General features: G+C 67.6%; 54 protein-coding genes (1 of these 54 cut by a window edge). 32 read left to right on the forward strand and 22 right to left on the reverse strand.

The window, feature by feature from the left end:
- Positions 1-1,206: the 3' portion of a GMC family oxidoreductase gene (locus H289_RS0114495; RefSeq protein WP_020101517.1), read on the forward strand. It extends 381 nt beyond the left edge of the window; 1,206 of the gene's 1,587 nt are visible here — the last part of the coding sequence; the start codon falls outside the window, past its left edge; its stop codon occupies positions 1,204-1,206.
- A gap of 19 nt (positions 1,207-1,225) precedes the next feature.
- The gene (locus H289_RS0114500; protein WP_020101518.1) at positions 1,226-3,055 is read left to right on the forward strand and encodes a putative nucleotidyltransferase substrate binding domain-containing protein; all 1,830 of its coding nucleotides are present in this window, start codon (positions 1,226-1,228) and stop codon (positions 3,053-3,055) included.
- Between the two features lie 11 nt (positions 3,056-3,066).
- Here the strand turns inward: H289_RS0114500 and H289_RS0114505 are convergent, their stop codons facing one another.
- Positions 3,067-3,642 (reverse strand): 3'-5' exonuclease family protein, encoded by a 576-nt coding sequence (locus H289_RS0114505; RefSeq protein WP_020101519.1) that lies wholly within the window; start codon positions 3,640-3,642, stop codon positions 3,067-3,069.
- 111 nt (positions 3,643-3,753) lie between these two features.
- Between H289_RS0114505 and H289_RS0114510 the strand changes: the two genes are divergently transcribed.
- From H289_RS0114510 to H289_RS0114520, 3 genes are all read left to right on the forward strand, one after another.
- Complete coding sequence (locus H289_RS0114510) at positions 3,754-4,056, forward strand: type VII secretion target (protein ID WP_020101520.1); 303 nt, start codon at positions 3,754-3,756, stop codon at positions 4,054-4,056.
- Complete coding sequence (locus H289_RS33035; protein WP_020101521.1) at positions 4,056-5,501, forward strand: hypothetical protein; 1,446 nt, start codon at positions 4,056-4,058, stop codon at positions 5,499-5,501. Before H289_RS0114510 ends, H289_RS33035 begins: the two co-directional genes overlap by 1 nt.
- Positions 5,502-5,575: 74 nt before the next feature.
- On the forward strand, positions 5,576-5,833 hold the full coding sequence (locus H289_RS0114520) for a DUF7218 family protein (RefSeq protein WP_029105241.1): 258 nt from the start codon (positions 5,576-5,578) through the stop codon (positions 5,831-5,833).
- Here H289_RS0114520 and H289_RS0114525 read toward each other — a convergent pair.
- Positions 5,830-6,681, reverse strand: a complete 852-nt coding sequence (locus H289_RS0114525; RefSeq protein WP_020101523.1) for a dienelactone hydrolase family protein — start codon at positions 6,679-6,681, stop codon at positions 5,830-5,832. The genes H289_RS0114520 and H289_RS0114525 overlap by 4 nt on opposite strands.
- Before the next feature lie 85 nt (positions 6,682-6,766).
- On the opposite strand from H289_RS0114525, the gene glmS reads away from it, so the two are divergent.
- Entirely contained in the window at positions 6,767-8,635 is a 1,869-nt protein-coding gene (glmS, locus tag H289_RS0114530; protein ID WP_020101524.1) for a glutamine--fructose-6-phosphate transaminase (isomerizing), read from the forward strand.
- Between the two features lie 199 nt (positions 8,636-8,834).
- Positions 8,835-9,944 (forward strand): GGDEF domain-containing protein, encoded by a 1,110-nt coding sequence (locus H289_RS30540; protein WP_020101525.1) that lies wholly within the window; start codon positions 8,835-8,837, stop codon positions 9,942-9,944.
- A 112-nt stretch (positions 9,945-10,056) separates the two neighbouring features.
- Here the strand turns inward: H289_RS30540 and H289_RS0114540 are convergent, their stop codons facing one another.
- The 5 genes from H289_RS0114540 to H289_RS0114560 form a co-directional block, all read right to left on the reverse strand.
- Positions 10,057-11,295, reverse strand: coding sequence for an HNH endonuclease (locus H289_RS0114540; protein WP_020101526.1), 1,239 nt, complete (start codon positions 11,293-11,295; stop codon positions 10,057-10,059).
- 285 nt (positions 11,296-11,580) lie between these two features.
- Positions 11,581-12,096, reverse strand: a complete 516-nt coding sequence (locus tag H289_RS0114545; protein ID WP_020101527.1) for a methyltransferase family protein — start codon at positions 12,094-12,096, stop codon at positions 11,581-11,583.
- Positions 12,097-12,099: 3 nt separating this feature from the next.
- Entirely contained in the window at positions 12,100-12,573 is a 474-nt protein-coding gene (locus H289_RS30545; RefSeq protein WP_020101528.1) for a hypothetical protein, read from the reverse strand.
- 65 nt (positions 12,574-12,638) lie between these two features.
- Positions 12,639-13,190, reverse strand: coding sequence for an ATP-binding transcription factor AbmR (gene abmR / locus H289_RS0114555; RefSeq protein WP_020101529.1), 552 nt, complete (start codon positions 13,188-13,190; stop codon positions 12,639-12,641).
- A 67-nt stretch (positions 13,191-13,257) separates the two neighbouring features.
- Entirely contained in the window at positions 13,258-13,461 is a 204-nt protein-coding gene (locus H289_RS0114560) for a hypothetical protein (protein ID WP_020101530.1), read from the reverse strand.
- Between the two features lie 90 nt (positions 13,462-13,551).
- On the opposite strand from H289_RS0114560, the gene H289_RS32445 reads away from it, so the two are divergent.
- Entirely contained in the window at positions 13,552-13,755 is a 204-nt protein-coding gene (locus H289_RS32445) for a cation transporter (RefSeq protein WP_061002753.1), read from the forward strand.
- Positions 13,752-15,863: a heavy metal translocating P-type ATPase gene (locus tag H289_RS0114570; RefSeq protein WP_020101532.1), complete on the forward strand. Its 2,112-nt coding sequence runs from the start codon at positions 13,752-13,754 to the stop codon at positions 15,861-15,863. Before H289_RS32445 ends, H289_RS0114570 begins: the two co-directional genes overlap by 4 nt.
- Here H289_RS0114570 and H289_RS0114575 read toward each other — a convergent pair whose 3' ends face one another.
- Both H289_RS0114575 and H289_RS0114580 read right to left on the reverse strand, forming a co-directional pair.
- The gene (locus H289_RS0114575; protein ID WP_036420516.1) at positions 15,864-16,664 is read right to left on the reverse strand and encodes a glycoside hydrolase family 16 protein; all 801 of its coding nucleotides are present in this window, start codon (positions 16,662-16,664) and stop codon (positions 15,864-15,866) included.
- Positions 16,665-16,731: 67 nt separating this feature from the next.
- Positions 16,732-17,811, reverse strand: coding sequence for an adenylate/guanylate cyclase domain-containing protein (locus H289_RS0114580; protein ID WP_020101534.1), 1,080 nt, complete (start codon positions 17,809-17,811; stop codon positions 16,732-16,734).
- Positions 17,812-17,853: 42 nt separating this feature from the next.
- On the opposite strand from H289_RS0114580, the gene H289_RS0114585 reads away from it, so the two are divergent.
- The gene (locus tag H289_RS0114585; protein ID WP_020101535.1) at positions 17,854-18,342 is read left to right on the forward strand and encodes a DNA-deoxyinosine glycosylase; all 489 of its coding nucleotides are present in this window, start codon (positions 17,854-17,856) and stop codon (positions 18,340-18,342) included.
- 76 nt (positions 18,343-18,418) lie between these two features.
- Positions 18,419-19,381 (forward strand): esterase family protein, encoded by a 963-nt coding sequence (locus tag H289_RS0114590; RefSeq protein WP_020101536.1) that lies wholly within the window; start codon positions 18,419-18,421, stop codon positions 19,379-19,381.
- Here the strand turns inward: H289_RS0114590 and H289_RS0114595 are convergent.
- Entirely contained in the window at positions 19,378-20,754 is a 1,377-nt protein-coding gene (locus tag H289_RS0114595; protein WP_029105244.1) for an amidase, read from the reverse strand. The two genes, H289_RS0114590 and H289_RS0114595, sit on opposite strands and share 4 nt — an antisense overlap.
- Positions 20,755-20,771: 17 nt before the next feature.
- Positions 20,772-21,599, reverse strand: coding sequence for an AraC family transcriptional regulator (locus H289_RS0114600; protein ID WP_036420517.1), 828 nt, complete (start codon positions 21,597-21,599; stop codon positions 20,772-20,774).
- 27 nt (positions 21,600-21,626) lie between these two features.
- On the opposite strand from H289_RS0114600, the gene H289_RS0114605 reads away from it, so the two are divergent.
- The 3 genes from H289_RS0114605 (at position 21,627) to H289_RS0114615 (ending at position 23,067) form a co-directional block, all read left to right on the forward strand.
- Positions 21,627-22,094: a VOC family protein gene (locus H289_RS0114605; RefSeq protein ID WP_020101539.1), complete on the forward strand. Its 468-nt coding sequence runs from the start codon at positions 21,627-21,629 to the stop codon at positions 22,092-22,094.
- An 83-nt stretch (positions 22,095-22,177) separates the two neighbouring features.
- Positions 22,178-22,624 carry an HIT family protein gene (locus tag H289_RS0114610; protein WP_020101540.1) on the forward strand — a complete coding sequence of 149 codons (447 nt, stop codon included), beginning with the start codon at positions 22,178-22,180 and terminating at the stop codon, positions 22,622-22,624.
- A complete protein-coding gene (locus H289_RS0114615; protein ID WP_020101541.1) occupies positions 22,621-23,067 on the forward strand; it encodes a nitroreductase family deazaflavin-dependent oxidoreductase in 447 nt (148 codons plus the stop codon). The genes H289_RS0114610 and H289_RS0114615 overlap by 4 nt, the downstream gene beginning before the upstream one ends.
- Here H289_RS0114615 and H289_RS0114620 read toward each other — a convergent pair.
- From H289_RS0114620 to H289_RS0114630, 3 genes are read right to left on the reverse strand one after another with little or no spacing between them, the layout of a single operon-like run.
- Positions 23,064-24,116: an LLM class flavin-dependent oxidoreductase gene (locus H289_RS0114620; RefSeq protein ID WP_020101542.1), complete on the reverse strand. Its 1,053-nt coding sequence runs from the start codon at positions 24,114-24,116 to the stop codon at positions 23,064-23,066. The genes H289_RS0114615 and H289_RS0114620 overlap by 4 nt on opposite strands.
- 3 nt (positions 24,117-24,119) lie before the next feature.
- The gene (locus H289_RS0114625; protein ID WP_167542226.1) at positions 24,120-24,947 is read right to left on the reverse strand and encodes a uracil-DNA glycosylase; all 828 of its coding nucleotides are present in this window, start codon (positions 24,945-24,947) and stop codon (positions 24,120-24,122) included.
- 31 nt (positions 24,948-24,978) lie between these two features.
- Positions 24,979-25,926 (reverse strand): oxygenase MpaB family protein, encoded by a 948-nt coding sequence (locus H289_RS0114630; RefSeq protein ID WP_036420519.1) that lies wholly within the window; start codon positions 25,924-25,926, stop codon positions 24,979-24,981.
- 71 nt (positions 25,927-25,997) lie between these two features.
- Here H289_RS0114630 and H289_RS0114635 point away from each other — a divergent pair, with 71 nt between their 5' ends.
- Positions 25,998-26,645, forward strand: coding sequence for a TetR/AcrR family transcriptional regulator (locus H289_RS0114635; RefSeq protein WP_020101545.1), 648 nt, complete (start codon positions 25,998-26,000; stop codon positions 26,643-26,645).
- Here the strand turns inward: H289_RS0114635 and H289_RS0114640 are convergent.
- Positions 26,632-26,979 carry a hypothetical protein gene (locus H289_RS0114640; protein WP_020101546.1) on the reverse strand — a complete coding sequence of 116 codons (348 nt, stop codon included), beginning with the start codon at positions 26,977-26,979 and terminating at the stop codon, positions 26,632-26,634. The genes H289_RS0114635 and H289_RS0114640 overlap by 14 nt on opposite strands.
- 54 nt (positions 26,980-27,033) lie before the next feature.
- On the opposite strand from H289_RS0114640, the gene H289_RS0114645 reads away from it, so the two are divergent.
- The gene (locus H289_RS0114645) at positions 27,034-28,446 is read left to right on the forward strand and encodes an FAD-binding oxidoreductase (protein ID WP_051128484.1); all 1,413 of its coding nucleotides are present in this window, start codon (positions 27,034-27,036) and stop codon (positions 28,444-28,446) included.
- A gap of 123 nt (positions 28,447-28,569) precedes the next feature.
- Here the strand turns inward: H289_RS0114645 and H289_RS0114650 are convergent, their stop codons facing one another.
- Positions 28,570-29,289 (reverse strand): TetR family transcriptional regulator, encoded by a 720-nt coding sequence (locus H289_RS0114650; RefSeq protein WP_020101548.1) that lies wholly within the window; start codon positions 29,287-29,289, stop codon positions 28,570-28,572.
- 117 nt (positions 29,290-29,406) lie between these two features.
- Here H289_RS0114650 and H289_RS0114655 point away from each other — a divergent pair, with 117 nt between their 5' ends.
- The 9 genes from H289_RS0114655 to H289_RS0114695 all read left to right on the forward strand — a co-directional run bounded on the left by H289_RS0114655 (position 29,407) and on the right by H289_RS0114695 (position 40,592).
- Positions 29,407-30,216, forward strand: a complete 810-nt coding sequence (locus tag H289_RS0114655; protein ID WP_020101549.1) for an SDR family NAD(P)-dependent oxidoreductase — start codon at positions 29,407-29,409, stop codon at positions 30,214-30,216.
- A gap of 58 nt (positions 30,217-30,274) precedes the next feature.
- Complete coding sequence (locus H289_RS0114660) at positions 30,275-31,255, forward strand: NmrA family NAD(P)-binding protein (RefSeq protein ID WP_029105247.1); 981 nt, start codon at positions 30,275-30,277, stop codon at positions 31,253-31,255.
- A 187-nt stretch (positions 31,256-31,442) separates the two neighbouring features.
- On the forward strand, positions 31,443-32,741 hold the full coding sequence (locus tag H289_RS0114665) for a PucR family transcriptional regulator (protein ID WP_020101551.1): 1,299 nt from the start codon (positions 31,443-31,445) through the stop codon (positions 32,739-32,741).
- A gap of 111 nt (positions 32,742-32,852) precedes the next feature.
- The gene (locus H289_RS0114670; protein WP_020101552.1) at positions 32,853-33,812 is read left to right on the forward strand and encodes a fumarylacetoacetate hydrolase family protein; all 960 of its coding nucleotides are present in this window, start codon (positions 32,853-32,855) and stop codon (positions 33,810-33,812) included.
- A 16-nt stretch (positions 33,813-33,828) separates the two neighbouring features.
- The gene (locus H289_RS0114675; RefSeq protein WP_020101553.1) at positions 33,829-34,512 is read left to right on the forward strand and encodes a VOC family protein; all 684 of its coding nucleotides are present in this window, start codon (positions 33,829-33,831) and stop codon (positions 34,510-34,512) included.
- Positions 34,513-34,515: 3 nt separating this feature from the next.
- A complete protein-coding gene (locus H289_RS0114680; RefSeq protein WP_020101554.1) occupies positions 34,516-36,336 on the forward strand; it encodes an FAD-dependent monooxygenase in 1,821 nt (606 codons plus the stop codon).
- A 101-nt stretch (positions 36,337-36,437) separates the two neighbouring features.
- Positions 36,438-38,669, forward strand: a complete 2,232-nt coding sequence (locus H289_RS0114685) for a thiamine pyrophosphate-binding protein (protein WP_081633420.1) — start codon at positions 36,438-36,440, stop codon at positions 38,667-38,669.
- 91 nt (positions 38,670-38,760) lie between these two features.
- Positions 38,761-40,008: a cytochrome P450 gene (locus H289_RS0114690; RefSeq protein ID WP_020101556.1), complete on the forward strand. Its 1,248-nt coding sequence runs from the start codon at positions 38,761-38,763 to the stop codon at positions 40,006-40,008.
- On the forward strand, positions 40,008-40,592 hold the full coding sequence (locus tag H289_RS0114695; RefSeq protein WP_020101557.1) for a TetR/AcrR family transcriptional regulator: 585 nt from the start codon (positions 40,008-40,010) through the stop codon (positions 40,590-40,592). Before H289_RS0114690 ends, H289_RS0114695 begins: the two co-directional genes overlap by 1 nt.
- Here the strand turns inward: H289_RS0114695 and H289_RS0114700 are convergent.
- A complete protein-coding gene (locus tag H289_RS0114700; RefSeq protein ID WP_020101558.1) occupies positions 40,577-41,302 on the reverse strand; it encodes a siderophore-interacting protein in 726 nt (241 codons plus the stop codon). The genes H289_RS0114695 and H289_RS0114700 overlap by 16 nt on opposite strands.
- A 97-nt stretch (positions 41,303-41,399) precedes the next feature.
- Between H289_RS0114700 and H289_RS0114705 the strand changes: the two genes are divergently transcribed.
- Positions 41,400-42,494, forward strand: a complete 1,095-nt coding sequence (locus H289_RS0114705) for a DUF5685 family protein (RefSeq protein WP_020101559.1) — start codon at positions 41,400-41,402, stop codon at positions 42,492-42,494.
- Here H289_RS0114705 and H289_RS0114710 read toward each other — a convergent pair.
- A complete protein-coding gene (locus H289_RS0114710; protein ID WP_020101560.1) occupies positions 42,491-43,591 on the reverse strand; it encodes an acyltransferase family protein in 1,101 nt (366 codons plus the stop codon). The two genes, H289_RS0114705 and H289_RS0114710, sit on opposite strands and share 4 nt — an antisense overlap.
- Positions 43,588-45,489: a DEAD/DEAH box helicase gene (locus tag H289_RS0114715; protein ID WP_020101561.1), complete on the reverse strand. Its 1,902-nt coding sequence runs from the start codon at positions 45,487-45,489 to the stop codon at positions 43,588-43,590. Before H289_RS0114715 ends, H289_RS0114710 begins: the two co-directional genes overlap by 4 nt.
- Positions 45,490-45,600: 111 nt before the next feature.
- Here H289_RS0114715 and H289_RS0114720 point away from each other — a divergent pair, with 111 nt between their 5' ends.
- Positions 45,601-46,140, forward strand: a complete 540-nt coding sequence (locus H289_RS0114720) for an LppP/LprE family lipoprotein (protein ID WP_036420602.1) — start codon at positions 45,601-45,603, stop codon at positions 46,138-46,140.
- On the opposite strand, the gene H289_RS0114725 is transcribed toward H289_RS0114720, so the two are convergent.
- Positions 46,137-46,478 carry a DUF2200 domain-containing protein gene (locus H289_RS0114725; RefSeq protein ID WP_020101563.1) on the reverse strand — a complete coding sequence of 114 codons (342 nt, stop codon included), beginning with the start codon at positions 46,476-46,478 and terminating at the stop codon, positions 46,137-46,139. The two genes, H289_RS0114720 and H289_RS0114725, sit on opposite strands and share 4 nt — an antisense overlap.
- A 50-nt stretch (positions 46,479-46,528) precedes the next feature.
- Here H289_RS0114725 and H289_RS0114730 point away from each other — a divergent pair, with 50 nt between their 5' ends.
- The 4 genes from H289_RS0114730 to H289_RS0114745 are packed head-to-tail and all read left to right on the forward strand — an operon-like array spanning position 46,529 to position 52,451.
- Positions 46,529-49,948 (forward strand): TM0106 family RecB-like putative nuclease, encoded by a 3,420-nt coding sequence (locus H289_RS0114730; RefSeq protein WP_020101564.1) that lies wholly within the window; start codon positions 46,529-46,531, stop codon positions 49,946-49,948.
- On the forward strand, positions 49,945-50,460 hold the full coding sequence (locus tag H289_RS0114735) for a hypothetical protein (RefSeq protein ID WP_020101565.1): 516 nt from the start codon (positions 49,945-49,947) through the stop codon (positions 50,458-50,460). The genes H289_RS0114730 and H289_RS0114735 overlap by 4 nt, the downstream gene beginning before the upstream one ends.
- Entirely contained in the window at positions 50,457-51,809 is a 1,353-nt protein-coding gene (locus tag H289_RS0114740) for an FAD-binding oxidoreductase (RefSeq protein ID WP_020101566.1), read from the forward strand. The genes H289_RS0114735 and H289_RS0114740 overlap by 4 nt, the downstream gene beginning before the upstream one ends.
- A 33-nt stretch (positions 51,810-51,842) precedes the next feature.
- Positions 51,843-52,451 carry a hypothetical protein gene (locus tag H289_RS0114745; RefSeq protein ID WP_138158334.1) on the forward strand — a complete coding sequence of 203 codons (609 nt, stop codon included), beginning with the start codon at positions 51,843-51,845 and terminating at the stop codon, positions 52,449-52,451.
- Positions 52,452-52,545: 94 nt separating this feature from the next.
- On the opposite strand, the gene H289_RS30550 is transcribed toward H289_RS0114745, so the two are convergent.
- Together H289_RS30550 and H289_RS0114755 are read right to left on the reverse strand one after the other, a co-directional pair.
- Complete coding sequence (locus tag H289_RS30550; RefSeq protein WP_020101568.1) at positions 52,546-54,297, reverse strand: MFS transporter; 1,752 nt, start codon at positions 54,295-54,297, stop codon at positions 52,546-52,548.
- A 185-nt stretch (positions 54,298-54,482) separates the two neighbouring features.
- Positions 54,483-55,769: a Bcr/CflA family efflux MFS transporter gene (locus H289_RS0114755; RefSeq protein ID WP_051128485.1), complete on the reverse strand. Its 1,287-nt coding sequence runs from the start codon at positions 55,767-55,769 to the stop codon at positions 54,483-54,485.
- 159 nt (positions 55,770-55,928) lie between these two features.
- Here H289_RS0114755 and H289_RS0114760 point away from each other — a divergent pair, with 159 nt between their 5' ends.
- Positions 55,929-56,681: a hypothetical protein gene (locus tag H289_RS0114760; RefSeq protein ID WP_029105249.1), complete on the forward strand. Its 753-nt coding sequence runs from the start codon at positions 55,929-55,931 to the stop codon at positions 56,679-56,681.
- The last annotated feature ends 224 nt before the right edge of the window (positions 56,682-56,905 follow it).

Consider the following 56,905-nt stretch of genomic DNA (forward strand, 5'->3'; position numbering starts at 1 on the left):
GAGAACAACACTGCCACCGGCACGTATCAGGGCGTGCCGCACGGTGATTCGGGCCCGGTGCGGCTGCGCGACGTGCCGCCGAACGATCCGTGCGGCCAGGCGGTGATCGACTCCGCGGCCAAGGTCGGTCTGGAGACCGTGCAGTTCAACCGCGGCGACTGGACCCTGAACGCGGCGGGCTGGCTGCAGATCAACGCCAATGAGGCCGGCGAGCGGATGTCCAGCTCGCACGCGTATCTGCACCCGATCCTCGAGTCGCGGCCCAATCTCACGGTGCTGACCAACTGCTGGGTGGCCGAGATTCTGTTCGACGACTCCGGCGACGAGCCGGTGGCCACGGGTGTGCGGTACCAGCGTCCGGACCTCACGGGCTACGACGTCGTCACCGCGACACGCGAGGTGGTCGTCACGGCCGGCGCCATCGACACCCCGAAACTGCTGATGCTGTCCGGAATCGGGCCGGCCGACCACCTGAACCAGGTCGGGGTGCCGGTGCGGGTCGACTCACCCGGCGTCGGCGAGAACCTCGACGACCACGTCGAGGGCCTGGTGTTCTGGGAAGCAGCGAAGCCGATGGTCACCGAGTCCACACAGTGGTGGGAGATCGGGCTGTTCGCGACCACCGAGGTCGCCGGTGACAATCCCGATCACTCCGACCTGATGATGCATTACGGCAGCGTCCCGTTCGACATGAACACGCTGCGGCACGGGTACCCCACCACCGACAACGGGTTCTGCCTGACTCCCAATGTGACGCAAGGCCGTTCGCGCGGGACCGTGCGGTTGGCATCCCGCGATTTCCGGGACCGGGCCAAGGTCGACCCGCGCTATTTCACCGACCCCGAGGGGCACGACGAAAAGGTGATGCTGGCCGGAATCAAGCTGGCGCGCAAGATCGCCGAGCAGGAGCCCCTGCAGGAGTGGATCGGTCGTGAGCTTGCGCCGGGGCCCGAGGTGCAGACCGACGAGGAGCTGCTCGCGTACATCTACAAGACGCACAACACGGTCTACCACCCGGCCGGTACCGCACGGATGGGTGCGGTCGACGATCCGATGGCGGTGCTCGACCCGCAGCTGCGCGTCAAAGGTGTGCGCAACCTGCGGGTGGTGGACGCCTCGGCGATGCCGAAGTTGCCGGTGATCAACCCCAACATCACGGTGATGACGATGGCCGAGAAATGCGCCGACCTCATTCGCAACGGCTGAAGTAGGGCACGATGGCGGGGTGACCTCTCCGGAGCTGGTGAACTTCCTCGGTTCGCATCCGCCATTTCAGACGGCCAGCGACACCGAACTGAATGACCTCGTCGCCGCCTCGTCGCTGGAGCACCATGGCGCCGGGACCGTGATCGCGGACTTCTCCCGCCATGTCCCCGATGACATCTGGATGGTCCTGGCCGGCTCGGTGAACCTGCAGGAGGTCGGTGACGGGCAGGTGTTCGACACCATCGAGCCCGGCGGAATCTTCGGCTACGTGCCGATGCTGACCGGCGGTGGTATCGAATTCCTGGCTCGCACAACGGAAGCCACCACCGTCGTCCGCCTGCCCGGTGAGCTGGTGCGGACGCAGTTCGCCAAACCGGCGGGGCTGCGTTTCCTGGCGTTGTCCGCCACGCCGGCGTCGCAGTCGCAGCTGGTGGCGGGCAGCGATTCGCGGCCGGTCGGCGATCTGGTGCACGGCAGCGTGCTGATCGTGGAGCCCGGGATCTCGGTACGCGAAGCCGTGGTGCAGATGAGCGAACAGCGGGTGTCCTATGCGCTGATCCGGCTGCGCGAAGGCGGTGTCGGGATCTTCACCGACCGTGACCTCCGGTCGCGCGTCGTCGCCGCGGGGCTACCGGTGGATGTCCCGATCGCCGAGGTCATGAGTCGGCCCGCCCAGACGGTGACCGCGGACCGCACCGCCGAGACGGTGCTGCTGGAAATGCTGGAGCGCGGCATGCGCCATATGCCGGTGCTGTCGCCCCGCGGTGAAGTGCTGGGCGTCCTCGAGGACGTCGACCTGCTGGCCGCGTCGGCCCGCCAGAGCTTCGTGTTGCGCCGGGCCATCGCGCAGGCGCCCGACGCTGCCGCGCTGCAGCGGCATGGCCGCGAGGTGACCCGGATCGCCGTCGAGCTGTTTCGCACCGGCACGAAAGCGTCGGCCGCGAGCAGCATTTCATCGATCGTGCTGGATGCTTTGGTACGCAAGGCATTGGAGCTCGCCCTGGCCGAAGCCGGCCCGGGCCCGACGCAGGACCAGTTCGCGTGGCTCACGCTGGGCAGTATCGCCCGCCGGGAGGCCATGCCGTCCTCCGATGTGGACAGCGCACTCAGCTGGGCCGACAGCTGCGATGCCGAATGCGCACAGTTGCGTGCCATCGCGGCCCGCACGCACGAGATCCTCGACGGTTGCGGTCTGCCGGCCGACAGCAACGGTGCCGTCGCGTCACATAAGGCGTTCGCGCGGTCGGCCTCCGACTGGGCGCAGGCCGCCGAGGGCTGGCTCGATGATCCCTTGCGCGGCAAGGGTTTGATCCTGTCCTCGCTGCTGATCGACGGTCGCGTCGTGTGGGGAAACCGGGCGCTGCACACCGTGCCCACGGTGTTCCACCGGATGCGTGACGAACATCCGAACGCGCTGCGCCTGCAACTGCTGGATGCGCTGTCCGGCAAGGTGCGCACGTGGTCGCTGCGGGACGTGCTGTCGCGGCGCGGCGGCACCTTCGACCTGAAGACGCATGCGGTGACGCCGATCGTCAACCTGGCCCGGTGGGGTGGCCTGACCGCCGACATGACGTCGGCGTCGACGCCGGCCCGGCTGGCAGCGGCGGCCAGTACCGGAGCCCTGACGGAACGCGATGCGCACACTCTCACAGAGGTTTTCGTCATGCTGCAACGAATGCGGTTGGCGCATCAGGTCGAACTGATCGCCGACGGCCGCACCCCGAACGACGTGATCACCGTCGGCGACCTGTCCCCGCTCAACCGGAGCCTGCTCGGTGACGGGCTGCGCGAGATCGCCGCGGTACAGCGGCGGGCACGGCAGTCGGGAACGCATCCGGGATTGCGCTGAGTTCGCTTGTCCTACTGGGTGAGTCGGGACATCAGGCGGGGGGACAGCTGGTCGTACCAGCGCATCGCCCAACGTGCGTCGCCGAGCGCGGTGTGCCGGAGGCCGGCGCCGGGCGGACGGACTCCGCACTGCCGGGACAGTTGTGTCGAGTCGCGTTCCGGGGTGCGCCCGTAGTCGAGAACGTATCGGGCGGCCAGGGAGATGACGTCGACGAGTTTGGGGCTCCAGCCCGGTGTCAGCTGATGACGCGCCAGCATGGCGCACAGACACTGGGTATCGAAGCTGGGAACGACGCCGACGATGGTGGCGTCCATGGTCCACTCGCGGACGATTTCCGCGGCTTCCTGTTCGCGGTGCACCGACGGGAGGTGAATGGGCCCGTACACCACCTGGGGATGGCGACTGGAGAACCGGCTGATCCGCAGGCCCGCGGGCTCGGCGGCGTCGAGATCGAGGTCGGCCAGATCGATGTACAGCACGATGCGGGATTCACCGGCGTCGTCGCGCCGCAGCATCGCGATTTCCCAGGGTTGCCGGTCGGCGTGTAGGCCGGTGGTCTCCGTATCGAGGAAGACCAGCGGTTGCATCGTTGCAGGCTAGTGCCGACAGCCGTCCGCGAAGGACGTTTTGGCGGATGGCCACAGGATATTTTCAGCTTCGATGGAACCGAACGGCCGCGCCGCGCGTCATAGCAAGGCATGGGAGAACGTGACGTCGCTCGGATAGACCTCGCCGCGGTGCGGGACATCGCGCAGCGGTGCGAATCGGTCGCCGACATGCTCGGCACCGCGGTCGCGCCGCTGTTGCGGTGGTACTTCGACGGGTTCTGCGGCGGGCGTGATCATGCCGCGAGCGCGGCCGCCTTGCGAGCCGCGCTGGACCAATCGGCCGGACAGCTTCGCGCGTGGGCGTCCGCGTCGACGGAAGCCGCAGCGACGCTGCGGGTTTCGTCAGGGCGCTACGTGGACGCTGACACCGACCTCGCCGGCCGGTTGGCCTGATGATGGCGGCCGCGTTCGATGTCGCCGGGCGTCTCTCCGACGGCGACCACGCGCTGACGGTCCTCGACGAGTACGTCGCGGCATGCCAGGTGCTGGGCCTGCCGTCTCCGGGGCCGTTGGCCGAGTTGTATCGCGCCGAGAGCGGGCTCAACCTCGACGCGCTGTCCGCGGACGCCCGCTCACTCGATGCCGCCGTGGTGGTCGCGCAGGACGCACTGCGGTTGCAGGGCAACGGATATCGGGAGCTGACGGCCCAGTGGTCGGGCACCGGCGGGGACGCCGCCGCAGAGTTTCTGCGGTCGCTGACGGTCGCGGCCGAGGATGTGGTCGCGCATCTGCAGCGCAGCGCGCGGGCGCTGACGACGCTGCGGGACGAGTTGTGGCGCGCCGTCGACGCCAAGGTCGACGCGGTGTGGCGGGCCGATGCACAGGCTGCCGGACACCGCGACCAGTGGAGCGCGGCAGCCCGCGCGGTCCTCGCCGGGGCCGGCGACCTGTCGGCCGCCAGCGAGATCGTCGACCAGCAGATCAAGCCCTTCGTCCTTCGCGCGGTGGCGGGGGACCTGTTGCCCGCACTGCAGGATGCCTCCGATGCCGTTGCGGCGGCCTACGATTCGGCCATCGCCGCAGTCACCCCGGCGGGAGTATCGTTCGCGGTGCCCGTCGTGCTGACGCCCGACTGGGCGCCTCAGGGGCCGCCTCCCGTGCCAGCGTTGCCGGCCGCACCGGCGTATCAGGCCGCGGCGGCTGCGCCCTTCGCAACGTTGGGCACCGCGGCGGGGTGGGCGCCGTCGGCTCCGTCCGCTCCTGCGGCTCCGCCGGTGCCGGCCGAACCCGTTGCAGCGCCGTCGGCCCCGCCCGTTCCTGCCGAATCGGCCCCGGCACCGTCGACCGGTGCGCCCGGAGTTCCCGAACCGGCGCTCGGCGCTGCTGCGGCAACCCCGGCGGCCGGCTCGTCCGGGGATTTCGGATTGGGTTCGGGCGTGGGCGGTTTGGGTCGGCAGCTGACCGATGCCATCGGGGGAGTGCTCGGTTCCATGGCCGGTCTGGCGCCCGGAGCGTCGGGACTGGCCGGGCTCGACGACGTCAGCGACGGGCTCGCCGACGACCTCGGGTTGGTCGACAAGGACGACGACGCGACCTCCGATGCGGACGAAGACGACGACCAAGCTGACGACAATGACGACGACGAGGACGCCGACGAGGACGCCGAGACCGAGGGCGGAAGCACCGGCGAGATGGCCGCGGACGTGGGCGAACCGGCAGCCGCGCAACCTCCCGTCGACCCGCAGCAGGTGACAGCGGCACCCACTCCGCCTCCGGCACCCACCCCGCCACCAGCACCGGTCTCGCTGCCCGTGGAACCTGTTGCCGGACAGGAGAACCCGACAGCCAAGACGCCGTGTGAGATCGCGGCTGATGAGTTGCCGCAAGTGGGCGAGTGAATCTGTTGCGGCGTTTCAATCGCGTGCGGTCAGGGCATTCTGCCTGTGCGATTCACAGCGAAGGAGCCATGGCCGTGCCCAATTCCTCGATCAAGAACGAGAAGATGTACGAAGAGCTGCGCAAGCAGGGTGACTCGAAAGAAAAGGCAGCGCGAATCTCGAATGCTGCGGCTGCCCGCGGCGGTTCTTCCGTCGGCCGCAAGGGCGGGAAGTCCGGGTCCTACGACGACTGGACGGTGCAGGACCTGAAGAAGCGCGCCAAAGAGCTGGGTCTGACGGGTTACTCGGCACTGAAGAAGGACGACCTGATCAGCGCGCTGCGCAACCACTAGCCCTTCAGCAGCGCGGCGACCTTGTCTTCCAGCGCCGGGCTCTCGCCGTCGGGATCGGCGGCGACGGTCTTCGGCAGCACCACGTCAGCGTCGGCGAAATCCTTGTAGGCCTTGTCGCCGGTCAGCTGGAACAGCAGGTAACCGGTCAGCAGGGCGCGCACCGTCTTCTGGGTGCGGCGATCCGCGCCGGGCATCCCGACGAGTTTGGACAGCCGGAAGCCTTCGGCCAGTCCGCCGGGGACGGCCTTGGCGACGGTCCGCACCGTCGCCGTCCGCCACGCGGCGGCCAGCTCGGTGGCGTTGGACTGGATGGTCAGGTCAGCGCCTGGCGCGTTGAGGATCAGGCCGGGAACCCGCAGGCCGGCTGCGGGCTGGTCGGCGTCGGGCTTGCTCGCGGTCGGGAACACCGCGGCCACCGCCTTCAGCGGGTTGGCCGACGAGCCCAGGCCTGCGGCGGTGAAGATCGCGGCCGATGCTCCGAAACCGTGCCCGACCAGGCCCAGCTTGGTCGGGTGCACGCTGATCTTGCCGGGGCCGAGCCGGACTCCGGTGATGATGTCGAGGGTGGTGCCCAGGTCGTACGCCAGGTTCAGCACCGACGGCGCGATGCCGGTCTCGGTGTCGGGCGCGGCCGCGACGATGCCCCAGGACGCCAGATGCTCGAGCGTGCCGTTGTAACGTCCGACACCCTGCAACCAGTCGTGGCCGAATGCCACGCCGGGCAGATTCAGCCCCGACTCGGGGGTGTAGACGGTGCCCGGCAGGCCGGCAAAACCCAGGTCACCGCGCAGAACGCGGTGCGGGCCGCGGCGCGTCAGGGCGCCGAACAGCTTCTTCGTCTTGGCCACGCGATGACGTTAGCGCAGTGGCCATGGTTTGCGCGTCACGCATGCACGGTCCGGCACCCGGGCGGCTGCACTACCCTGGATAACCATGTGTGGAATCGTCGGCTATGTCGGGCAACGGCCGGCCCGCGACATCGTGGTCGACGCGCTGAGACGGATGGAATACCGCGGCTACGACTCGTCCGGTGTCGCTCTGGCCGATGGCCACGGGGGTCTGACCATCCGGCGGCGCGCCGGCCGACTGGCCAATCTCGAAGAGGCGCTGGCCGAAACCGATGCCGCTGAGCTCGAAGGCACCACCGGCATGGGGCACACCCGCTGGGCGACCCACGGGCGTCCCACCGACCGCAACGCGCATCCGCACAGCGATGCCAGCGGCAAGCTCGCGGTGGTCCACAACGGCATCATCGAGAACTTCGCCGGGCTGCGCGCCGAGCTGGAGGCCGCCGGCGTCGAGTTCCAGAGCGACACCGACTCCGAGGTGGCCGTCCACCTGGTGGCGCAGGCCTACCGCAACGGGCCGACGGCCGGCGACTTCGTCGCGTCGGTGCTGGCGGTGCTGCGCCGGTTGGAGGGCCACTTCACGCTGGTGTTCAGCAACGCCGACGACCCGGGCACCATCATTGCGGCCCGCCGGTCCACGCCGCTGGTGGTCGGGGTCGGCGACGGCGAGATGTTCGTCGGCTCCGACGTCGCGGCCTTCATCGAGTACACCCGCGACGCCGTCGAGCTCGGACAGGACCAGGCCGTGGTGATCACCGCGGACGGCTACCAGGTACTGGACTTCGACGGCAACGACGCGTCCGATCGGGCGCGCCCGTTCCACATCGACTGGGACCTGTCGGCCGCCGAAAAGGGTGGCTACGACTACTTCATGTACAAGGAGATCGCCGAGCAGCCCGCGGCCGTCTCCGACACGCTGCTCGGCCACTTCGTCGACGGCAAGATCGTGCTCGACGAGCAGCGGCTCTCCGACCAGGAGTTGCGTGACGTCGACAAGGTCTTCATCGTCGCCTGCGGTACCGCGTACCACTCCGGCCTGCTCGCCAAGTACGCCATCGAGCACTGGACCCGGCTGCCGGTCGAGGTCGAGCTGGCCAGCGAGTTCCGGTACCGCGACCCGGTGCTGGACCGCAGCACGCTGGTGATCGCCATCTCGCAGTCCGGCGAGACCGCCGACACCCTGGAGGCCGTCCGGCACGCCAAGGGCCAGAAGGCCAAGGTGCTCGCCATCTGCAACACCAACGGCTCGCAGATTCCGCGCGAGGCCGACGCCGTGCTCTACACCCGGGCCGGGCCGGAGATCGGTGTCGCCGCGACCAAGACGTTCCTGGCCCAGGTGGCCGCCAACTACCTGGTGGGCCTGGCGTTGGCGCAGGCGCGCGGTACCAAGTACCCGGACGAGGTCGCCCGCGAGTACCGCGAGCTGGAGGCCATGCCTGCGTTGGTCGAGCAGGTGCTCGAGCGGCTGGACCCGATCGCGGTTCTAGGCAAGCAGTTCGCGCAGTCGCCGACGGTGCTGTTCCTGGGACGGCATGTGGGCTACCCGGTCGCGCTCGAGGGTGCGCTCAAGCTCAAGGAGCTGGCGTACATGCATGCCGAGGGCTTTGCCGCCGGCGAGCTCAAGCACGGTCCCATCGCGCTGATCGACGACGATCTGCCGGTGATCGTGGTGATGCCGTCGCCCAAGGGCTCGTCGATGCTGCACGCCAAGCTGCTGAGCAACATCCGCGAGATTCAGGCCCGTGGTGCGGTCACCATCGTCATCGCCGAGGAAGGCGACGAGACGGTGCGCCCGTACGCGGACTACATCTTCGAGCTGCCGACGACCTCGACGCTGTTCCAGCCCTTGCTGTCGACCATCCCGCTGCAGGTGTTTGCCGCGTCGGTGGCCCGCGAGCGCGGATACGACGTGGACAAGCCCCGGAACCTGGCGAAGTCGGTCACCGTCGAGTAGCTCCGCGTCGGCTCGTTCGCTGGCATGAACCATGCCCGTGCTCTAGCATGGGAAATCGCAGGTCAACCACATCTGGATATTCTGCTGAAATATTAGCTGTGGAAAGTGGTTGCGTGCGGGTTGAGGGTCAGCCGAAGGTGTCCATTGTGAGGGCCGTGGATTGTTGCTGGATGCTGCTGCGCGTCACGCGACGGTCCGAATGGTCCGCGAATGGTGGCACACGCCGACCGACTACGAGGCGCAGGTCGAGTACTTCGCGAAGCGGTCGCTGACCGGGCTGATCCAGTTCCTCGTCGGGCTCGGGGTCGGCATGGTCGGTCTGATCGTCATGATTTCCCAGTGGTCCGGTGACGCGCCCGCGGGTACGGCCGTGCGGGTCGTGTCCATCGTGTTCATCACGGCGATGTACGTGTGGAGCTGGGTGTGGTGGCTGCGGCCGTGGCCGTCGTACCGGCTGTCGCACGCGTTTCTCATCAACGTCGACGTCGGCGTCACCGTGGTCACCCTGCTCAATCAGAAGGTGCTGTCCGGCATGTTCGGGCTGAGTGCGCTGCTGCTGGTGTCGTTCTACATCATCTTCTTCGATGGGCCGAAAGCTCTTGCCGTGCACAGTTTCTGGGCGGTGTCGTCGATCGCGGCAATGTCCGTCGAGATCGCGATCATCGGCGGCGGCGATCCGGTGCTGGCGTTCGTGAAGCTGTTGTCCGGCGGGGCACTCGCGGTGGCGCCGATCGCCGCTCACTTCGGTATCTGGGCCCTGCGCAACGAAGCCAACGAGGCCTCGAACGACCCGCTGACCGGATTGCTGAACCGTCGCGGCCTCAATCTCCACATCGACGACCTGTTGCGTGGCCACCGCAAGCGCGCGGCCGACGTCGTGGTCATCGTGATCGACCTCGACCGGTTCAAAATCGTCAACGACCGATTCGGCCACAGTGTCGGCGACGAGGTGCTGGTCCGCTGCGCCCGGCGACTGGAGTCCGTCGTGCACGGCGGCGCGCTCGTGGCGCGCGTCGGGGGTGAGGAGTTCGTCGTCGTCGACGTCCTGCAGCCGGGGGACTGGGTGGCCGTGGCCGACCGGATTCGGGTCGCGTTGTGCGGCCGCGACGACCACGCGCCGATCACGGCGAGCATCGGGATCACCGCCGCGGCGATCACGCACTTCGCCGAATCCGGGTGTGACCACGCGGAACTGCTCGGCGATCTGGTCGCCCGTGCCGACGAGGCGATGTTCGTGGCCAAGCGCGGCGGCGGCAACGCCGTCAGCTACCTGCCGCCGATGCCTGACGCGGTGCGGACATCGCGGTGAACTATTCGCGATCCTCCGGGTGCGGGCCTGCTGCTCCCATCTCGCTGTGGAAGCAGCAGGCCCGCGTTGCATTGTCACTGTCGAGTTGTCAAGGTGCGCATTGCTTTAGGTGTTAGGCGGCGTTGTCGAGTCGCATGGTGCGGCGGTTGTGGGCGGGGATGGGTTTTCGGTGGGGGTCGACGGTGGCGGGTGGGATGAGCCAGGGGTGTTTGTCCAGTCCCATGACGACGTCCCACCCGTCGTGGTGGACGTTGGCGTGACAGGCCGGGCACAGCAGGCAGCCATTACCTAGTGATGTGTCGCCGCCGTGGGTCCAGTGCACGATGTGATGCGCGTGGGTGCGTCCGGGTGGGGCGCCGCATTTGATGCAGCACTGATCGCGGTGATAGAGGGCTTTGCGCAGATGGGGTGGGAACAGGCGTTTCTCCCGGCCCATGTCCAGGGGTACCTGTTCGCCGTCGACGATCATGGTGGTGACGGTGGTGTCGCAGCAGATTCGTTCCAGAGTCATGGTGCTGATCGATCCGATGAATTCCAGCGTGGCCAGGTCTGGGGTGTCGGCGGGCACGGTGATCAGCAGTTGGGTGCGCGGGGCCGAGGCGACGTCCCCGCCGCGCGCGGCGATGTCCAGCACCGCTTCCAGCGCATCCGCCCGGCGCCGACCCGCTGGGCGGGTGTCGGGGCTGCCGTCGGGTTCGGGTCGCGGTGCCGATCCTTGTTCGATCGCCGCGATGTATTTGGCGCCGACTTCGGCGTCCAGGTCCGCGCGGATCTGGACCCGGCCGTCGCTGGTGACGCGGTGGTCGGCGGTGTTGATCGACCGGTCCTCGGCGGCCGGCAGGCCACCTTCAGCGGCGGCGACCCGGTTGCCCAACCGGCGGGCGCGTTTGTCGATGTCGGCGGGGGTGGCGCCGGAGAAGAACTGCCCCAACAGATCGGTCACCTGCGCGAACCGGGCGGCTTCATCCACGGGTCCGGGTGCGCGGGCGCGTATGTGGTTGATGCCTTTGACGATCGCATCGACATGCTCCCCGGAGATCGCCCCGTCGGCGGCATGCGCGGCGAGCGTGGGTAGCGTCGGCAACGCACCACCGACACGGACCAGCCGCTGCGCCACCGACGGCGCACACCCCAACGTCACTAGCAGCTCCCGCGGCGTGCGGCCCTGCGCGGCGGCCACCCCACAGCGGTCCAGCACTCCGGTCAGCATCGCCGCCAGACGATCGATCACATTGCGCAGCGTCACCACGCACGTCATCGCCTCCACCGCGTCGCCCGCGGGCATGTCGTCGGGGACCTGCACGCCGCGGAGGGCGTCGAGGCTGGTGGTGAGATCTGGTGTGAGTCCCATGCCTAATTGTATCGAACATATGTTCGATCTACAAGGGATCTCTCTGCCTGTATCAGCACATCGGTGACGGTTCGAACGATCTCGGCGGGGGCAGTTGTGATCACCGAACTTGGGCTGCGACCCCATGAACCGGGCGCGTCGTCGATGCGGCTCCGAATGCGCCGATGCAGGCTGGGCGGCGGGGCGCGGCGCCGGACGGATACGCGGGCGCGGAGGCGGCGCGAGCGCCGGCGCGGCGGGGAGTAGTTTCACTCGCCCTAGCGAACTGCGCCGCCACCCAGAGATCTACGGCCGATACGGCGTGATCCGTGGCAGCCACGCCGGTACCGATTGGCAGTAGCGCCGGTACTCGTCGCCGAATTGCCTCAGCAGCGTGGGCTGCTCATAGAAGTAGACGAACGCGGCCGTCCCCAACACGAAAAAGGCTGCATACCAAAGCAGTACCGGCTGACCGAGAACCAACGCCTGCCCGACGATGACGGCCGCGACCGCGAGGTACATCGGGTTGCGGACGTACCGGTGCGGCCCCGTCACGACCAGACTCTGGGTCGGTGCCGCCGGCAAGGGTGTGCCGAGCCCATCGCTGGCGAATTTGTAGATGGCCGCGAGCAGCACCGGGAGCCCGAGAACGATCAGCACCACGCCGCCCACCCATGCGCCGGGCAGGCCGAACAGGTCACCAATCCGCCGCCAACCGGTGAGCGAATACGGGATCAGGCCGGCCATGGTGCCGGGCACAACGACGGTGAAAACCGCACTGCGCACCAGGCTTTGGCGGCGCAGGGACGCCGATGCGGGCATCGCTCAGGCCGCGAACGCAGACGTCAGCTGGACCCGGATGACCGGATCGGACTCAAGGCGATGCCGCAGCGCACTCTCGAACTGCCAGATGGACGCGAGGTCGTGGTCCAGCCGGCAGTCCACGGCGGCGGCCGTGCCCGACGGCGGCGGGTTGTCGGCGATGTGGTCGGCGACGGGTTCGAGCAAGGTCCGCGGCGCCGCGAGGTAGTAACCGGGGTTCGGACCGCCGACCTCGGCCGCGTACAGCAGCCCATGCTCGGTGATGATGATGTGCGTGGCCAGGACCCGCACCGGCCCGTGATGCTCGGCGGTGCCCCATTCCTCGGCCGCCAACCGGCCCTGGATGACGTGCAGTCGCACGTCATCCGTGAGGAATTTCGTGAAGTCACCCGGCGCGAGCACACGAGCCGATGCGAGGTCGGCATCCAGGCTGCCGCACAGCATCTCGCCGATGTAATTGAACAACCGATCGCTCATGACGCGCTCCCATCGGGCCGGTACCTTGAGCCTGCACCCGAGCGGCGGCGAACGTCAATGGTTGATCAGAGTTGTGGGCCCTCCGCGCGAAGATCGTCGACCGCCGTCATGGCGTCACGCAGTTTCGCCAGCCACTCTTCGGCATGCTCGCCGACCAATCGGACCGACCACGCCAGCGCATCGGACCGCGACCGCGCCACGCCCGCGTCGACCAGGGTGTCGAGGACCTGACGCTCGGGCTGCTTCAGCCGGGTCATCACCGGAACAGCCAAGTGGGTGAACAGAATTCGCTCCGACTCCCCCACCGACACACCCCAGGCCACCTTGCGGCCGTAGCGAGCTTCGGCCTCATCGGCGATCCGCATGCGCTCGGACCGGGTCTCTTCCCGGAAGCGCGCCACCCGCCCGGAGGCCCGGGCGGCCGTTTCCGGATTCTCCGGCTCGGGCAGCCGCCCGATGACCACGATCTCCTCGCGGTCCACCGTGACGTCCGGGTCTCCGGCGAACCATTCTTCCGGGAGCCGCCCGGCGAACCAGTCGGCGGCGTCGCCCGCATCGGGCTGCCCTGCTTGTTGCCAGCCGCCGCGGCGGTCCTGGCCTGAATGATGGTGCCTCATGCTTACATGATTACACCGTTACATCAGAGTTGAAACGGCCTTTCACCCGAGGCGAACACCGGCTCCGTCAGAGGTTGCGGCGCAACACCACGCCACCCGCCACCAGCAGCGCTAGCGCCAGCAATATCGCCCAACCGGTGCCCACGAACACGCCGACCAGGACGACGGCGACGATCGCGGGCGATGCCAGGAACAGGATCATGCCCGGGTGCTGTTTTGCGACAGCCAGGGCGCTCTTCGCCCGAATCGGGTCGATTTCCTTACGTGCCATGGGAACCAGAATGCCACCCGGCCCGACCAAATGATGAGGTACGACAGATCACAACCTACCTATACCCCCTATGGGTATATACTCGGAGGCATGAGTCAGGTACTTGAAGTTCAGGGAATGTCGTGCGGACACTGCGTCGCGTCCATCACCTCAGCTGTCGAGCCGCTGCCCGGCGTGACCGGTGTCGAGGTGGACCTCAAGGCCGGAACCGTACGAGTCGACGGCGAGCCTGATCGGGCCGCTGTTGCCGCCGCGATCGAAGACGCCGGATACGACGTCGTCCAACCAGCATGACCACGTCGGTCACGCTGTCCGTGGGCGGCATGACGTGTTCGTCGTGCGCGGCCCGAATTGAGAAGCGGCTCAACCGGATCGACGGTGTTCACGCCAGCGTGAACTTCGCGACCGAGCAGGCGGCCATCACCTACCCGGACAGCGTGACCACCGACGAACTGGTCGCGGCCGTCGAGGCCACCGGCTACACCGCGAGCGTCGACAAGGCCGACAGCCCCACCGAAACGGCGTACCTGCCGCGCCTGCTGGTGTCACTGGCCCTGACGATCCCCGTCCTCGCGCTGTCGATGATCCCGGCCCTGCAGTTCCCGCACTGGCCGCTGTGGGCGCTGGCGCTCACCACCCCGGTGGTGCTGTGGGGCGCCTGGCCGCTGCACCACGCCGCATGGACCAACCTCCGGCACGGCGCGGCGACCATGGACACCCTGGTGTCGCTGGGCGTTCTCACGTCGTACCTGTGGTCGGCATGGATGCTGGCGATGGGCAGCGACCACCTCTATCTCGAGGTCGCCGCCACCGTCACCACATTGATCCTGGCCGGCAAGTTCTTCGAGACCCGCGCCAAGCGGCAGTCCGGCGCGGCACTGCGCGCGCTGCTCGATCTCGGCGCCAAGGACGTGGCGGTGCTCCGCGGCGGCCACGAAACCCGCGTGCCCATCGAGGAACTGGCGGTCGGAGACACCTTCGTCGTCCGCCCCGGCGAGAAGATCGCCACGGACGGCGTGGTGGTGACGGGAACGTCTGCCGTCGACGCATCGATGTTGACCGGCGAATCGGTACCGGTCGAGGTCGGCCCCGGCGATCAGCTGGCCGGCGCGACGGTGAATGCCGGTGGGCGCCTTGAGGTCAAGGCCACGCGCGTCGGCTCGGACACTCAGCTGGCACAGATGGCACGTCTGGTGGCCGATGCGCAGAGCGGCAAAGCCGAAGTGCAGCGTCTCGCCGACCGGGTGTCGGCGGTATTCGTACCCGTGGTCATCGGGTTGGCGCTGCTGACGTTGATCGGCTGGCTGGTTGTGGGAGGCTCGATGAGCGCCGCCTTGACCGCCGCCGTGTCGGTCCTGATCATCGCGTGCCCCTGCGCCCTGGGCCTGGCCACTCCGACGGCACTGCTGGTCGGCACCGGCCGCGGCGCGCAGTTGGGCATCCTGATCAAGGGTCCGCAGGTGCTCGAATCGACCCGCAAGGTCGACACCGTCGTGCTGGACAAGACCGGCACCGTGACCACCGGCAAGATGACGGTGGCGGCGGTACATGCCGAGTCCGACAACGTATTACGGCTCGCCGGCGCGTTGGAGCACGCGTCCGAGCACCCCATCGCCCAGGCCATCGCCACGCGGGCCGCCGAGGATGGCCCACTGCCGACGGTCAGCGACTTCGTCAATCACGACGGTCGCGGCGTCACCGGTGTGGTCGACGGTCACAAGGTTGCGGTCGGGCGGTACAACTGGCTGGCCACCGAAGCCGGCCCGGAGTTGCAGCACGCTGCGCAGACCGCTGAAGCGCAGGGCCGCACCCCGGTGTGGGTCGCGATCGACGGCGCCATCGCCGGCGTCATCGTGGTGTCCGACACGGTGAAAGACACTGCCGCCGAAGCCATTGCCGACCTCAAGAAGCTGGGCCTGACCCCCGTCCTGCTGTCCGGGGACAACGGCCGTGCGGCCGGCGCGGTGGCTGCCGAAGTCGGTATCGAGGCGGTGATCGCCGAGGTGCTGCCCGCGGACAAGGTCGACGAAATCAAGCGCCTGCAGGATCAGGGCCGGGTTGTGGCGATGGTCGGCGACGGCGTGAATGACGCTGCCGCCCTTGCCCAGGCCGACCTGGGACTGGCCATGGGCACCGGCACCGATGTGGCCATCGAGGCCTCGGACCTGACCCTCGTCAGTGGCGACCTGCGAGCCGCGGGCGACGCGATCCGGCTGTCCCGGGCCACCCTCAAGACCATCAAGGGCAACCTGTTCTGGGCGTTCGCCTACAACGTCGCGGCGATTCCACTGGCTGCCGCCGGCATGCTGAATCCGATGATCGCCAGCGCGGCAATGGCTTTCAGCTCGCTGTTCGTCGTGAGCAACAGTCTGCGGCTCCGCAGTTTCAAGCCCAGCCGGTAGCTACCAGATCTTCACCCAGTCGACCAGCATCTCGGCCGGGTAGGTTCCGCCTGAAGGGTCGCCACCCCCGGATCCGGCGACCGCGAGGCCCAGGATCGGGAACAGCGTGTAGCCGGGATCGTTGAAGTGCCAGTTGGGCAACGACTTTGCCGGGACGTTGAAGTACGGCTGCGCGCCGTCGGTGTAGTCCAACCAGAACCGCATTCCGGCGTCGTCCCACTGGCACCGCCAGTTGTGCCAGGCACTGTCCGGCGTGATGGTGTGCGAAACATGTTCGCCGCCATTGAGGTTGGCGTGCACGGTCGTACCGGGAGCCCAGCTCCCGTTGCCGTACCACTCCATGATGTCGACCTCGCCGCCGATTCCGGGAGAGTTGTTGGCCAGATACCAAGCCGGCCAGCAGCCCGGGGTCAGGCAGTTGAGCTTCATCCGGGCCTCGAAGGTGTGGCCGATGCCGGCCTTGAAGGTGCCGAAAATCTTGCCGCTGTAGTACGTGTTCCCGTCTTTGGCGGCCCGGATCACCAGGTTCGACTTGCCGTCCAGGAAAAGGTTCTTGCGGTCGTTGCGGTATTGGCCGACGTGTTCGGGCAGCTCCCAATACGTCGGATTCTCCATCGACTCGCGGGCCGTGGCGATCTCCCATTTCGAGGTGTCGGGCGACGATCCGGCCGGTCCGTCGAAGTTGTCCTCGAAGATGAGTTTTCCGGGCGTATCGGCGTGGGCCTCGGCTTTGGGAAGCGTGGCGGCCAACAGGCCCAGCCCCGCCATCGACAGCATGCTGCGACGATCAATGTCTGGCATGCCTACCCATGTAAGCCGCGTCCCGGCCTTCGTGCAAGCCGGTGCCCGTCGGGCAGCGACGTCGCGGCTAGTCCTCACTGCGGCGGGCGCGGAAGAGTTTCACCTCGTCACGGATGCCTTTCAGCCGTCGTGCACCGGCAAAAGACCACTCAAAACCCGGTGCGTCACCGACTGCATCCCGTGCCGAATCGGCCACCAGGACAGCCCCCGGCCGGGCCACTCCGGTCACCCGACTGGCCTTGTTGACGGCACCGCCGAACCAGTCCCCGGCCCGGCTGACGGCCATTCCCGTCGCCATGCCGGCCTTGAGCCGCGGCAGCGCGTCATCGGCCTCCGCGGCGTCGACGAGGTCCAGGATCATGTTCAGCAGCGGCACCGGTTCGGGGCTGACGAGCATGACCTCGTCTCCGATGGTCTTGATGAACCGCACCGGCGGCTGGGCCAGGGTGCGCGCCAGATCAGCCAGCCGCTGCGAGAGCCGCTCCAACCCCTCCGGTGGCAGTTCCTCGCCCAGGCTGGTGAAACCGACCAGATCGGCGAAGGCGATCGACACCATCCCCGCGCCCGGCAGCGCCGGCCCCGTCAGCCGCTCGGTGGCGGCGACCTCCTGCTGCAGCAGCGCGTGCAGCATCTGCGTACGGAGCATGTCCTGCGCCATCGGCCCCAGCAGCGGCGCCACGTACCCGGTCAGCGCAGCGACGGCCTTGGCGTTCTCCAACTCGGTCGCATCGGGCTGGAGGATCGCCGACAGCGCCGCGAACTGCATGACCTCGACAGTTTTCGCGAAACCGTCCGTCATCACCTGAACCACCGCGACGACCTGTTCGATCGGCAGGCCCAAGCCCAGACACTGCTGCGCATAGCCGACGAGCTGACTGTCTGCAGTCAGATACAGCGCGGCAGCCGGGTCATCGGACCGGGGCCGGCCCGCCGCGTGCAGAATCCGTTGCAGCAGATCGATATCCATGTCCCAGCGGGCCGCGATGTCCCGCGCCGACAGCCGAATACCGTCGTCGCCGAGGGCGCGCCGCGCGGGCAACAGCGTCGGCGCGAAGGACTCGTCGATCTCCTGTTCACTGAAGCCTTCGGACAGCAGCCAGTCGGTCAGCTCGGCACGGTCGACCGGCTCGGCAGCTTGTTCACTCACCCGGCCAACCTATCGCGCCTGGCAGCCCCGCAGAATGGGCACATGACCGAGCCAGAGATGCCGCTCCGCACGGGGCTGCCGGCAATCGTCGGCGCCAACCCACGAGTGCTCATCCTGGGCTCGTTTCCCAGCGAGAAGTCACTGGACACCGGCGAGTACTACGCCAACACGCGGAACCAGTTCTGGCGGCTGCTGGGCTCACTCCTCGGGTTCGATGCGGAGCTGCCCTACGCCGAGCGCGTCGATGCCGTCACCGACGCCGGGGTGGCGCTGTGGGACGTCGTGCACAGCTGCCGGCGCGTCGGCAGCCTGGATGCCAACATCGACCGGAAGACGTTGGTACTCAACGATTTCACCGCGTTCCTGGCGGAACATCCGACAATCGAGCGGGGATTCGTCAACGGGCTGACGGCGTACACGTTGTTCCAGCGCGCCGACATCGCGCTGCCCGCCGCCCGCCTGCCGTCGAGCAGCGGAGCGTTGACCATGTCGTTCACCGACAAACTCGCGGCGTGGCAAGTGGTCCGCTGAACGTTTCACCCCGGCGGAGGAGGGTATGCCGCGCGAATGCGGTGTGTATCCGCATCCGGACCCAGGGGGTTTACCCATGTCACGCATTTCCAAGAACCTGCCGGGATTGACGAAGTATCTGGGTGCGGCGGTGACGGCGCTGACGATCGGTGGTCTGATCGCAGCGACGCCGGCCGACGCATTCTCCCGCCCCGGCCTACCCGTCGAATACCTCAACGTGCCGTCAGCGGCCATGGGCCGCGACATCAGAGTCGAATTCCAGGGCGGCGGTCCGCACGCCCTCTATCTGTTGGACGGTCTGCGCGCGCAGGACGACGTCAACGGCTGGGACATCAACACCCCGGCATTCGAGTGGTACAACGGCTCGGGCCTTTCTGTGGTCATGCCGGTCGGCGGCATGTCGAGCTTCTACACCGACTGGTATCAGCCGGCCGTCGGCAATGGCACCACGCAGACCTACAAGTGGGAGACCTTCCTGACCAGGGAACTGCCGGCCTGGTTGGCCGCCAACAAGCAGATCTCAACCGGTGGTAATGCGGTGGTCGGGCTGTCGATGAGCGGCTCGACCGCGCTGATGTACGTGGCGGACCACCCGGACAAGTTCCGGTACGCGGGCTCGCTGTCCGGATTCCTGAACTTGTCCGACTCGTTCTGGCCGTCGATGGTCGGGCTGGCGATGAACGATTCCGGCGGCTTCAACCCCGGCGCCATGTGGGGGCCGCCCGGTGATCCGGCATGGGCGCGCAACGACCCGACGGTCAACGTCGGCAGGATCGCGTCGTCGGGCGCCAGGCTGTGGGTGTACTGCGGCACCGGCACACCGGACGACCTGGCGGGCGCGACAAGCGGTGTGCCACAGCAGTTCCTGGAGAGTTTCACGCTCGCGTCGAACACCAAATTCCAGGGTGCGTACCAGGCTGCGGGCGGGCACAACGCCACCTTCAACTTCCCGCCGACGGGCACGCACACCTGGGCCTACTGGGGTCAGCAACTGCAGCAGATGAAGCCGGACATCCAGGCCGCGCTCGGCGCGCGCTAACCGACTGCAGGCCGCCGGCCCGCCCACGGGCGGGCGGCCTCGATCTGCGCACTCAGTGACAGCAGCGTCGCCTCGTCAAAGGGCCTGCCCACCAATTGAATCGACGTCGGGATGCCGTGGCCGTCCAGCCCCCACGGCACGACCGCTGCCGGTTGCCCGGTGACGTTGAACATGGCCTGGAACGGCACCCGCGCGGCGACCGACGCCAGCGTCGAGACGGCGCCGCGGCGCTGATACTGCCCGACCCGCGACGGCCCGGTCGCCGCGCCCGGGGTGATCACCACGTCGACGCTGTCGAACACGGACTGCACCCGGGCGGCCAGCGCGGGTTCGGCGGCACGGATCGCGTCGATGCGCCGCTGCGAGATCAACCCGCCGATCCTGGCGAAGGCTCGGGTCCGGCGGTCCAGGCGCTCCGGGTGCGGCAGCGCGGACACGTCGTCGTAGACCCCGCGGAAGTAGCGCGGCAGGGCGTGGCCGTACACCGCCGACCGCGGGTAGTCCAGATCTCGGTGGACGACGTCGTGGCCCAGTTCGCGTAGCAACTCACCCGCCTGCTGCACCGCGGCGCGTTGCTTGGCGCCCACCCGTGCGGTCACCAGCGGTGGCACCTTGGTGCTCAACGCAATCCGCAAGCGCCCGGGTGCCCGTTGGGCGGCCGCCACGAAGCCACCGTCGGTGGTGGCGTCGAGGAACAGGGCCGCGTCTTCGACGGTGCGGGCCAGTGGCCCATAAGCGACCAGCCCGCACCACGAATCGTCGTGCGGGCTCATGGGCACCCGGTCACGTTGCGGTTTGATGCCGAACAATCCACACCAGGTGGCGGGGATCCGGATCGAGCCCATCCCGTCCGAGCCCAGCGCCATCGCCGCCAGCCCGGCGGCGACCGCGGTGCCACTGCCCCCGCTACTGCCACCCGGCGCGTAGCCGGTGTTCCAGGGGTTTCGCGTGGTGCCGTAGGTCAGGGTCTCGGTGAACGGCCAGATCATCATCTCGGGCACCGCGGTCTTGCCCAGGATCACCGCGCCGGCGGCGCGCAGCCGGCGGATCACCTCGGCATCGGCGGTGGCCGCCGGTCCGTGCGCGCTGCTGCCGAACGTCGTCAGCTCGCCCGCCACATCGGTGTCGTCCTTGATGGCGATCGGCACGCCGAGCAGCGGCAGCCGTTCCCCCGCGTCCAGCCGGGTCTGCGCGGCCTGTGCCTGGGCTCTGGCGCTTTCGACCAGAACTGTTCGATAACACCGCAATTCGGGATCGATGCGCGCGATCCGGTCCAGGTACAGCTCGACGAGCTCGGGTGCGGTCACCGAACCGGCGGCGAGCATCCTGGCCTGTTCGGCGGCGCCGGCGAACGCCAGTTCACGAGGGTCCATGCGGCGCAGATTACCCATCATCGGCGATGTTTTGTGGCGTACTCCCCCGGCGTGCAGCCGAGCATGGCGCGGAAGTCGTTGATGAAATGCGCCTGGTCGTACCAACCCAATCGCACTGCCAGGTCGGCGAAGTCGAGGTCCGGCACCGTCTCGATCTCCAGTGCCGCGTGCTGCAGGCGGTAGCGGCACAGCACCCATTTCACCGGCACCCCGACGTAACGGCGAAACACCCGCTGCGTGGTCCGCTCGCTCCAGGGAGACAGCGCCATCACCTGTTCGACCCGGTGCAGCTGTGAATCGGCGCGGACCCGGTCGAGCAACGTCAGCAGGTCCCGATATGTGGCGTCCGCGTCGGCGTGGTCACCGATCACGTCGTCGAGCGCTGCGGCCGCCTGGTCGATGTCGTCAGCGAAAGACGCTGAGGTACCGAGCAATTCGTCATCAACCGGGAGAACGCGACCCGTCAGTGTGCCGGCGTCCCGGCCGAACCGGGCCGCGAAGCCGCCGGGCCGGAACCTGGCGCCCACCACCGAACCTGACTCCGACAGCCTGGTGGTGAACACCCGCTCGACCACGCCGTGCACCAACGTCGCCGGCAACCGGTGGCCGTGCCGAACATCGTCGGTGCCCCACTCGTGCGTCAAGTGCACCGCGGGAAAGGTGATGACGGTGCTGTCGACCGGCTCGGTGTCCCGTAGATCCCAAGTGACGGCCCAGAAGTTCTCAACCCACACTGCTGCCGCGGCAGACGGCTGCCACTGCTGCAGGTCGAACACCGAGCCGGTATTGGCACGGCCGACCACACCCAGCTTCGGAGCGGGTGTCGGGTTTTTCCAAGCCGCCACACCACTGACACTACGAAACTGGATGCCATGAGCGTGCAACCAATTCCCCAGGGCTACACCAGCCTCACCCCGTTCCTGGTGATCGATGGGGCTGCCGCCGCGATCGACTTCTACGTCGAGGTGTTCGGCGCGCAGCTCATCGAGAAGATGGACGCGAGCGACGGCAAGGTGGCCCACGCCGAGCTGGACTTCGGTACCGGCCGGCTGCAACTGTCCGATCCCAACCCCGATTACGAACTGGTGGCGCCGCCACGCAGCGGTCCGGTCACGCATTCGCTGGTGCTGTACTGCCCCGACGTCGACGCGGTCGCCGACCGGGCCGAGCGTGCCGGCGCGACAATTCGGGAAGCGACACAGACTTTCGTCACCGGTGACCGGTTCGCGTCGATCGTCGACCCGTTCGGTCAGCGCTGGGCGGTGATGACGCGGGTCGAAGAGGTCGACGCCGCCGAACGCGACCGCCGGTTGGCGGAGTGGGCGGCCGCCAACGTCTGAGTCGCACAATCCAGAGGCGAGGTGCAAGCGACGTTGAGGGATGCGACAGACGCTGAGCGAGCGAGCTGGCCTACCGTGAACTGATGGCCTGTGTGTTCTGCGACATCGTCGCCGGGAAGGCGCCCGCGGTGCGCGTCTACGAAGATGCCGACTACGTGGCGTTCCTGGACATCCGTCCGTTCTCGCGCGGTCACACCCTGGTGGTGCCCAAACAGCACTACGAGAACCTGGTCGACACCCCGCCGGACGTGGTGGCCGGCATGGCCAAACTCGGTCAGCGCATCGCACAGGCGTCGCGCGAGTCCGGCCTGCACGCCGACGGCAACAACATCGCGATCAACGACGGCAAAGCCGCATTTCAGACGGTGTTCCACATCCATCTGCACGTCGTCCCACGCAAGGCAGGCGACAAGTTGGCGTTTGCCAAGGGGATGCTGTTGCGCCGTGATCCAGACCGGGAAACCAGCGGAAAGATCCTACTGGAGGCGGTGGCGCGGCTCTCTGATCCGCAGGCAGACTTGAAGCCATGAGCATGCCCCTGTGGGAGAAATACCTCGGCCTCCCGTTGCTGAAGATGCACGACCGGATCTACCAGAAGACCGAAGGCCGGATCGGGCACCAGTTCCCCGGCGTCCCGCCGAGCCTGTTGCTGCACACCGTCGGCGCCAAGACGGGCCTGGCCCGCACCACGTCGCTGACCTACGCGAAGGACGGCGACGCCTACCTGGTGGTCGCGTCCAAGGGCGGCGAGCCGACGGCGCCCGGCTGGTACTTCAACCTGAAGGCCAAGCCCGAGATCGAAATCAACGTCGGGACAAAGCGAATCCCGGTGACCGCCCGCGTTGTCGGCAAGGACGACCCCGACTACGCGCGGCTGTGGCAGGTCGTGAACAAGAACAACGCCAACCGGTACGCGGGCTACCAGAAGCGAACCACCCGGCCCATTCCGGTGGTCGCGCTGACGCCGCGCTAGAGCAGCTGCTCGGCGAGCAGCCGTAGCGTCGTCTCGCGAGCCGGGGCGGTGGCTGGATCGCAGCCCCGGCGAGCGGCGGCGACGGGGCTGACCATCACCTCGTCGACACCGAAATGCGATGCCAGTTCCCGGATTTGGTCCGCGGCCTCTGCCGGTGCGCCGACGACGGCCCGCTCCATTCCCGCGGCGACGATGGCCTGCTGCGTCGCGGTGAGCTCGTTGTGCTCCGAGTCCTCGACCAGGTCCAGCGCACGTAGCGGCTCGCCGGTGCGCAGCCACGCCATCATCTGCAGGTTGGGGCGGATCAGCTGTTCGGCCTCGTCGCGCGTCTCGGCCACGCAGGCGTTGACGGTCATGAACGTGGTTGGCTTGTCGGCGAATTCGCTGGGCCGGAACTCTTCGCGATACGTGGCCAGGGCTTCCTCGGTGCCTTGGCCGGAGAAGTGGTGGGCGAACACGTACGGCAGCCCCTTGGCTGCGGCGAGGTGCGCCGAATACATCGACGAGCCCAGCAGCCACAGTTTCGGCGGGCTCACCGCCGACGGGGTGGCCTTCAGGATGTAGTTCTTGTCCAACAGGTTTCGCCCCTCGAGGGACACCTTGACGCCGCCGGGGCTCATCAGCGCGACGACGTCGTCGAGGTACTCAGGAAAGCGGTGGATGTCCTCGTCGGTGCGTCCGGCCGGGCCGCGCAGCGCGATCGAGGTGACGGGGTCGGTCCCCGGTGCACGGCCGACGCCGAGGTCGATGCGGCCCGGGGCCGCCGCCTCCAGGAGCGCGAACTGCTCGGCAACCGCCAACGGCGCGTGGTTGGGCAGCATCACGCCGCCCGAGCCCAGCCGGATTCGCGCGGTCTGCGCGGCCAGGTAGCCCAGGACGACGGGCGGACTGGTCGCGGCGACCGCGGGCATGTTGTGGTGCTCGGCCACCCAATAGCGCGTGTAGCCCAGCTCATCGGCGACCTTGGCGAGGCGCACGGTGGCGGCGAAGGCGTCCACGGTGGACTGGTCGCTACGGACCGGGACGAGATCGAGAACAGACAACTGCACGATCTATTCCAACCCGTCAGGGCGGGATGCGATTCCCTTGGCCGTGCTGAACACGTCGTCCAGCATGGCCGGGGTGAGCCTGCCGGTGAAGGTGTTCTGCTGGCTCGGGTGGTAGCAGCCAAGGAGGCTCCGCCCGTCGGGAAGCGCCGCCAGCGCGCCGTGACCGAACTTCGGATACGGCCGCCCCGCTCCCGTCAGCTCCAGCGCGGCCTTCCAGGCGAAGCCACCGAGTGCGACGACGACCCGGACGTCCTGGCCTGTCAACCGCCACTCCGCGCTCAGCCACGGCTCGCAGGTGAGACGTTCCTCCGGCGTCGGCGCGTTGTCCGGCGGAGCGCACCGGACCGCGGCGACCACCCGAATATCCTTGAGGGTCAATCCATCTGCCGCATCGATGCTCGCGGCGCTGCTGGCCAGGCCGACGCGGTGCAACGAAGCGAAGAGAAAGTCGCCCGACCGGTCACCCGTGAACACCCGGCCGGTCCGGTTGGCACCGTGGGCGGCGGGCGCGAGCCCGAGCACCCAGATGCGCGGCCGGTCCACCCCGAGCCCCGGCACCGGCCGGCCCCAGTACGGCTCGGCCGCATAGGCCTTGCGCTTGGCCAGCGTCCGCGTGGCGACGTCCTCGCGCCAGGTGACCAGGCGACGGCAGCCGCGGCACACCGACACCTGGGCGTCGAGGTCGGTCAGTTCGGTACAGCGACGGGCCCTGGCCCGGATCTGCGCGGCGGTGCGGGCAACCGGGGTGTCGGCGTCGGCCGGGTCCCCGGGCCAGCCCGCCCCGGCCGGGACCGGGGACGGGAACAGCACTCCGGTTCGGGGATGTGGCAGCACCCCCAGATTCTGCCCCTACGCGCCGCGGCTAAGCGGCGAAGCTGTCCAATTGCACGCGGTGGTAGGCCGAGCGCAGCCGTTCGTAGCGGTAGCGGTTGTACGCCAAGGGATCGAGGACGACAGCGCGCGGCAGGTACCGCCAGGCCATCTGGGAGGCCTTCAGGTACAGGGCATATTCGAGCCGGTTCAGGGGCGTCGACCGAATGCCGAGCAGCTCCCGCATCTTCGGGTGGGCGTGGCGCCGGCCAAGCACCTTCGGGACCCGCAACGCAATCGGTGTCACCACGTTCCACAGCGGCAGCAGGAGCACCCGCAGTTGCTTGGGGAGCAAGGCCGGCACGGGCAACGCGTCGAAGCTTTCGTCGGCATATTGCAGAAATGCGTTGTCCGCCAAGTGCTGTTCGGCGACGCAGTCGTAGTACGCCTCCATGTCGGCCAGGGTCTCGGGCAGTTTGGCCCGAGCGCTGGGCAGCTCCAGATAGCTCATCATCCACCGGAGGGTCCGATACACGGCCTCGCGCTGCTCGGCATCGAGGTCTTCACCGCGGACCGCGATGTAGCCCCGGTAGAACAGATTCAGCGAGCTGACGGCGATCCAATTCCAGAGTTCGGGGTCGAGGGCGCTGAACCGCGTGTCGGCGAACTCGCCGGTGCCGGTTCCCCGCACGCCGGCATGCAGCCGTTTGAGTTCCTCGGTGTCTCCGCGCCGGTCGGCCTCGTCGCCGAACAGCATGAGCATGCCGAAGGCGAGCGACCTGATGCCCCGGTCGGTGAAGTTCTCCTGGAACCGTCCCGACCAATCGACCGCCGCCGCGATCGGGCGGTACGCCACCTGGTCGAGCGCGAGGCGCCCGAAGAGCCCGAGACTCAGCGGCGAGCCCAACCACCATCGGACGTCGGCCGCCAGCTCCGCATGCGGCTGGCTCGGGTGCCACGGCTCCACCCCGGCCCCCACGGGCGATGCAGTCATGGTCATGTGCCCATCCAATCTGTCATCAAGCGTTGATAGATGAGATGAGGCAACCATCTGTCAACGCATGTGTCAAGATGGGTGGCGTGAGTGGGGCACGGCACTACGGCGGCATGAGCGGCGCCGACCGCGTCGCCGACCGGCGGCGTCGCTTCATTGCGGCAGGCCTGGAGCTGATGGGCACCAAAGGCATCCCCGCGACCACCCTGCGTGGCGTGGCGGAGCAGGCCGGCCTCGCGGCGCGCTACTTCGCCGAGTCGTTTCCGACGATCGAAGACCTGCACATCGCCGTATTCGACGAAATCGTGGCCGAACTGGAAGAGCGCGGACTCGCCGCGATCGCCGATACCGACGGCGGTCCGCGCGCTCGCTCACGCGCGGCACTCGGGGCACTGGCCGATCTCCTGCTGACCGATGCACGCAAGGGCCGCGTGGTCCTGATCGAGTCCGGCTCCTCACCCGTCCTCGGCCCACGCCGCCTCGCCGAGGCTCAGCGGTTCGCGGGCATCGTCGCCGGACTGAATGAATCCGGCTCCGAACTGCGACCACTCGATCTGCAGCTGGCGGCGCAGTTCGTCATCGGCGGGGTCGGTGAGACGCTGACCGCAGTCCTCGTCGGGGCGATCACCGTCGACCGGGACGACCTGATCGACATGCTGAACGACCTGTTGTTTGCCGCATTACGCGGAGTCCGCACAACTGCCGGTGCCGTCAGAACGGGATGACCGACTCGCTGTTGAGCTTCAGCCACACCCGGCGCACCCAGCGCCGCACCGGACCCGACGACAGGTGGGCGATCAGTTCACGGTCGTCGATCAGGTAGCCCCCGGGCACCCGCTGCCACAGACCCGCCATCCAAAGCTCCAGTGCGGCAACGGTTGTCACCGACCCTGACGCGATCAGATCGAGCGCCGCATCGGCCACGAAAGCCGGCCGGCGCGTGCGCACGCTATGACTCACGGCACGCACATGGAGCTCGATCGCGGTCGCAGACACGTGCGCTCCGCGACGGCTGTCGCGCAGCGCTCCCATCTCGGCCAACAAGGCCTTGCTGTACACATAGCTGACGATACCCGTAACACGGGCGTTACATGGGATTAATGCCTACGGCACATGACGCGAGTCTTCGCTGGTCGCCACCCGGCTCCTAGACTTGCCCGCGTGCATACCGCGCTGCCGAGCCTCATCGCCGACCTGCCCGCCGACGCCGTCGTCACCGATCCCGACATCGTCGCGTCCTACCGACAGGACCGCGCGCTGGATCCCGACGCCGGCACCCCCGTCGCGGTGGTGCGACCGCGCAGCACCGAGGAGGTGCAGACGGTCCTGCGGTGGGCCAGCGCGCACAAGATCGCGGTGGTGCCGCGCGGCGCCGGCACCAGCCTGTCCGGCGGGGCGACGGCCGTCGACGGCGGCATCGTGCTCACCACCGAACGGATGCGCGACATCGTCGTCGACACGGCAACCCGCACCGCCGTGGTGCAGCCCGGCCTGCTCAACGCCGAGGTGAAGAAAGCCGTTGCGGCCCACGGCCTCTGGTACCCGCCCGATCCGTCGTCGTTCGAGATCTGCAGCATCGGCGGCAACGTCGCCACCAATGCCGGCGGCCTGTGCTGCGTGAAGTACGGCGTCACCACCGACTACATCCTGGGCCTGCAGGTGGTGCTGGCCGACGGCACCGCGGTGCGGCTCGGCGGTCCAAGGCTGAAAGACGTTGCGGGACTGAGCCTTACCAAACTGTTCGTCGGCAGCGAGGGCACCCTCGGCATCGTCACCGAGGCGACCCTGCGCCTGCTGCCGCCACAGCACCGCGGCTGCACCGTGGTGGCGAGCTTCGACTCGGTGCGCGCCGCCGCCGACGCCGTCGTGACCGTCACCGGCCGGATTCGCCCATCGATGCTGGAGTTCATGGACGACGTCGCCATCAACGCCGTCGAGGACAAACTCAAGATGGGCCTGGATCGCAGCGCCAAGGCCATGCTGGTCGCGGCCTCCGACGACCGCGGTCCGGCGGGCGTCGAGGACACCGAGTTCATGGCCCGCGTGTTCACCGAAGCCGGTGCGACAGAAGTGTTTTTGACCGACGACCCCGACGAGGGCGAGGCCTTCGTGGCGGCCCGGCGGTTCGCCATCCCGGCCGTGGAAGCCAAGGGCCCACTGCTCCTGGAAGACGTCGGTGTGCCGCTGCCTGCACTGGCGGACCTCGTCGACGGCGTGGGCGAGATCGCCCGCAAGCACGACCTGCTGATCTCGGTGATCGCCCATGCCGGAGACGGCAACACCCACCCGCTGATCGTCCACGACCCGAACGACGCCGAGAACACCCGGCGCGCCAACATCGCGTTCGGCGAGATCATGGACCTGGCCGTGTCGCTCGGCGGCACCATCACCGGCGAGCACGGTGTCGGCCGACTCAAGCGGCCCTGGCTGGCCGGGCAACTCGGCCCGGAGGTCATGGAACTGAACCGCCGGATCAAAGCGGCACTGGATCCCGACAACATCCTGAATCCGGGGGCGGGGATCTGATTTTCGGGCTGTAGATTGCGGCTCGGTCAACGACCACAAATCACAGAGATCGCAGCGGCCCGAATGATCTGAATGACATCAGGCACAACATAATTCACCTTGAGCAGACACGCCGCAGGGAATTCAGCCAGGTAACACGGTGAGGTGGAGCCGAGCGACGATTCTCAGTGCCTGCGCCGGGTCGCCGCCGTCGAATACTGCGGCATGTATGCCGCGCATCGCGCCGGTGATCGTGTGGGCCGCTGCCGCGATGTCGGTGTCGCTGTCGATCGCTTCGTCGTCTGCCGCCCTACTGAGCAGTTGCGCAACCGCCTGCTCGAACGTGTCGTGCCAGCGCAGAGCGAAGCTATCCGACCGCGGAACGCCGAGGTCGCGAAACAGGACGTGCGCAGCCGGCGTGGCGTAAATGGCTTCGGCCGACAGTCGAAGGAACAAGCTCAACTGCAGTAATGGCTCGGATGGCCATTCGGCGTCTCGGTACCGCCGGCCCATGGCGTCGATCAAGACCGTGGCCGCGTTGTCGATCGCGGCCCGGAAGAGTTCACGTTTGCTCTCGAAATGATGGAAAGCGGTACGCAGCGCGACGCCGGAATACCGGGCCACTTGTTCGACCGTGATCTGGCTGTAGTCGTGATCTCGCAGCAATGACTGCGTGGCGTGCATCAAGCGGACGTCGGTGAGGGGGGTCTCGGCAACACCATCCGATGCGTCGTGCACCCATCGGTACAGCGTGGCCGGGTGCACCCCCAACTCCCGGGCGACGACCGATGCGCGCTGCCCCCCGAGGACACGTTCTACGGCGGCGCGACGCTCGGGGTCGCTTCGGTGCGCCTTGGAACCCATCTGCCGATCGTACGTGGTGTTGCATTATTTGCATTTCGTATGCAATAGTCGCATTTGTTGCATGCGCCCCGCCGCGACGGTGAGCACAAACAGCAACCCAGACCGATGGAGGGGTCAATGGCCAAGCCGTTCCGCGCTTCGCGCGCGCTCATCACCGGTGCCAGTTCGGGAATCGGCGAAGCCTTCGCCCGGGCGCTCGCGAAGCGCGGTTGCGACCTCGTATTGGTGGCGCGCCGGCGGGATCGGCTCGACGCGCTCGCAGCCCAGCTCGAGGCGGAGTATGGGATCACCTGCGCCCGAATCGCTTTCGACCTGGCCGGGGAAGCGCCGGGCAGCCGATTGCGCGACCTCGTCAACGGCGATATCGACCTGATCATCAACAACGCCGGCTTCGCCACCCAAGGTCCGTTCCTTGACGGCGACGCGAGTGACTACGCGCGGGTGCTCGCGGTCGACATCAGGGCGGTCGTCGACATCTGTCATGCGTTTCTGCCCGCGATGGTCGCGTGTCGGCACGGCGCCATCATGAACATCTGCAGCACCACCGCCTATCAACCGGTGCCTTCTCTGTCCGTGTATGCGGCATCGAAGTCTTTCGTGCTCAGCTTCAGCCAATCCTTGTGGTACGAAGCAAAACGGCACGGAATCAAGGTGTTTTCGTTCGCTCCGGGCCCTACTCGCACCGAGTTCTTCGACGTGATCGGCGAAACCGCCACGGTGGTGGGCCGAATGCAGACCGCGGACCAGGTCGCTGCAGCCGGCCTGAGGGCACTCGATCGCCGCCGCACTCCCCCGTCGGTGGTCTCGGGAGCCGGCAATACGGCGTCAGCAGCACTGGCCCGGTTGGTTCCCCGGCGCGTACTCATGCCGGCCCTGGCTCGCTCGTTGCGTCCGCCACAGCATCTGAATGATGCCCACCATCGCTAGCCATTCCCCAAATGGACTTCAGCGCAACACTATTCACGCCCCACGATAGGAGCAGACCATGATTCTGGTTACCAGCGCAGCAGGCGGAGTCGGACGTCCGCTGGTTCGGGGTCTCGTGGCCGACGATCGCACCGTGCGGGCTTTCGTCAAGAACGAAGACCAAGCACGACGATCGAAGGCCGACGGCGCGACCGAAGTCGTGATCGGAGATCTCCGACGACCCGGCGACCTCGAATCGGCACTGCATGGAGTGAGCCAGATCTATCACGCCGCTCCGACCCAGCTCATCGACGAGCTGCCGGTGGTCGAAAGACTGATCGCGGCGGCCCGGGCCGAGCGGCTGGACCACATCGTCTTCCACTCGGTCATCCATCCCGATATCGCCGAATTGCCCCATCATCACCAAAAGCTGTTGGCGGAAAACAAGTTACGAGACTCGGGTCTGCCCGTGACGGTCCTTCGCCCCTCGCATTACATGCAGAACGTCCTGGATTTCTGGGACTTCTTCGGCGCGGGCCTGCTGCCGTATCCCACCTCACCGGAGAGCCGGATGGGAGTGGTCGACGTCGTAGACATCGCTGCCGCAGCGGCCCACGTGTTGACGCATCCCGAGGGGCACATCGGCCAGACGTATGACCTGTCCACCGTCGAACTCAATCGTCATGAGATGGCCCGGATCTGGAGCCGAGTGCTCGGCCACCCCATGACTGCCGTTCGGATTCCGCCGGGGTCGTTGACGAATCCACTGCTGGCCGTCGGGCCGTTCGGCGGTGCAATCGTGCGATCACTGGCGTCGACCGGATTCCGTTCCGTCCCCGACATCATTCGTGGGCTGCGGGCCGCACCGAATGCCCGCGGTTTCCGTAGTTGGCCGGCCGACGCCCAGGACACCTACGTGCGGATGATGACGTATTACGACGTCCATGGATTACCCGCCGGCAACTTCGATGATCTGGCAAAGGTGTTGCCGCGGCCGGCCACCAGCTACGAACAGTTCGCGCGCCGTGTCGCCGCAGAGCACGGGGTCGCCACGGCATGAGACGCTTCCGCTCCGCCTACGACATTCGTGACGATCAGAACCCGATGAACGACCACGGTCGCAAGGCATCGCCAATGCCCCGGCCTCGGCTTGGTCGTCCACCGACGCAACGCCCCACGCCTCAGCGGCATCTGACGGTCGAAAGCCGGACCAGAACCCACCCACCGGCGGGAGGTCGTCTCTACAGATGAAACGGCCCTGGTTCGCCAAGCTGGGACCCTCCGCGCATCGCGCCGTCCCCGACGTCTCCGTCCTACCTGACCGCGCGCAGGTCGTCGCCGAGCAGTTGGGGCCCGGTCCGGTGGGTTGGGCTGTCGAACTGGCCGCGTTGATGACTGCCAACATCACCGCCGCGATCCCTGAGCTGTCGGTGGATGCAGTGGCTGACGAGGTTGCCAAAGGCTGCGAGGCCGTGGCATTGGGCGCGCTGTCGGCACTTGCCCTCGACGACGACGTGACGGTCACGACGATGCCGGAACTATTGGCCGGCCCGATGGAGGTGGTGGCGCGCGGCATCGGCGTCGAGCACGTGCTCCGCAGCATCCACGTCGCCCACGCCACCGCCGCGCAGGTGATGCTCGACGCCGCCGAACACGTCGTGCCCGAATCACAACGCTTCAGCGAAATGCGGCGAATCAGCGACACGTTGTTCGGCATCGTCGAGGTTTTGACCGAACGGATGGCCGACGAGTACGCCCGCGCCCGCGAGGCCTGGGTGACCAGTTCGGTGGCCCGACGCGCAGAAGTCGTGGAAGACATTCTGCAGGGCACCGCCGTACCGATGGACCGGGCAATCCGGATCCTGGGTTACGACCTGAACCGCTGGCATGTGGCGGTGATCGCCTGGACCTCCCCGACCGTGCCGAGCGAACCGCTTCATCTCAGGACCGCGGCCTCCGAGGCCCTCGCCGCTGCCGGGTGCACCGCGATACTCACGCTTCCCGTTGGGGCCCAACGCGTTTGGGCGTGGGGTTCGCGGACGTCGCACGCACCGGAGCCGGCCGTCCCGACGGAGCCTCCGATTTCCGGCGTTCGTATCGCCATCGGGACGGCGGGAGCCGGCGTCGATGGGTTCCGCCGCAGCCATCGGGAAGCCACCGAGGCGGCGCGGGTCGGCGCGATGTCGACCCGCGACACGTCGTCGTTCTCGTACCAGGATCTCGATATCGTCGCGATGCTCAGCACTGACTTGCCCGCAGCCCGTGCATTCGTCGCCCGCGAACTCGGCGGCTTGATCGACACCATCGAGTCCGTCGCCACGGTACGTCGCACCCTCAAGCGCTACCTCGACCTCGACAGAAGTCTGGCCGGCACCGCTGCCGACCTCCTCATCGCCCGCAACACCGTCGCCTATCGCGTGCAACGCGCCGAGCAGCTTCGAGGCCATCCCGCGACGGTTCGCCGCCTGCAACTACACGCCGCACTCACCCTCGCAGAGGAACTCGGCGATGCCGTTCTGGGAGCAGCGAACCCGAAGTCGGACTGAAGTCCAGCCGCGACCAACGAATTCTGGACTCAGGACCAGGTGTGGCGTTGCCGTCGGGCAGTTGACTTGTCACAGAGCCCGTCAAACGACGGGCAGACACGGGAGTTGTCGATGGTCGTCCACCTCGTCCGATACGAGCACAACGAGCGAATCTCGTGGGGTGTGCTCGCCTGTGATGTCATTTCGCCGCTCTCCGGCGATTACCCCAGCACCGCCGACCTCATCGACGGCGGTAGGTCCGACTGGACGGCGGCGGCGACAACGCCCGGCAATGTGAAGCCGGCCGAAGTCCGACTGCTGTCACCGATAACCACACCGTGTCGGGTGATGTGCCAGGGTGCCAACTACCGCCAACATGCGATCGAGTCCGGGATGGACCCCGACCGGCGCACCTTCAACCTGTTCTTCGACAAGACCGACGCTGCGGTCACCGGTCCGTGCGACCCGGTCACCCGACCGGCTCATGTCACCTTGCTCGACTACGAGATCGAGCTCGCGTTGGTTCTGCGCGGAACAGTGCACGCGCCCACGACGGTCACCACCGAGAATCTGCACGACTACGTCTTCGGCGTCACCATCGGCAACGACCTGTCCGCCCGAGACGTGCAGCTGCCTCAGGGACAATTTCTGAAAGGCAAAAGCTACCGCGGGTTCTGCCCGCTGGGTCCCGTGCTGGCGGTTCTCGAAGCCGAGGATCTGGGGCTGCTCGACGATCTCGAGCTGCGCCTGGAGGTCAACGGATCGCTGCGGCAAGCGGACAACACCGTGAACATGCTCTACCGGCCCGCCGAGACACTCACCGAACTGAGCGAGTTCTGCAACTGGAATCCCGGTGACGTACTGCTGACCGGGACACCCCACGGCATCGTGGCGGGCGCGCCGCCTCCCCTCGTCCGACGCCTGGCCACGGCTCTGCTCCCCGAGGACAAGCTATGGGCGGCATTTGTCAAGGTCAACCAGCGCAAGCCCTACCTCGGGCCCGGCGATGTCGTGACCGCCTCCATCCGGAACGCGGCCGGAACGCTCGACCTGGGCACCCAACGAAACACCATCGTCGCCCCAATACGCTGACAACAGAGGACAACTCGTGAGCACCACACCGAGCCCATCGCAACCGCCAGACCAGGAAAGCAGCCCCACCTCCGCACCGGATCTGGACCAACTTCCCGACCGACTGGTACCCGACTTCATCGCGCACTGGGTCGTCAAGACCGCGCGCAGCGCCGAGATGATCGAGTGGTACGGGCAGGTCTTCGGGGCCCGCGTCGTCCACGAAGACGCCCAAATCGCCTTCCTCGCATGGGATCACGAGAGTCATCGGCTGGCGTTGGTCAAGCTGCCGCCGCCGCTGCGGTACGCGTTCCCGCTGTCGCGATGGCGTCGAAAGACCTACGGCATCGACCACCTCGCCTTCACCTTCGCCTCGGTGGAGGGGTTGCTGCTGACCTACGAACGGCTCAAGCAGGTTGGCATCACACCGGTCTGGTCCATCAACCACGGTCCCACGACGAGCCTCTACTACGAGGATCCAGAGGGCATCCGACTGGAGTTCCAGACCGAGAACTTCCCCACGGCACAGCAGACCGCTGACTACTTCAACAGCACCGACTTCGACCAGGACCCGATCGGCATGAACATCGACCCCGACTATCTACTCGAACAGCTACGCGCGGGGGTGCATCGAGAACAGCTGCTCAAGCGTGGAGCCGGTACCCGCCCGGGCACCAAACCACGATCGAACAAGCGCGCCATCACATGGAAGACGTTGTGAGACATGGCCGATGAATCGATCGTCATCGTCGGTGCCGGCGCTTCGGGATCGACTCTTGCCCTGTTGCTGGCACGATACGACATTCCGACCGTCGTCATCGAGGAGCGCGCGGAAACGCGCCTACATCCGGCGGCACACGTCATCAACGCCCGCACCCTGGAGATATGGAACCAAGCCTCACCTACGCTGGGGCGCGCGTTGGCGTCGATTACGCCGCCCATCGACACCGTGAATGTCATCCGGTGGTGCACCGATGTGCGATCCGAGCCCATCGGCGAGATCGACCTGCTCTCCCAACCGGATCGGCTAGCCGAAGTACGTACGCACAGTCCCTATCTCATCTCCCACATCGGTCAACACCTGCTGATGCCCGAGCTCTGGAAAGCTCTCGAGGACGACCCCCTCATCGACTTCCGGAGGGGGTGGCGTGCCGGCCACGATGGCAAGGCACTGACCTTGCGAAGGCAGGGCAGCGATCCGGTGACCGTCTCACCTCGATTCATCATCGCTGCGGATGGCGCAAACAGCGCGTTGCGGGGCGCCGCCGGCATCGCGATGACCGGCCCGGTGCTGGCCAACATGGGCAGCGTCTTCTTCCACGCGCCCGGGCTTTATCCCGACGGCGCTCCCCGGCCGCTGCTCAGTTGGATCTACCACCCGCGTTTCAGCGGGGTGATGATCGCCCACGCCGACGACGACTACGTCCTGATGACGCCCTATCTGCATGCGGCTCAGTCAATCGCCGGCGACGCTCGTCGTTTCTGGAACCGTATGCTGCCCAACGTAATCGGATCCTCCGAGTATCGGATTCGGTCGACCGGAACCTGGACCATGACCAAACAGATCGCCGACCGCTTCCGGTCCGGATCACTGCTGCTCATCGGAGATGCGGCTCACCGATTCCCGCATACCGGTGGCTTCGGCCTCAACAGCGGTGTGCAGGATGCCCACAACCTGGCCTGGAAGCTCGCCGCAGTTCTGCAGGACGGAGCCTCCGATGCACTGCTGGACAGTTACGAGATCGAGCGGCGTCCCGTTGTCGCACGGTTCGCCGAACAGAGCACCCAGAACCACTTCAAGCTCGACGACGTCACCGCACCGCTCGGCGTGACGAACCGCTCGCTCAACCAAGCGACCGAACTCATCGGCAAGCTGCCCTTGGATCGCGTCCCCGATTCGGCGATCGCTCGCGTTGCGGACGCACTGACCACGGCTCAGACATCGCGCACGCGACGCCTGCTGCGCAGCAGTACCCGCAGCCGTCGCCTGCGCGAGCGGATGGCCGCCGCCATTCCGGGGCAAGAAGAACATTTCGTGGCCAGCGGGTTGGAGTTCGGCTACGCCTACGCCAGTTCGTTGATCGACACCGATGAAGGACCTTGCCCGGCAGGGGATGTCGCGTTCTATCGCCCTACCACCCATCCCGGTGCACGGTTACCGCATACGTTCATCCGTCGATCCGATGGTTCGGCGGTGTCCACCCATGATGTGATCGCGCGCAGAGGACTCACGGTTTTCACCGCCGACGCAAGCGGGTGGGCCGACGCGCTGGCAAGCACGTCAATCTCCTTACCTCTCAACGTCATTGCGCTGATCAGCAACAGCGACGGTGACCGAACCGCCACCGCTCTGTTCGAGGTCGGGGACCGTGGCGCCGTCGTGGTACGGCCGGACGGCCACGTGGTATGGCGCACCGACGCCGGTCCGCAAACGGTAGAGCAGTTACGAACGTTCATCGAGCGGGCGTGGAGCGACGTGTATCCCGTGCCCGTGCCGACGCCGGCCAACGGTCCGGCTGTGCGAAGGAGACTCGAGACATCGTGACGTACACACAGTCGCCGGCACCGCCCTCCGGCGCGGACTACCGAACAGCCACAGCCGATCTCGATGCCATCGCGTCGCGCGTCCTGTGGTTGGCGACCGCCATGGTGCACCACGCCAATCGCGTACGGGCAAACCCAAGCGGCTTGAAAGTCGGCGGGCACCAGGCATCTTCGGCATCGATGGTGCACATCATGACCTCGCTGTACTTCAGTCAGTTACAAGCGGGCGACAGAGTGTCCGTGAAACCGCATGCCTCTCCGGTGCTGCACAGCATCAATTATCTCCTCGGTGCTCTCGACGAGAGATACATGACGACCTTGCGGGAGTTCGGCGGTGTGCAAAGTTATCCGAGTCGTACCAAGGACCCCGACCCGGTCGACTATTCCACGGGGTCGGTCGGGATAGGCGCGACCGCACCGATCTGGGCGGGTCTCGCCCGTCGCTATGTCGACACGGTATTCCGTGACGCCGGATCGGGACGCCAGTACTCCCTCATCGGTGACGCCGAACTGGATGAAGGGGCGGTTTGGGAAGCGGTGATGGACCCCACGGTGCAGGAGCTGGGGGAAATCGTGTGGATCGTGGACATGAACCGCCAATCCCTGGACCGGGTCGTGCCCCACATCGCGGCAGGGCGGCTGCACGACATGTTCGCCGCCGCAGGCTGGCAGGTGCTGACCGTCAAATTCGGCATGCTGCTGGAGCAGCTGTTCGCCCGCCCCGGCGGCGAAGCCATGCGCGACCGGATCCTCACCATGCCGAACCCCGAATACCAACGCCTACTGCGTTGTTCGGGTATGGAATTGCGGGATCGGCTGCCCGGAAACGGAATTCACGCCGCCGGGGTGAGCGCCGTGATCGCGGATCTCGATGACGCCACCCTGCTGCAGGCAATCGGCAACCTCGGTGGGCACGACATCACCGCGTTGCAGGAGGCCTACGCGCAGATCGACGACTCCAGACCGACGGTCATCCTCGCATACACCGTCAAGGGATACGGCCTGCCGATCCAGGGGCATCCACAGAATCACTCGTCGCTGCTAACTGACCAACAGTTCACTGCGCTGGCTCAGAATCTGGGCGAGGATCCGCGCCGGCCGTTCAGGCGTTTCGATCCCCAATCGCCTGCTGGGCAGTTGTGCCGGCAGGTCGCCGAACGACTGCGTCGAGTCGATGTTCCTGGCCGCCAACCACCTTCGGTGCCAATAGATATCGGGCGCACCGCGCCGGCGGTCTCGAACACCCAGAGTGCCCTCGGACGCACCTTGCTCGATCTGACCCGAGAGGCCCCCGAGGTTGCGCAGCGCGTCGTGACCGTCAGCCCCGACGTCAGTTCAAGCACCAACCTCGCCGGATGGCTCAACAAAGTGGGCGTGTGGTCGCCGACCGAGCGACCCGACTGGTTCGCCGACGACACCGAGACCATCATGCACTGGCGCGAACACCCGACGGGGCAGCATATGGAGCTCGGCATCGCTGAGGTGAATCTGGTTGGCCTGCTTGGTGAGTTGGGCACGACCTGGAGCCGGTGGGGTCAGCCATTGTTTCCTATCGGCGTCCTCTACGACCCGTTCGTCGAACGCGCATTGGAGCCGTGGTCGTTCGGAATCTACGCCGGCGGTCAGTCCATTCTGGTCGGAACGCCGTCTGGGGTCACGCTGGCCGCCGAAGGCGGCGCGCATCAGTCGATCAAGACCCCGTCGATCGGGCTCGAGCAACCCGGATGCGTCAGTTATGAACCGGCGTTCGCGACCGAAGTCGAATGGATCCTGCTGTATTGCATCAGCCGATTGGGTCGCCCTGACGGAACATCGTCCTACCTTCGGTTGTCCACGCGACCCGTTCGTCAGGAGCTGGCCGGTATCCCTACCGACCCCGCGTCCCGCGAACGGCGTCGCCGGCAGGTGATAGGCGGCGCGTACACGTTGCGGCCGGTCGCCAGGCCCGCGGTATGCATCGTGACGCTAGGCGCCTTGGCCACCGAGGCGATTGCGGCTGCCGAGCGGCTCGCCGGCATGGGTGTCGACGCTGAAGTCGTGTGCGTGACGAGCCCCGACCTGCTCCATCGAGCCCTGCAGAGCCGGGACGGACTCGACGACGCGCCCAGTTGGATCCTCGATCAAGTATTCCCCGCTGAGCGTGCCGCACCGATGGTCACAGTTCTCGACGGGCATCCCCATACGCTGACCTTCTTGGCGACCGTCAACCAGGTGCGCTGTAAATCGTTGGGCGTCAGCAGGTTCGGACAGGCGGGAGACCTCGAATCGGTCTATCGCTACCACGGCATCGACACCGACAGCATCATGCGCGCAGCACTCGACATCCATGCGTAGTGCCGTGAGTTGTCCATCCAAGCGCGGTGGTTGTGGTGACAGTAGCCGGAAAAGGATTGACACAACAGGCTCGCCGCCGTACACATAAGACATGACGGCGATTTTGTCTCACGAGACATCGGACTCCCCCGTGGCCTTCCAGCTTGCCGATTCCGCCGGGTGGGTCGATCCCTGGCCGATGTACCGCTCGCTGCGCGACCACGACCCCGTTCACCATGTGGTGCCCGCCGACAATCCCGGCGCCGACTATTACGTGCTGTCCCGGCACGCCGACATCTGGACCGCGGCGCGCGATCACCAGACGTACTCCTCGGCGCAGGGCCTGACCGTCAACTACGGCGAGCTGGAACTCATTGGGCTGCAGGACAACCCGCCGATGGTGATGACGGACCCGCCCGTACATACCGAATTCCGCAAGCTGGTGTCACGCGGCTTCACGCCGCGCCAGGTCGAGGCCGTCGAGCCCAAGGTGCGCGAGTTCGTCGTGCAGCGGCTGGAGAAGCTCAAGGCCGCCGGCGGCGGTGACATCGTGGCCGAGCTGTTCAAGCCGTTGCCGTCGATGGTCGTCGCGCACTACTTGGGCGTTCCCGAAGCCGACCGCGACCAGTTCGACGGCTGGACCGAGGCCATCGTCGCCGCCAACACCGCCGAAGGCGGCCTCGGAGGCGCGCTCGAGACGCTGGGCAGCGCGCTCGGCGACATGATGGGGTACTTCACCGCGCTGATCGAGCGCCGCCGCAAGGAGCCCGAGGACGACACGGTGTCGCACCTGGTCGCCGCGGGCATCGGCGCCGACGGCGACATCAGCGGCGTGCTGTCGATCCTCGCGTTCACGTTCACCATGGTCACCGGCGGCAACGACACCACCACCGGGATGCTGGGCGGCAGCGTGCAGCTGCTGCACCGGCGCCCCGACCAGCGCCGGCTGCTCGTCGAAAACCCGGACCTCATCACTGAATCCGTCGACGAGCTGCTCCGGCTCACCTCGCCGGTCCAGGGCCTGGCCCGCACCGCCACACGCGACGTGACCATCGGCGACACCACCATCCCGGCGGGCCGCAAGGCCCTGCTGCTCTACGGCTCGGGCAACCGGGACGAACGCCAATACGGCCCGGGCGCAGGCGAATTGGATGTCACCCGCGCCCCGCGCAACATCCTGACGTTCAGTCACGGCGCGCACCACTGTCTGGGCGCGGCGGCCGCGCGGATGCAGTCCCGCGTCGCACTGACCGAGCTGCTCGCACGGATACCGGAGTTCACCGTCGACGAGGACAACATCGAGTGGGCCGGAGGCAGCTACGTGCGCCGCCCGCTTTCGGTGCCGTTTACGATCGGCTGATGGCAAACGACTGGCTCGCCGGCCGCCGCACCGAGGTCGCGGCCGAAGCCATCCTGGACGCCGCCGACCGCCTGTTCGCCGAGCAGGACGCCGCGACTGTCGGGATGCTCGAAATCGCCAGGGCGGCAGGGTGTTCCCGCGCGACGTTGTACCGGTACTACGAGAACCGCGACGTGCTGCACCTGGCCTACGTGCATCGCGAGGCGTTCCGGGTGTTCGGTCACGTCGGCGAGCAGATCGCCGACATCACCGACCCGCGCACCCGGCTGCTCGACGGCGTGGCGATCGCGCTGCGCAGTGTGCGGGAAAGTCCTGCCCTGTCATCGTGGTTCGTCGCCACGCAGCGGCCCATCGGTGGCGAGGTCGCCGCGCAGTCCGACGTCATCACCGGACTGGTGGCGGCGTTCCTGTCGGCGTCGTGGCCCGAGCTGGCGACCGAGGCCGCGCACCGCCGGGCCGGCTGGCTGGTCCGGATCCTGGTGTCGCTGTTGATGTTCCCCGGCGCCGACGAAGACGACGAACGCGCGATGATCGACGAATTCGTGGTGTCCCAGCTGGTTCCGAGCGATCAGGCTTCCCAGTAGGCGCGAGCCTTGATGGCCTTCTTCGGAATCTGGTAATCCTCGCGCAGCACCTTGGCCACCGACCGGGTGGTCCGGTTGTCGCACGCCACCCAGCCGAAGTGATCGGACGCGTCGAACGCCGACGCCCGGACGGTCTCGACCAGCGCCTCGCCGTTGTTCTTGCGGTCGACCCAGGTGACGGTCAGACCCGGAGCACCGGTGCCCACCTGAAGATCGCGGTCGTCGTCATGGCCCGCCTCCAGGTACACCTGGATGGGCGCTTCGCCGATGGCCTGCAGCAGCGAGTTGATCGCCGGCAGCGATGCGGTGTCACCGACGAGGACATATCCGGCCGGGGCGGGCTCGGGCAGCTCGAAGCTGCTGCCGAGCAGCGTCACCTCGAGGGTGTCACCGGGCTTAGCCTCCTGCGCCCAGCGGGTGGCCAGACCGTCGTGCAGCGCGAAGTCGATATCCGTGGTGCCGGCCGCCGGATCGGGGTTGACCAGCGTGTAGCCGCGCTGGTGTGCCTTGTCACCGTCGGGGAACCAGCCACGGACCCACATGGTCGGGTGCACCGGCCGTTCGGCCAGCAGGTTGCCGGTGGTGAAATGCAGCCGCAGGTAGTTCGGGGTGATCTGGGTGCGGCCGGTGACGGTCAGCTGGTAATCGCCGCCCCGCCACAGTTTGACCAGCGCGCCCTGGATTCCGCGCGACGGCTTCGACTCGGTCATATTGCACCCTCCGATTGGACTCTTAGGGCAGCATAACCTAATTCGCCGTGTTGGTTGATTGCCTGCGATTTGCACTGGCCACAGCTATCTTCGAGCCGTGTTCGGCATCCTCCGGCCCTGCCGCCATCGACTCGGCAAGGAACTCTCCGCCGTTTGGACCGCCCAATTGTGCGGTCTGTGCCTCGCGCTTCGCGACGACTATGGACAGGGCGGCCGCGTCGCCACGAACTACGACGGGCTGGTGGTATCGGCGTTGGTGGAAGCCCAATCCACCGCGGCGCCCGGACGCCGGGAGGCCGGCCGCTGCCCACTGCGGGGCATGCGCAAGGCCGACGTCGCGGTAGGCGAATCAGTTCGCCTCGCGGCTGTCGTCTCGCTGGTGCTCGCCGCCGCCCGGGTCCGCGATCACGTCGACGACGGCGACGGGGTGTTCGCCGCGGCGGGCGTGCGGCCCGCGGCCCGCCGGATCGCCGACCGGTGGGAACGCCAAGGCACGAACGTCGGTACCGCGCTGGGCTTCGACACCGGCGTCCTGATGGACGCGATCGGTCGGCAGGCGGCGCTGGAAGCCGCTGCGGCACCGGGTAGTTCGTTGCTCGTGGTCACCGAACCCACCGAGACATCCGTGGCCACGGCGTTCGGCCATACCGCGGTGCTGGCCGGGCGGCCGGCGAATGTCGAGCCGCTGCGCGAGGTCGGCCAGTTGTTCGGGCGGGTCGCGCACCTGCTCGACGCGGTCGAGGATCTGCACGACGATCGGGTGCACGGGAAGTGGAATCCGGTCGCCGCCACCGCAACACCGATCGGCGACGTCCGGACCATGTGCGACGACGCGGTGCTCGGCATCGAACTGGCCCTGGCCGACGTGGCATTCACTGACGGGCGGTTGGTGCACCGGCTGCTGACGCGCGAGTTGCGGCGGGCCGTGACCCGGACCTTCAGCCAAGCGGGATACCAGGCGACGGATGTGCCGCCCGAGGCAGAGCCACCGGCCGCGTCATTCGGTGAGCTGCCGTTGGACGACGTGGTCGGGATCGAAACGGGCGAAGAGAATCCCGAGCAGAAGGCCGAGCGCAAGGCCGGCTGGTTCGACGGCTGCTTTGCCTGCGATTGTGGCGACTGCTGCTGCGATTGCGATGGCTGCTGCGAATGCGACGGCTGCTGTTGCGACGGCTGCTGCGACTGTTCCTAGTTCCGGACCCGCGTGAAGCGGTGCAGTAGCCACGACGCCGGGATGGTGAACAGCATCGTCCAGGTGAACAACGCGAAGGTCGATCCGGTCCAGATGTGCTGGTGCATCACCTCGACCATGACCAGTTCCATGATGACCAGGTGCACCAGGAAGATCTCGTAGGAGATCTCGCCGAGGAAGACCATCGGCCGGCTCCCCAGCAGCCGCGCGTACCAACCGCGGTTCCCCAACCCCAGCGGCGCGACGACCAGTGTGGCGATGGCGGCGTAGAGCACCGCCTTCCACAGGCTCTGCGGCAGTGTCGCGGGCGAGGTCGTCGGAGCGCCGGCGATGGGCGTCGACGCGATGAGGTAGCAGACCAATGCCAGTGGGATGCACAGGAATCCGTAGGCCCGCACACCCATCACGGACAACACCGAGAGCAGCATCCCGCCGACGAACCAGATCAGGTAGGTCGGCAACCACAGCCGGGCACCGTCGGGCAGAAAATCGGTGGTGTGCACCAGCGTCAGCCACGCCAGGCTCGATGCCGCCAGCGCCGCCAGCGCACCCAGCAGCCGGCCCAGCCGCCACTGCCGCCGGCACAGCACCACCATCAGCAGGTAGGCCAGCACCGGAAGGGCAACGTAGAAAGCAACTTCCACCGCCAGGCTCCACATCTGGGTGAGGCCCTGATGCAGCCAGGAGAACAGGTAGTTGTCGGTGTAGATCTGCGTCAGCGTGAGGTTGCGGAGCAGCCCCAGCCAGGTGTGTCCGGGGTTGGGGCCGGCTGTCCGGAAGTGATACAGCGCGTAGGCCGCCAGCACCGTCACCACGTAGGCGGGCATGATCCGTCGTACCCGGTGCCAGGCGTAGCGCCGCACCGACGGTGCGTCGTAAGGCTTTTCGGCGTCGGCACGAGCCAGCGCCTTGACCCACGGGGTGAACAGCAGGAAGCCCGACAGCACGAAGAAGATCGGTACGCCGATCTCGGCGCGCGAGTACATCAGCCCGACGTAGTCCTGGGTGTACTTACCCGTCGTGAATGCGGCGTGGGTCAGTACAACGAGCAGTGCGGCAACCGCACGGACCCCGGTGAGTGAGTCGACCCGGGTCACTTGTACTTGCGCTTGCCCTCGCCTCGACCTTCGCTGTGGCCGCCGCGTCGGTCGTCGTCGCGGCCGCCACGGCCTTTGTACGGCCCACGATCCTGACGGCCGCCGCGGTCGGAGTACGAACCCCGGTCCGAGCCGCGGTCGGGACGTCCGCCGCGGTCCTGGTAACCGCCCGAATGCCCGCCCTTGTCGAGTTCCAGGTGAATCAGCTGGCCCGAAATGCGGGTGTTCTCCAGCTTTTTGAGCGTGTCCTTGCTCAGCTTGGCGGGCAGCTCCACCAGCGAGTGGTCCACCCGGATGCTGATGTGCCCGAAGTCGCTGCGGTTCAGACCGCCCTCGTTGGCAATGGCGCCGACGATGGCACCCGGAATCACCTTGTGCCGCTTGCCCACCGCGATGCGGTAGGTGGCCAGGTCGTCACGCGTGGAGCGGGGCTTGCGCTCGCGATCGCCACGGTCCCCGCGGTCGTCCCGGTCCGGACGCTCGCGCCGCTTCTCCGGCGGCGGCTCCTTCATGAGGAACTCTTCACCGCCTTGGGTCTGTACGGCCAGCGCCGCCGCGATCTCGGCCAACGGCACGTTGTTGTCACGCTCGTAGTCCTCGATCAGCCGGCGGAACAGCTCGACGCTCGGTGCGTTCAGCGAGTCGGTGATCGAGTCGCGGAACTTGGCCACGCGCTGGGCGTTGACGTCGTCGACCGAAGGCAGTTGGGACTCGATGAGTTTCTTGCGCGTGACGCGCTCGATCGAGTTGAGCAAGTGCCGTTCCCGCGGAGTGACGAACAGCAGCGCGGTACCCGACCGCCCGGCCCGGCCGGTGCGGCCGATGCGGTGCACGTACGACTCGGGGTCGTGCGGAATGTCGTAGTTCAGCACGTGCGAGATACGTTCGACGTCCAGGCCGCGCGCCGCCACATCGGTGGCGATCAGGATGTCGATCGAACCGTCCTTGAGCCCGTTGATGGTGCGCTCGCGGACTGCCTGCGGAATATCACCGTTGATCGCCGCCGCGGAAAAGCCACGGGCCCTGAGCTTTTCGGCAACTTCCTCGGTGGCCTGCTTGGTGCGGACGAAGACGATCATGGCTTCGAACGGCTCGACCTCGAGCAGCCGGGTGATGGCGTCCATCTTGCGGGCGCCGGCCACCTGGATGTAGCGCTGCGTGATGTTCTCGGCGGTCTGGGCCTTGGCCTTGATGGTCACCTCGACCGGGTCGTGCAGGTACTTCGAGGTGATCTTCTTGATGGCCGGCGGCATGGTCGCCGAGAACAACGCGACCTGCTTGTACTCCGGGGTGTCGGCCAGAATGCGCTCGACATCCTCGGCGAAACCCATCTGCAGCATCTCGTCGGCCTCGTCGAGCACCAGGTAGTCCAGGTGCGAGAGGTTCAGGCTGCCCTTCGACAAGTGATCGATAACGCGGCCCGGGGTGCCCACCACGACCTGGGCGCCGCGCTTGAGGCCGGCCAGCTGCGGTGTGTACGACGACCCGCCGTAGATCGCCAGCACGTTGACGTTCAGGTGCACGCCGTACTTGCCGAACGCCTCGGCCACCTGCAGCGCCAGCTCCCGGGTCGGCGCCAGCACCAGACACTGGGTGTTGCGGCTGGTGGGGTCGATCTTGGACAGCACCGGAACCGCGAAGGCGGCCGTCTTGCCGGTACCGGTCTGGGCGAGGCCGACGACGTCGGACCCGTTCAGGATCGCGGGGATCGTCGCGGCCTGGATGGGCGACGGAGATTCGTATCCGACATCGGTCAGTGCCCGCAGCACCTCCGGCCGGATGTTCAGGTCGGCGAACGTGACCTCGGCGCCGGTGTCGGCGGAGGTTTCTGAAGCGGGATCAGCGGTGGTGTTGGGGCCGCCCGAATCCGGGTCGGCCTCGGGCGAAGACGTCGTCATTATGCAAGGAGTCTAGAGGGTTATCAGGCCAGGTACGCCCAGCATGGCTGACCGGACTCCCCCTGGTCCGCCTTATAGGGTGGCCGGGTGCGCTGCGCCGAACCGAAACTGATGACGATCGCGGTGGCCGCACTCGCGGCGGCAAGCCTGTCCGCCTGTGGGTCGGGCGACTCCACCGCCTCCAAGACCCCCGAGCCGACCGCGCCGGCCGCCACCAAGAAACCCGCCGCGCCGACCGTCGTCGCAGGTCCGAAGACCAGCGCGGCCCCGGCGGACCCCTGTGCCGTCAGTCTCACGGCGCCCGATATCGCGAAAGCGGTGTCGACGCTGCCGGCCGATCCCCGCAGCAAGCAGGGCTGGAGCCCCGAACCGCTGGCCGGAAACTACAACCAGTGCGCGCCACTGTCGGTGGTGATTGTGAAAGCGAACACCAACGCCGAACAGCCGAACACCCGCGCCGTGATGTTCCACCTGGGCCAGTTGATCCCGACCGGCGTGCCCGACACCTATGGGTTCAACGGCATCGACCTGGCCCAGACCACCGGCGACACCGTCGCCCTGAGCTACACCAACCCGGCCAGCGGGCTCAAGAGCATCGTGCGGTTCCACTGGAACGGCAACGGCGTCGAGCTGATCGGCAACACGCACTAACCGCGGAGCACCTTGTCCATGGCCTTGCCCTTGGCCAGCTCGTCGACCAGCTTGTCGAGGTAGCGGATCTTCTGCATCAACGGGTCCTCGACGTTCTCGACGCGGACACCGCACACCAAGCCGGTGATCAGGGTGGCATTCGGATTCAGCGTCGCGACGGCGAAGAAGTCCTCGAAGGTCGTCTCCGCTTTCAGGTGCTCGGCCAGAGTGGCCTGGTCGAAGCCGGTCAGCCAGCAGATGACCTGATCGAGTTCGGCGGTCGTGCGGCCCTTCTTCTCCACCTTGTTGACGTAGTGGGGATAGACCGACGCGACACTCGTGGTGAAAATCCTGCTCACTCCAGCCAAGGTAACCCCGGTCTGTCGGCGGGCTGCCATATGGTGGCGACGTGTTCCTCAGTCCGACCGATCACGCTGCGCCGGTCATATACAGCGCATCGGATCTCGCGGCTGCGGCGCGCTGCGAGTACGCGCTGCTGCGCCGGTTCGACGGGCTGCTGGGCTGGGGACCGAAGGCCGTCGTCGACGACGACCTGCTGGCCCGCACCGCCGAATTGGGCGACGCCCATGAGCAGCGGCATCTGGAGCAGCTGCGGGAGACATCCGGGGACAACGTCACGATGATCGGCCGGCCGCGGCCGTACACCGTGGCCGGGCTGCTGGCCGCGGCCGAAGCCACCCGCGCCGCCGTCGACCGCCGAGCGCCGGTCATCTACCAGGCCGCGATGTTCGACGGCCGCTTCCTGGGTTTCGCCGACTTCCTGATCCTCGAGGACGGCCGCTACCGCCTGCGCGACACGAAGCTGGCCCGGTCGGTGAAAGTCGAGGCGCTCCTGCAGTTGGCGGCGTACGCCGACGCGCTGGACCAGGCCGGCATACCGGTGGCGCCCGAGGTGGACCTGGTGCTCGGCGACGGCACCATCGCCAGTTATCCGGTGGCCGAACTGCTTCCGGTCTACCTGCCGCGGCGCGCGGCGCTGCAGCGACTGCTCGACGAACACCGGGCCGGCGGAGCGCAGGTGTCCTGGGAGACGCCGACGCTGCGCGCCTGCCACCAATGCGAGGACTGCGAAGTCGAGGTCCGGGAGCGCGATGACCTGCTGCTGGTGGCCGGCATGCGGGTCAGCCAACGAGCCCGGCTGCTCGACGCCGGGATCACCACCATGCACCAGCTGGCCGAGCACAGCGGCGCGGTGCCGGGGCTCTCGTCGCGCATCGTGGCGAATCTCGTCGGGCAGGCGCGGCTGCAGGTCGCTCCCCCGGTCGACGACAAGCCGCAGTTCGAGGTCATCGACGCACAGCCGCTCACGGGGCTGCCCGAACCCGACCGCGGCGACCTGTTCTTCGACTACGAGGGCGACCCGCTGTGGACCGAGAACGGCCGGGACTGGGGCCTGGAGTATCTGTGGGGCACCCTGACCGCGACGGGGCAGTTCCACCCGCTGTGGGCGCATGACCGGACCAGTGAACGGCAGGCGCTCATCGATTTCCTGGCGCTGGTTCGCAAGCAGCGCAAGCGGTACCCGAACATGCACATCTACCACTACGCGGCCTACGAGAAGAGCACGCTGCTGCGGCTGTCCGGGCGCTACGGCGTCGGCGAGGCCGAGGTGGACGAGCTGCTGCGCAGCGGTGTGCTGGTCGACCTGCTGCCGTTGGTGCGCAAGAGCATTCGGGTCGGGACCGAGAGCTACAGCATCAAGTACCTGGAGCCGCTGTACATGGGCGGCGAGCTGCGTGTCGGCGAGGTCACCAAGGCCACCGACTCCATCACGCAGTACGCGCGGTACACCGAACTCGCAGCGGCCGGCGAGCACGAGGAAGCCGCGACGGTCCTCAAGGAGATCGAGGACTACAACCACTACGACTGCCGCTCCACGCTGCGGCTGCGCGAGTGGCTGCTCGGGGTGGCATGGGCCGAGGGCATCGCGCCGCGCGGACCGGCGGTCGGCGGCCCCACGCAACCGGAGACGGCCGCGCCGGCCGACGATGCCACCCAGCGCGCGCTGGCGAAGTACGCGGGCGACGGCACCACGGCACGCTCGGACACGCAGCAGGCCGTCGCCATGGTCGCGGCCGCCCGCGGGTACCACCAGCGCGAGGAAAAGCCGTTCTGGTGGGAGCATTTCGACCGGATCAACAACCCGGTCGACGAATGGGCCGACAGCACAGACGTTTTCGTGTCGACGGCAACCCCGCACGTCGCCGTCGACTGGAACATCCCACCCAAGGCCCGCAAGCCGCAGCGCCAGGTTTTGCTGCGCGGCGAGATCGCCGCCGGCTCGATCCGGCCCGGCGCCGAGGTTTTCGCGCTCTACGAACCACCCTCTCCGGCAGGACTTTCCGACGATCCCGATGTCCGCGCTGCCGGTACCGCCACGGTGGTGGACTGCAACGAGGACGGCACCGAGGTGCTCATCGTGCACCGGACCGGCAAAGACGGCGATGAGTTCGGCCAGCTGCCCTTCGCCCTGACGCCGGGGCCGCCGCCGAACACCAAACCGCTGCGGACCTCGATCGAGACGACGGCTGCCGAGCTCGCCGCCGGATTGCCGTCGTTACCGCCCCACGCGGCGCTCGACATCCTGCTGCGGTCCGCCCCGCGCACGCTGTCCACCGGCCCGCTCCCCCGCACCGGCGACACGACGCGGGATATCGTTGCGGCCCTGCGGGATTTGGATTCGTCGTACCTTGCGGTGCACGGCCCGCCGGGTACCGGAAAGACCTACACCGCCTCGAAGGTCATCGCCGACCTCGTCAACCGCGACCACTGGCGCATCGGTGTGGTGGCGCAGGCTCATGCCGTCGTGGAGAACGTGCTCAGCAGCGTGGTCAAGGCCGGGGTCGACGGCCGGGTCGTCGGCAAGAAGCGTGCGCCCGAGGACGCGCCGTTCACCGACGTGCCGGACAACCAGTACGCGCGCTTCATCGAGGACAGCAATGGCTGCGTGATCGGCGGCACCGCTTGGGATTTCGCCAACGACGGCCGTGTCCCGCGCGGCAGCCTGGATCTGCTCGTCATCGAGGAGGCCGGCCAGTTCAGCCTGGCCAACACCATCGCCGTCGCACCGGCGGCGAGCAATCTGCTGCTGCTCGGTGACCCGCAGCAGCTGCCGCAGGTCAGCCAGGGCACCCACCCCGAGCCGGTCGACGAGTCGGCCCTGAGCTGGCTCGTCGAGGGCAGTCATACCCTGCCCGCCGAACGCGGCTATTTCCTCGACGTGTCGTACCGGATGCACCCGGCAGTGTGCGCCCCGGTGTCGGCGCTGTCTTACGACAACCGGCTACTGGCGGCCGAAAGCGTCAGCGGCGCACGGCGATTGGCTGGTATCGAGCCAGGTGTGCACCTGATGATCGTCGAGCACGAGGGCAATGCGACCGACAGCCCCGAGGAGGCCGAGGCGATCATCGCCGCCATCGGCGGCCTGGTGGGCAGGCAGTGGACCGACGAGGACGGCACGAAAACCCTTGGTCCCGAGGATGTCCTGATCGTGGCACCGTACAACGCGCAGGTGGTACTGCTGCGCGAGCGGATGGACGCGTCGGGCTACGGCGACGTCCAGGTGGGCACCGTCGACAAGTTCCAGGGGCGGCAAGCGCCCGTGGTGTTCGTCTCGATGACGGCGTCGTCCATCGCCGAAGTACCCCGCGGCATGGGCTTCCTGCTCAATCGCAACCGCCTCAACGTGGCGATCAGCCGCGCCAAATACGCCGCCTACGTGGTGCGTTCGGCGCTGTTGACCGACTATCTCCCCTCGACGCCGGACGGGATGATCGAACTCGGCGCGTTCCTGTCGGTGACCGCATGACCATGCCGCCGCCGGGGATACCAGTGCCACCCGTTCACCACGTCTGGACCGCGGGGCCGTCCGATCGTGGGCATTTCACGTGGCTCTCCACCCGGCAAGCCCTGACCCGGTGGCAGCTGTGGTTGATCATCGTCGTCGTTGTCGGGTTCACCGCGAGCCGCGCGTCGTCCATCGGAGCCGGCATCGGAATTGCGATCTTCTTGTTGCCGCTCCTGGTCGGCGTGATCGTGGCGCTCACCTGGTTCAGCAGCCACCGGGCGCTGGGCCGCACCATGTTTCCCGGCGCACAGTGGGCGACAGGATTCAACGATCACGGGTTCATGCTGGCCAGCCCGACCGGCACGCTGACGTTCGACTGGGGCACCGTCACCGCGATCCGGCCCTCCGCCGAGCTGGTGACCCTCCAGACCAAGACCGGCCGCATCGGCATCCCGGCGCCACTCGTCCCGCCACCGGCGGTCGCATACGCCGCCGGCCAGATTGCCCGTCAACAGGCGGTCTCACGGCCATGACTCTCTTGGATCAGCTCGCATCCATCGTCGGCGCCGGGTACGTCACCACCGATCCCGATGTCCTCGCCGGACGCGTCGTCGACCAGACCGGCCGCTACCGCGGCCACGCCCAGGCGCTGGTCCGCCCGGGCAGCGAGACCGAGGTCGCGGCAGTACTGCGGGCGTGCCGGGGCGCGGGCGCCTGCGTCACGGTGCAGGGCGGACGGACGTCACTGGTAGCCGGCACCGTCCCCGAGCACGACGACATCCTGCTGTCCACCGAACGGCTGTCGGCCATCGACGCCGTGGACACCGCGGAACGCCGGGTCCGAGTCGGGGCCGGAGCGACCTGCGCCGCCGTGCAGCACGCCGCCGCCGCCGCGGGGCTGGTGTTCGGCGTCGACCTCGCGTCCCGTGATTCGGCGACCGTCGGTGGCATGGCGTCGACCAATGCCGGCGGCCTGCGGACGGTGCGCTACGGCAACATGCGCGAACAGATTCTGGGCCTCGAGGTGGCGTTGCCCGACGGCACGGTGGTGCGGCGGCACAGCCAAGTGCGTAGCGACAACACCGGTTACGACCTGACCTCGTTGTTCGTCGGCGCCGAGGGCACGCTCGGGGTCATCACCGGCCTGGACCTACGGCTGCACCCCGTACCGCCGCATCGGGTGACCGCGGTGGCCGGGTTCGACGACCTCGACGCCCTTATCGCCACCGGGCGACGGCTCCGGGACACCGACGGCATCGCGGCACTGGAACTGGTCGACGCGCGCGCCAGCGCCCTGACCGCGGAGCACCTCGGCGTGCACGCGGCCGTCAGCGGCGCGTGGCAGCTGCTGGTCGAAATGGCCGGCGAGGCAGACCAAACCGACCTGCTGGCCGACGTGTTGGCCGACGCCGAGCTGACGGGCGAACCCGCGGTGGGCGTCGATGCCGCCGCCAGCCAGCGGCTGTGGTTGGTTCGCGAATCGATCGGCGAAGTGCTGGGCTGGTACGGCCCTCCACTGAAATTCGATGTGTCGCTGCCACTTTCAGCCGTGGCACGGTTCGCTGATGCCGCGACCGCGGTCACCGCCGAGCACGCGCCCGAGGCCATTCCCGTGCTGTTCGGTCACATCGGCGAGGGCAACCTGCATCTGAACCTGGTGCGCTGCAACGTCTCCGGCGAAAGCGAACGCGCCCTCTACACCGCGATGATGAATCTGATCGCCGAATGCGGAGGCAACGTCAGCTCCGAACACGGCGTCGGCTCCCGCAAGCGCGACTACCTGACCATGTCACGCACCGACGCCGACGTCGCAGCCATGCGCACGGTGAAGGCAGCGTTCGACCCGACGGGGTACCTCAATCCCGCGGTGCTGTTCCGCTGATCCGGTTCCAGAGGCTCCGGTAGCGTCAATATCGTGCGCCGATACGCCCTGGTTGTAGCCACGCTCCCCGTGCTCGCGCTCACCGCAGTAGCGCCCGACAGCCACGCCGCCCCGGCCTGCGGCACCACCGACCCGAGCCGCGCGCCCGCCGTCATCACCGGGTTCGACGGCTACAGCGCGGTGAACGTCTGCGACTACGCCGGGCCCAAGCACTACGGCTGGTCGTCGCACCGGTTCAAGACCGCCGGCGGCGTGCACTGCGAGCTGTACGACGGGCCGAACTCGTGGCAGTACTACTCCAGCATCACGTGCTGGGGGACGCTGCCCGGCGTACCCGCGGGCGTCACCCAGGTGGAGGTCGCGGCCGGCAGCGTGGCGAGTTTCGGCCAGGCAGATGTGAAGCAGAAGGAAACGCAGGACGGCGGCGTGCTCGTCGACCCGGCCAGTTACCGGGAGCTGGCCCCCGGCCAGAAGATCGTCGTCCCCGGCGCCAAGGGGGCCGTCGACGAGAACGACGAAGTGTGCGCGACCGCGGGCGACGGTGCCCTCACGTGTGAAATCCAGAATCCCGGCGAAGCCTGGGGCCAGGACCGGAAGACCCACGGTTTCGTGCTGTCGGCGCAGGGCAGCCGCGTCTACTGAGCACCGCCGGTCGCGGCCGTAACGCCACGGCGCGAATGGTCGCCGGAAATCGCCCTGCGGTTACGTTCGCGAGCCGGTGCGAACCCGTGCGGCACTACATCGAATGCAAACCGTAGATGCCGGGATCGTCGGCCTCGTCGTCTTCCCGATAGTGCCGGCCGCGCCGCGGCGTCGGAGGCGCTTCAGCCGCCACGACCTCCGGGCGACGCGGACTGTGCCAGTGGTCGACGCGCATCGGAATAGGTGAGGTGCGCGGCTCGTCGGGGTCTTCGGACTCGAAGTGCGCGTAGTCCTCATCAGATTCGGCGGGCACGGCGTAACGGTCCCACTGCTCGGAGTCAGCCACGGCGTCGAATGCGGCGCGGTCGACGGTGTACTCGACGTAGTCGTCGTCATCGGGAAAGTAGTTGGGTTCGGGCGGTTCCGGGACAGAGGTCCGGGGCCGAACCAACGGCGCGGCGGTCGCCTGGCCCCGCAGGAACAGCGCGGCGACGATGCCGAACAACGCGACGAACGCCGGCAGCAGCAGCGACTGCGACATCGCGGTCGCGAACGGCTCGTGCAGGAACGGCGGCAGCGTCACCGGTGTGCCTTCGCCGGCAACGGGACGGCCGCCGGTCGGCATCTCGGCGCTGATCCGGGACGTCATGTAGGCGGCCATGCCGGCGCTGCCCAGCACCGAGCCGACCAACCGCGTCGCGTTGTAAACGCCGGACCCGGCGCCGGCCAGCCGCGGCGGCAGATTGCGGGTCGCGGTCGCCGCCAGCGGCGACCAGATGAACGCCATGCCGATGCCCATGACGATGAACGGCAGCGTCAGCTGCCACAGCGGCGTGTCGGGAGTCAGCCCGAACGACAACCAGGTCAGCCCGATCGCCAGCGCCGAGAATCCCGACCCCACGATCGGTTGCGGCGGGTAGCGGTCGATCAGCTTGCCGACGAGCGGCGCCAGCATCCCGGACACCACCGCCATGGGCGCGGTGAGCAGTGCCGACTCCGTCGCGCTCAGACCGAGGACGGCCTGGGCGTGGAACATCACCGGCAGGATCATCGCGGTGACGCAGAAGCCGATGGTGGCCACGGCCACGTTGGACAGGCAGAAGTCGTTGTCGTGGAACACCGTCAGCGGGATCAGCGGCTCGTCCGGGTTGACCGCCTGCCAGTACACGAAGGCGGCCATGAAGCCCACGCCGGCGAGGATCACCAGCCAGATCCACCAGGCCCAGCCGTGAGTCTGTCCCTCCTGCAGGCCGAACACGATGCCGAACATGCCGACACCCGACAGCACCACGCCGAGGACGTCGAACCGGTGCCGCTCGGTCGGCAGCTGCGGCACCAGCACCCAGGCCAGCGCCAGGCCGACGATGCCGATCGGCACGTTGACGAAGAAGATCCACTGCCAGCCGAGATGGTCGACCAGCACGCCACCGGCCAGCGGGCCGACCAGTGTCGCCACCCCGGCCGTGGCGCCCCACACGCTCATGGCCGCGCCGCGGCGTTCGGGCGGGAAGATGCGGGTGATCGTGGACAGGGTCTGCGGCGTCAGCAGCGCCGCGCCCAGCCCCTGTACGACGCGCGCGGCGATCAGCATCCCGATGCTGCCGGACAAGCCGCACCACAACGACGCCAGCGTGAACACCGCCAGGCCCGTCAGATACAGGTTGCGCGGCCCGAAGCGGTCACCGAGCCGGCCCGCGACGAGCAGCGGTACCGCATACGCCAGCAGATAGGCACTGGTCACCCAGATGACACCGTCGTAGTCGGTGCCGAGCTTCTGCATGATGACGACGTTGGCGACGGCGACGATCGTGGAGTCCACCAGGATCATGAAGAAGCCGAACATCATGGCCCAGAGGGCATGCCACGGCCGACTCACTTGCGCAGCGCTCACCGACGAACTCCGGCGGAAATCAACGTATGCATGCAGTGGGTATCAAGTCTGGTGGCCGGCCGATGTGCCGGTCTCCACTTCGACGCTACGGACAGTCGCGGATCCGAACAAGTCAGCAGTTCGGCGCCGCCACCACAGACCTAATGGCGGTGACGTTCGTGTCCCGACTCACCCTTGTCGCCGACAGCCAGCAGCGCGAACAGGGCGACCACGACGCCCGTCGTCATCACGCCCGCGAGCGCCAACTCACCGTTACCCAGCGCGCCGACGAGTGGCGCCACCGCCGCGCCGAGCCCGAACTGGGCGGCGCCCAGCGCGGCCGCCGCGGTACCGGCGGCATCGGGGTGACGGGCCAGTGCGACGGCGGGTGTGTTCGGAATCACGAGGCCCATCGCGGCCAGCATCGCCCATACCGGGATGAGGAACCCGGCCAGCCCGCCCACGTGCAGCGCGGCCAGCGCGACGAACACGAGGCCGAACACCGACGCGGCGATCAGCGCGACCACCGCGATCTTCTGCGGCTCGAACCGGCGCAGCAGTACGACGTTGAATTGGGTGGAGCCGATGAGCGCGATCGCCCCGGCGGCGAACACCAGCGCGAAGGACTGCTGGTCGAGGCCGTACCGCCCCTGCAGCACGAAGGCGGCACCGGCGATGTACGCGAACAGGCCCGACATGCCGAGGGCACCGACGAGGACCAGCACCACGAAGCGGACATCGCTCAGCACCTCGACGTACGTCCGCAAGATCGCCCGCAGTTGTAGCGGGCGCCGGTCGGCGACGGCGAGGGTCTCGGGCAGGGCCAGCACCGCCACCGCCAGGATCGCGCCGCCCAGGACGGCGAGCGCGGCGAACACCCAGTGCCACGAACCGCGCAGCAGCACGGCCGCGCCGAGCGACGGCGCCAACACCGGCGCCACGCCCAGGACCAGGATCAACCGCGACATCACGACGGCCGCGACCGACTCTTCGAAGAGGTCACTCACGACGGCGACGGCCACGACAGAAGCCGCGGCGGCACCCACACCCTGCAGCGCGCGGGCGATGCCCAGCACCTCGATGTTCGGCGCAAACAGGCACAGCAGCGACGCCGCCATGTGCAGCAGGATGCCGGCGACCAGGGGCCGCCGACGGCCCAACGCGTCCGACAGCGGGCCGACGATCAGCTGGCCGAGGGCCAGGCCGCCCAGCGTCCCGGTCAGCGTCAGCTGCGCGACCGACGACGACAACCCCAGCTCAGAGGCAATCCGGGGCAGTGCCGGCAGGTACATGTCGATGGTCAGCGGGCCCAGTGCGACCAGCAGGCCGAGCACCACGATCATCCGGGTACGGCTCGGCGCCGGACGTACTTCCGGGGCCTCGGCGGGCACGCCACTATCGGTGGCGTCGCCTACCGCTGTCAGATCCACAAGGGGCGATGCTGCCATGAATATGGTTAGCAATGCATACCGGTTTTTTCTTCCCGGCAAACCCGCAGTGTTCAGATGTGATCACCGGCTCAGCCGGTGCCGGGCACTCAGATGCCGCCCCGATCGTTGACCACGCGTTAGCCTGAATTCCTGAGACGGAGATGGAGAGGCCGGCCGATGAGTGCTCGCTCCAGCATGAAGGGGCAGTTGCCTGTGAAGCATGACGCCCACGCCGAGAACCCTGGCGCTGCCGCCAAGGCGCTCTCGCACATCCTCGAAGGCGGAGCCCGAGTGCAGGCGCCGGCAGTGGCCGCCTACGTGAACCGGTTACGTGAACACAACCCCGGTGCCACCCCGGCCGAGATCGTCACCAAACTCGAGAAGCACTACCTGGCCGCGACCATGGCCAGCGGCGCCGCAGTCGGATCGGCCGCGGCCTTCCCCGGCATCGGCACGCTCGTCGCGATGTCCGCGGTCGCCGGCGAGACCGTGGTGTTCCTCGAAGCGACCGCGGTGTTCGCCCTGGCGGTGGCCGAGGTGCACGGCATCCCGGTCGACCAGCGGGAGCGTCGTCGCGCGCTGGTGCTCGCCGTACTCGTCGGCGACGAGGGCAAGCACGCCATCGGGGACCTGCTCGGCACCGGCCGCACCAGCGGCGCGTGGCTGGCCGACGGCGCCGCGACCGTTCCGCTACCGGCTGTCTCGCAATTGAATTCGCGACTGCTGAAGTTCTTCGTGAAGAAGTACACGCTCAAGCGCGGCGCCATCGCGTTCGGCAAGCTGCTGCCGGTCGGCGTCGGCGCGGTGATCGGCGGTGTCGGCAACCGGTTGATGAGCAAGAAGATCATCGAGAACGCCCGCGCGGCCTTCGGGCCCGCCCCGGCGCGGTGGCGCCAGACGCTGCACGTGCTGCCCGAGGCACGGGATTAGCAAACCCTCCGCAGATTGATGAACCAATACGTAGGCTTCCGCCGTCCGAGGATTCGACCGACGGGTTAGCCTTAGTCGGCACGGGGGCGGGCGACCGCCAACACAACAGAGGGCGCGTACGCCGGGCTGAGGTCCGGCACTCGCCGGACAGAAGGAAACGAGGCGAATAGCGGCCGTGAGCACATCACCTTCACCATTCGGTCAGAACGAGTGGCTGGTCGAAG

This window comes from Mycobacterium sp. 360MFTsu5.1, assembly GCF_000383495.1.
Taxonomy (GTDB): Bacteria; Actinomycetota; Actinomycetes; order Mycobacteriales; family Mycobacteriaceae; genus Mycobacterium; species Mycobacterium mucogenicum_B.

Excerpts from the sequence above, each read along its gene's own strand:
- H289_RS0114505 (WP_020101519.1), bottom strand. The coding sequence starts at position 3,642 with ATGCAACCGCTGGTCTTCCTCGATACGGAGACCACCGGCCTACACGCC.
- H289_RS0114510 (WP_020101520.1), top strand. The coding sequence starts at position 3,754 with ATGGGAGAACGTGACGTCGCTCGGATAGACCTCGCCGCGGTGCGGGAC.
- H289_RS33035 (WP_020101521.1), top strand. The coding sequence starts at position 4,056 with ATGATGGCGGCCGCGTTCGATGTCGCCGGGCGTCTCTCCGACGGCGAC.
- glmS (WP_020101524.1), top strand. The coding sequence starts at position 6,767 with ATGTGTGGAATCGTCGGCTATGTCGGGCAACGGCCGGCCCGCGACATC.
- H289_RS30540 (WP_020101525.1), top strand. The coding sequence starts at position 8,835 with ATGGTCCGCGAATGGTGGCACACGCCGACCGACTACGAGGCGCAGGTC.
- H289_RS0114540 (WP_020101526.1), bottom strand. The coding sequence starts at position 11,295 with ATGGGACTCACACCAGATCTCACCACCAGCCTCGACGCCCTCCGCGGC.
- H289_RS0114545 (WP_020101527.1), bottom strand. The coding sequence starts at position 12,096 with ATGCCCGCATCGGCGTCCCTGCGCCGCCAAAGCCTGGTGCGCAGTGCG.
- H289_RS30545 (WP_020101528.1), bottom strand. The coding sequence starts at position 12,573 with ATGAGCGATCGGTTGTTCAATTACATCGGCGAGATGCTGTGCGGCAGC.
- abmR (WP_020101529.1), bottom strand. The coding sequence starts at position 13,190 with ATGAGGCACCATCATTCAGGCCAGGACCGCCGCGGCGGCTGGCAACAA.
- H289_RS0114560 (WP_020101530.1), bottom strand. The coding sequence starts at position 13,461 with ATGGCACGTAAGGAAATCGACCCGATTCGGGCGAAGAGCGCCCTGGCT.
- H289_RS32445 (WP_061002753.1), top strand. The coding sequence starts at position 13,552 with ATGAGTCAGGTACTTGAAGTTCAGGGAATGTCGTGCGGACACTGCGTC.
- H289_RS0114570 (WP_020101532.1), top strand. The coding sequence starts at position 13,752 with ATGACCACGTCGGTCACGCTGTCCGTGGGCGGCATGACGTGTTCGTCG.
- H289_RS0114575 (WP_036420516.1), bottom strand. The coding sequence starts at position 16,664 with ATGCCAGACATTGATCGTCGCAGCATGCTGTCGATGGCGGGGCTGGGC.
- H289_RS0114585 (WP_020101535.1), top strand. The coding sequence starts at position 17,854 with ATGACCGAGCCAGAGATGCCGCTCCGCACGGGGCTGCCGGCAATCGTC.
- H289_RS0114590 (WP_020101536.1), top strand. The coding sequence starts at position 18,419 with ATGTCACGCATTTCCAAGAACCTGCCGGGATTGACGAAGTATCTGGGT.
- H289_RS0114595 (WP_029105244.1), bottom strand. The coding sequence starts at position 20,754 with ATGGACCCTCGTGAACTGGCGTTCGCCGGCGCCGCCGAACAGGCCAGG.
- H289_RS0114605 (WP_020101539.1), top strand. The coding sequence starts at position 21,627 with ATGAGCGTGCAACCAATTCCCCAGGGCTACACCAGCCTCACCCCGTTC.
- H289_RS0114610 (WP_020101540.1), top strand. The coding sequence starts at position 22,178 with ATGGCCTGTGTGTTCTGCGACATCGTCGCCGGGAAGGCGCCCGCGGTG.
- H289_RS0114615 (WP_020101541.1), top strand. The coding sequence starts at position 22,621 with ATGAGCATGCCCCTGTGGGAGAAATACCTCGGCCTCCCGTTGCTGAAG.
- H289_RS0114630 (WP_036420519.1), bottom strand. The coding sequence starts at position 25,926 with ATGACCATGACTGCATCGCCCGTGGGGGCCGGGGTGGAGCCGTGGCAC.
- H289_RS0114635 (WP_020101545.1), top strand. The coding sequence starts at position 25,998 with ATGGGTGGCGTGAGTGGGGCACGGCACTACGGCGGCATGAGCGGCGCC.
- H289_RS0114645 (WP_051128484.1), top strand. The coding sequence starts at position 27,034 with ATGACGCGAGTCTTCGCTGGTCGCCACCCGGCTCCTAGACTTGCCCGC.
- H289_RS0114650 (WP_020101548.1), bottom strand. The coding sequence starts at position 29,289 with ATGGGTTCCAAGGCGCACCGAAGCGACCCCGAGCGTCGCGCCGCCGTA.
- H289_RS0114655 (WP_020101549.1), top strand. The coding sequence starts at position 29,407 with ATGGCCAAGCCGTTCCGCGCTTCGCGCGCGCTCATCACCGGTGCCAGT.
- H289_RS0114660 (WP_029105247.1), top strand. The coding sequence starts at position 30,275 with ATGATTCTGGTTACCAGCGCAGCAGGCGGAGTCGGACGTCCGCTGGTT.
- H289_RS0114665 (WP_020101551.1), top strand. The coding sequence starts at position 31,443 with ATGAAACGGCCCTGGTTCGCCAAGCTGGGACCCTCCGCGCATCGCGCC.
- H289_RS0114670 (WP_020101552.1), top strand. The coding sequence starts at position 32,853 with ATGGTCGTCCACCTCGTCCGATACGAGCACAACGAGCGAATCTCGTGG.
- H289_RS0114680 (WP_020101554.1), top strand. The coding sequence starts at position 34,516 with ATGGCCGATGAATCGATCGTCATCGTCGGTGCCGGCGCTTCGGGATCG.
- H289_RS0114685 (WP_081633420.1), top strand. The coding sequence starts at position 36,438 with ATGGTGCACCACGCCAATCGCGTACGGGCAAACCCAAGCGGCTTGAAA.
- H289_RS0114690 (WP_020101556.1), top strand. The coding sequence starts at position 38,761 with ATGACGGCGATTTTGTCTCACGAGACATCGGACTCCCCCGTGGCCTTC.
- H289_RS0114695 (WP_020101557.1), top strand. The coding sequence starts at position 40,008 with ATGGCAAACGACTGGCTCGCCGGCCGCCGCACCGAGGTCGCGGCCGAA.
- H289_RS0114700 (WP_020101558.1), bottom strand. The coding sequence starts at position 41,302 with ATGACCGAGTCGAAGCCGTCGCGCGGAATCCAGGGCGCGCTGGTCAAA.
- H289_RS0114715 (WP_020101561.1), bottom strand. The coding sequence starts at position 45,489 with ATGACGACGTCTTCGCCCGAGGCCGACCCGGATTCGGGCGGCCCCAAC.
- H289_RS0114720 (WP_036420602.1), top strand. The coding sequence starts at position 45,601 with ATGACGATCGCGGTGGCCGCACTCGCGGCGGCAAGCCTGTCCGCCTGT.
- H289_RS0114735 (WP_020101565.1), top strand. The coding sequence starts at position 49,945 with ATGACCATGCCGCCGCCGGGGATACCAGTGCCACCCGTTCACCACGTC.
- H289_RS0114740 (WP_020101566.1), top strand. The coding sequence starts at position 50,457 with ATGACTCTCTTGGATCAGCTCGCATCCATCGTCGGCGCCGGGTACGTC.
- H289_RS30550 (WP_020101568.1), bottom strand. The coding sequence starts at position 54,297 with ATGATGTTCGGCTTCTTCATGATCCTGGTGGACTCCACGATCGTCGCC.
- H289_RS0114755 (WP_051128485.1), bottom strand. The coding sequence starts at position 55,769 with ATGGCAGCATCGCCCCTTGTGGATCTGACAGCGGTAGGCGACGCCACC.
- H289_RS0114760 (WP_029105249.1), top strand. The coding sequence starts at position 55,929 with ATGAGTGCTCGCTCCAGCATGAAGGGGCAGTTGCCTGTGAAGCATGAC.